The sequence below is a fragment of the Mucilaginibacter sp. genome (assembly GCF_039921305.1).
In the GTDB taxonomy this organism is placed as follows: Bacteria; Bacteroidota; Bacteroidia; order Sphingobacteriales; family Sphingobacteriaceae; genus Mucilaginibacter.
Map to the genome: position 1 here is coordinate 57,377 of NZ_JBDSCA010000040.1, position 57,671 is coordinate 115,047.

At 41.6% G+C, this 57,671-nt stretch carries 58 protein-coding genes (2 of these 58 running past the window's edge); 24 read left to right on the top strand and 34 right to left on the bottom strand.

What is annotated here, in order from left to right; translation table 11 throughout:
* The 5 genes from ABIN91_RS11585 to ABIN91_RS11605 all read right to left on the bottom strand — a co-directional run.
* On the bottom strand, positions 1-220 hold the 5' end (the start) of the coding sequence (locus ABIN91_RS11585) for a Glu/Leu/Phe/Val dehydrogenase (RefSeq protein WP_348051266.1). Its footprint begins 1,214 nt before the window's first position; 220 of the gene's 1,434 nt are visible here — the first part of the coding sequence; the start codon lies at positions 218-220; its stop codon lies beyond the left edge, outside the window.
* Between the two features lie 240 nt (positions 221-460).
* Positions 461-664, bottom strand: a complete 204-nt coding sequence (locus ABIN91_RS11590; RefSeq protein ID WP_348051267.1) for a CcmD family protein — start codon at positions 662-664, stop codon at positions 461-463.
* Complete coding sequence (gene ccsA / locus ABIN91_RS11595; protein ID WP_348051341.1) at positions 664-1,326, bottom strand: cytochrome c biogenesis protein CcsA; 663 nt, start codon at positions 1,324-1,326, stop codon at positions 664-666. Before ccsA ends, ABIN91_RS11590 begins: the two co-directional genes overlap by 1 nt.
* Positions 1,327-1,515: 189 nt before the next feature.
* Positions 1,516-2,712 (bottom strand): carboxypeptidase-like regulatory domain-containing protein, encoded by a 1,197-nt coding sequence (locus ABIN91_RS11600; protein ID WP_348051268.1) that lies wholly within the window; start codon positions 2,710-2,712, stop codon positions 1,516-1,518.
* Positions 2,713-2,793: 81 nt separating this feature from the next.
* Complete coding sequence (locus ABIN91_RS11605) at positions 2,794-3,477, bottom strand: heme exporter protein CcmB (protein ID WP_348051269.1); 684 nt, start codon at positions 3,475-3,477, stop codon at positions 2,794-2,796.
* Positions 3,478-3,884: 407 nt separating this feature from the next.
* Here ABIN91_RS11605 and ABIN91_RS11610 point away from each other — a divergent pair, with 407 nt between their 5' ends.
* On the top strand, positions 3,885-4,370 hold the full coding sequence (locus ABIN91_RS11610; protein ID WP_348051270.1) for a methylated-DNA--[protein]-cysteine S-methyltransferase: 486 nt from the start codon (positions 3,885-3,887) through the stop codon (positions 4,368-4,370).
* Here the strand turns inward: ABIN91_RS11610 and ABIN91_RS11615 are convergent.
* The 9 genes from ABIN91_RS11615 to ABIN91_RS11655 all read right to left on the bottom strand — a co-directional run bounded on the left by ABIN91_RS11615 (position 4,367) and on the right by ABIN91_RS11655 (position 14,304).
* Complete coding sequence (locus ABIN91_RS11615; protein ID WP_348051271.1) at positions 4,367-6,307, bottom strand: response regulator; 1,941 nt, start codon at positions 6,305-6,307, stop codon at positions 4,367-4,369. The genes ABIN91_RS11610 and ABIN91_RS11615 overlap by 4 nt on opposite strands.
* A gap of 3 nt (positions 6,308-6,310) precedes the next feature.
* Positions 6,311-6,928 carry a chemotaxis protein CheB gene (locus ABIN91_RS11620; RefSeq protein ID WP_348051272.1) on the bottom strand — a complete coding sequence of 206 codons (618 nt, stop codon included), beginning with the start codon at positions 6,926-6,928 and terminating at the stop codon, positions 6,311-6,313.
* Complete coding sequence (locus ABIN91_RS11625) at positions 6,921-7,760, bottom strand: protein-glutamate O-methyltransferase CheR (RefSeq protein WP_348051273.1); 840 nt, start codon at positions 7,758-7,760, stop codon at positions 6,921-6,923. Before ABIN91_RS11625 ends, ABIN91_RS11620 begins: the two co-directional genes overlap by 8 nt.
* The gene (locus ABIN91_RS11630) at positions 7,745-11,218 is read right to left on the bottom strand and encodes a response regulator (RefSeq protein WP_348051274.1); all 3,474 of its coding nucleotides are present in this window, start codon (positions 11,216-11,218) and stop codon (positions 7,745-7,747) included. The genes ABIN91_RS11625 and ABIN91_RS11630 overlap by 16 nt, the downstream gene beginning before the upstream one ends.
* Positions 11,219-11,348: 130 nt before the next feature.
* A complete protein-coding gene (locus ABIN91_RS11635; RefSeq protein ID WP_348051275.1) occupies positions 11,349-11,774 on the bottom strand; it encodes a hypothetical protein in 426 nt (141 codons plus the stop codon).
* 4 nt (positions 11,775-11,778) lie between these two features.
* Positions 11,779-12,108 (bottom strand): gliding motility protein GldC, encoded by a 330-nt coding sequence (gldC, locus tag ABIN91_RS11640; protein ID WP_348051276.1) that lies wholly within the window; start codon positions 12,106-12,108, stop codon positions 11,779-11,781.
* A gap of 21 nt (positions 12,109-12,129) precedes the next feature.
* Positions 12,130-12,396: a hypothetical protein gene (locus ABIN91_RS11645; protein ID WP_348051277.1), complete on the bottom strand. Its 267-nt coding sequence runs from the start codon at positions 12,394-12,396 to the stop codon at positions 12,130-12,132.
* 8 nt (positions 12,397-12,404) lie between these two features.
* A complete protein-coding gene (locus tag ABIN91_RS11650) occupies positions 12,405-13,760 on the bottom strand; it encodes a DEAD/DEAH box helicase (protein WP_348051278.1) in 1,356 nt (451 codons plus the stop codon).
* A 58-nt stretch (positions 13,761-13,818) separates the two neighbouring features.
* Positions 13,819-14,304: a hypothetical protein gene (locus ABIN91_RS11655; RefSeq protein WP_348051279.1), complete on the bottom strand. Its 486-nt coding sequence runs from the start codon at positions 14,302-14,304 to the stop codon at positions 13,819-13,821.
* A gap of 141 nt (positions 14,305-14,445) precedes the next feature.
* Between ABIN91_RS11655 and ABIN91_RS11660 the strand changes: the two genes are divergently transcribed.
* Genes ABIN91_RS11660 through ABIN91_RS11670 form a run of 3 tightly spaced genes read left to right on the top strand, consistent with a single transcriptional unit; the run spans position 14,446 to position 16,911 of the window.
* On the top strand, positions 14,446-15,780 hold the full coding sequence (locus ABIN91_RS11660; RefSeq protein ID WP_348051280.1) for a dihydroorotase: 1,335 nt from the start codon (positions 14,446-14,448) through the stop codon (positions 15,778-15,780).
* 60 nt (positions 15,781-15,840) lie between these two features.
* Positions 15,841-16,545: a TMEM175 family protein gene (locus ABIN91_RS11665; RefSeq protein WP_348051281.1), complete on the top strand. Its 705-nt coding sequence runs from the start codon at positions 15,841-15,843 to the stop codon at positions 16,543-16,545.
* Between the two features lie 45 nt (positions 16,546-16,590).
* The gene (locus tag ABIN91_RS11670; protein WP_348051282.1) at positions 16,591-16,911 is read left to right on the top strand and encodes a hypothetical protein; all 321 of its coding nucleotides are present in this window, start codon (positions 16,591-16,593) and stop codon (positions 16,909-16,911) included.
* Between the two features lie 134 nt (positions 16,912-17,045).
* On the opposite strand, the gene ABIN91_RS11675 is transcribed toward ABIN91_RS11670, so the two are convergent.
* From ABIN91_RS11675 to ABIN91_RS11710, 8 genes are all read right to left on the bottom strand, one after another.
* Positions 17,046-17,663, bottom strand: coding sequence for a thioredoxin family protein (locus tag ABIN91_RS11675; protein ID WP_348051283.1), 618 nt, complete (start codon positions 17,661-17,663; stop codon positions 17,046-17,048).
* 17 nt (positions 17,664-17,680) lie between these two features.
* The gene (locus ABIN91_RS11680) at positions 17,681-18,067 is read right to left on the bottom strand and encodes a hypothetical protein (RefSeq protein ID WP_348051284.1); all 387 of its coding nucleotides are present in this window, start codon (positions 18,065-18,067) and stop codon (positions 17,681-17,683) included.
* Between the two features lie 5 nt (positions 18,068-18,072).
* Positions 18,073-18,558 (bottom strand): redoxin domain-containing protein, encoded by a 486-nt coding sequence (locus ABIN91_RS11685; RefSeq protein ID WP_348051285.1) that lies wholly within the window; start codon positions 18,556-18,558, stop codon positions 18,073-18,075.
* A gap of 52 nt (positions 18,559-18,610) precedes the next feature.
* Positions 18,611-18,958 (bottom strand): hypothetical protein, encoded by a 348-nt coding sequence (locus ABIN91_RS11690; RefSeq protein WP_348051286.1) that lies wholly within the window; start codon positions 18,956-18,958, stop codon positions 18,611-18,613.
* 68 nt (positions 18,959-19,026) lie between these two features.
* On the bottom strand, positions 19,027-19,548 hold the full coding sequence (locus ABIN91_RS11695) for an acyl-CoA thioesterase (RefSeq protein ID WP_348051287.1): 522 nt from the start codon (positions 19,546-19,548) through the stop codon (positions 19,027-19,029).
* Positions 19,549-19,634: 86 nt separating this feature from the next.
* Positions 19,635-20,897 carry a DUF5103 domain-containing protein gene (locus ABIN91_RS11700; RefSeq protein ID WP_348051288.1) on the bottom strand — a complete coding sequence of 421 codons (1,263 nt, stop codon included), beginning with the start codon at positions 20,895-20,897 and terminating at the stop codon, positions 19,635-19,637.
* A gap of 107 nt (positions 20,898-21,004) precedes the next feature.
* Positions 21,005-22,927, bottom strand: a complete 1,923-nt coding sequence (locus ABIN91_RS11705; protein ID WP_348051289.1) for an ABC-F family ATP-binding cassette domain-containing protein — start codon at positions 22,925-22,927, stop codon at positions 21,005-21,007.
* A 120-nt stretch (positions 22,928-23,047) separates the two neighbouring features.
* Positions 23,048-23,452 (bottom strand): EVE domain-containing protein, encoded by a 405-nt coding sequence (locus ABIN91_RS11710; protein WP_348051290.1) that lies wholly within the window; start codon positions 23,450-23,452, stop codon positions 23,048-23,050.
* 113 nt (positions 23,453-23,565) lie between these two features.
* Here ABIN91_RS11710 and ABIN91_RS11715 point away from each other — a divergent pair, with 113 nt between their 5' ends.
* Entirely contained in the window at positions 23,566-24,621 is a 1,056-nt protein-coding gene (locus ABIN91_RS11715; protein WP_348051291.1) for a hypothetical protein, read from the top strand.
* 73 nt (positions 24,622-24,694) lie between these two features.
* On the opposite strand, the gene ABIN91_RS11720 is transcribed toward ABIN91_RS11715, so the two are convergent.
* Positions 24,695-24,901: a hypothetical protein gene (locus ABIN91_RS11720; protein ID WP_348051292.1), complete on the bottom strand. Its 207-nt coding sequence runs from the start codon at positions 24,899-24,901 to the stop codon at positions 24,695-24,697.
* A 174-nt stretch (positions 24,902-25,075) separates the two neighbouring features.
* Between ABIN91_RS11720 and ABIN91_RS11725 the strand changes: the two genes are divergently transcribed.
* Positions 25,076-25,261, top strand: a complete 186-nt coding sequence (locus tag ABIN91_RS11725) for a hypothetical protein (protein WP_348051293.1) — start codon at positions 25,076-25,078, stop codon at positions 25,259-25,261.
* A gap of 3 nt (positions 25,262-25,264) precedes the next feature.
* On the opposite strand, the gene holA is transcribed toward ABIN91_RS11725, so the two are convergent.
* Positions 25,265-26,287 (bottom strand): DNA polymerase III subunit delta, encoded by a 1,023-nt coding sequence (gene holA / locus ABIN91_RS11730; protein WP_348051294.1) that lies wholly within the window; start codon positions 26,285-26,287, stop codon positions 25,265-25,267.
* Between the two features lie 82 nt (positions 26,288-26,369).
* On the opposite strand from holA, the gene ABIN91_RS11735 reads away from it, so the two are divergent.
* Both ABIN91_RS11735 and ABIN91_RS11740 read left to right on the top strand, forming a co-directional pair.
* The gene (locus ABIN91_RS11735; RefSeq protein ID WP_348051295.1) at positions 26,370-26,831 is read left to right on the top strand and encodes a type I restriction enzyme HsdR N-terminal domain-containing protein; all 462 of its coding nucleotides are present in this window, start codon (positions 26,370-26,372) and stop codon (positions 26,829-26,831) included.
* A gap of 6 nt (positions 26,832-26,837) precedes the next feature.
* The gene (locus ABIN91_RS11740; protein WP_348051296.1) at positions 26,838-27,464 is read left to right on the top strand and encodes a chloramphenicol acetyltransferase; all 627 of its coding nucleotides are present in this window, start codon (positions 26,838-26,840) and stop codon (positions 27,462-27,464) included.
* On the opposite strand, the gene ABIN91_RS11745 is transcribed toward ABIN91_RS11740, so the two are convergent.
* Complete coding sequence (locus tag ABIN91_RS11745; RefSeq protein ID WP_348051297.1) at positions 27,461-29,281, bottom strand: ATP-binding protein; 1,821 nt, start codon at positions 29,279-29,281, stop codon at positions 27,461-27,463. The two genes, ABIN91_RS11740 and ABIN91_RS11745, sit on opposite strands and share 4 nt — an antisense overlap.
* A 138-nt stretch (positions 29,282-29,419) precedes the next feature.
* On the bottom strand, positions 29,420-32,125 hold the full coding sequence (locus ABIN91_RS11750; protein ID WP_348051298.1) for a valine--tRNA ligase: 2,706 nt from the start codon (positions 32,123-32,125) through the stop codon (positions 29,420-29,422).
* A gap of 378 nt (positions 32,126-32,503) precedes the next feature.
* Between ABIN91_RS11750 and ABIN91_RS11755 the strand changes: the two genes are divergently transcribed.
* The 7 genes from ABIN91_RS11755 to ABIN91_RS11785 all read left to right on the top strand — a co-directional run bounded on the left by ABIN91_RS11755 (position 32,504) and on the right by ABIN91_RS11785 (position 40,208).
* Positions 32,504-34,567, top strand: coding sequence for a M13 family metallopeptidase (locus tag ABIN91_RS11755; RefSeq protein ID WP_348051299.1), 2,064 nt, complete (start codon positions 32,504-32,506; stop codon positions 34,565-34,567).
* Positions 34,568-34,732: 165 nt separating this feature from the next.
* Positions 34,733-36,067, top strand: coding sequence for an MBL fold metallo-hydrolase (locus ABIN91_RS11760; RefSeq protein ID WP_348051300.1), 1,335 nt, complete (start codon positions 34,733-34,735; stop codon positions 36,065-36,067).
* A gap of 52 nt (positions 36,068-36,119) precedes the next feature.
* Positions 36,120-36,824: a tRNA (5-methylaminomethyl-2-thiouridine)(34)-methyltransferase MnmD gene (gene mnmD, locus ABIN91_RS11765; protein ID WP_348051301.1), complete on the top strand. Its 705-nt coding sequence runs from the start codon at positions 36,120-36,122 to the stop codon at positions 36,822-36,824.
* A gap of 57 nt (positions 36,825-36,881) precedes the next feature.
* A complete protein-coding gene (mazG, locus tag ABIN91_RS11770; RefSeq protein ID WP_348051302.1) occupies positions 36,882-37,685 on the top strand; it encodes a nucleoside triphosphate pyrophosphohydrolase in 804 nt (267 codons plus the stop codon).
* 62 nt (positions 37,686-37,747) lie between these two features.
* Positions 37,748-38,200: a hypothetical protein gene (locus ABIN91_RS11775; RefSeq protein WP_348051303.1), complete on the top strand. Its 453-nt coding sequence runs from the start codon at positions 37,748-37,750 to the stop codon at positions 38,198-38,200.
* Between the two features lie 9 nt (positions 38,201-38,209).
* Complete coding sequence (locus ABIN91_RS11780; RefSeq protein ID WP_348051304.1) at positions 38,210-38,770, top strand: RNA polymerase sigma factor; 561 nt, start codon at positions 38,210-38,212, stop codon at positions 38,768-38,770.
* A complete protein-coding gene (locus ABIN91_RS11785; protein WP_348051305.1) occupies positions 38,754-40,208 on the top strand; it encodes a hypothetical protein in 1,455 nt (484 codons plus the stop codon). The genes ABIN91_RS11780 and ABIN91_RS11785 overlap by 17 nt, the downstream gene beginning before the upstream one ends.
* 118 nt (positions 40,209-40,326) lie before the next feature.
* On the opposite strand, the gene ABIN91_RS11790 is transcribed toward ABIN91_RS11785, so the two are convergent.
* The gene (locus tag ABIN91_RS11790; protein ID WP_348051306.1) at positions 40,327-41,547 is read right to left on the bottom strand and encodes an FtsX-like permease family protein; all 1,221 of its coding nucleotides are present in this window, start codon (positions 41,545-41,547) and stop codon (positions 40,327-40,329) included.
* A gap of 86 nt (positions 41,548-41,633) precedes the next feature.
* On the opposite strand from ABIN91_RS11790, the gene ABIN91_RS11795 reads away from it, so the two are divergent.
* Positions 41,634-42,815: a DUF1343 domain-containing protein gene (locus tag ABIN91_RS11795; protein ID WP_348051307.1), complete on the top strand. Its 1,182-nt coding sequence runs from the start codon at positions 41,634-41,636 to the stop codon at positions 42,813-42,815.
* A gap of 94 nt (positions 42,816-42,909) precedes the next feature.
* Positions 42,910-43,827, top strand: a complete 918-nt coding sequence (gene fmt, locus ABIN91_RS11800; RefSeq protein WP_348051308.1) for a methionyl-tRNA formyltransferase — start codon at positions 42,910-42,912, stop codon at positions 43,825-43,827.
* A gap of 2 nt (positions 43,828-43,829) precedes the next feature.
* On the opposite strand, the gene ABIN91_RS11805 is transcribed toward fmt, so the two are convergent.
* Positions 43,830-44,444, bottom strand: coding sequence for a hypothetical protein (locus ABIN91_RS11805; RefSeq protein WP_348051309.1), 615 nt, complete (start codon positions 44,442-44,444; stop codon positions 43,830-43,832).
* Between the two features lie 166 nt (positions 44,445-44,610).
* Between ABIN91_RS11805 and ABIN91_RS11810 the strand changes: the two genes are divergently transcribed.
* On the top strand, positions 44,611-45,402 hold the full coding sequence (locus ABIN91_RS11810; protein WP_348051310.1) for a DUF3050 domain-containing protein: 792 nt from the start codon (positions 44,611-44,613) through the stop codon (positions 45,400-45,402).
* A gap of 149 nt (positions 45,403-45,551) precedes the next feature.
* Here the strand turns inward: ABIN91_RS11810 and ABIN91_RS11815 are convergent, their stop codons facing one another.
* Together ABIN91_RS11815 and ABIN91_RS11820 are read right to left on the bottom strand one after the other, a co-directional pair.
* Positions 45,552-46,388, bottom strand: a complete 837-nt coding sequence (locus ABIN91_RS11815; RefSeq protein WP_348051311.1) for an aminotransferase class IV — start codon at positions 46,386-46,388, stop codon at positions 45,552-45,554.
* Between the two features lie 138 nt (positions 46,389-46,526).
* Entirely contained in the window at positions 46,527-47,558 is a 1,032-nt protein-coding gene (locus ABIN91_RS11820; RefSeq protein WP_348051312.1) for an RluA family pseudouridine synthase, read from the bottom strand.
* Between the two features lie 102 nt (positions 47,559-47,660).
* On the opposite strand from ABIN91_RS11820, the gene ABIN91_RS11825 reads away from it, so the two are divergent.
* The 4 genes from ABIN91_RS11825 to ABIN91_RS11840 all read left to right on the top strand — a co-directional run bounded on the left by ABIN91_RS11825 (position 47,661) and on the right by ABIN91_RS11840 (position 51,988).
* The gene (locus ABIN91_RS11825; RefSeq protein WP_348051313.1) at positions 47,661-48,725 is read left to right on the top strand and encodes a DUF6588 family protein; all 1,065 of its coding nucleotides are present in this window, start codon (positions 47,661-47,663) and stop codon (positions 48,723-48,725) included.
* 12 nt (positions 48,726-48,737) lie between these two features.
* Entirely contained in the window at positions 48,738-49,628 is an 891-nt protein-coding gene (locus ABIN91_RS11830; RefSeq protein WP_348051314.1) for a pyridoxal-phosphate dependent enzyme, read from the top strand.
* A gap of 371 nt (positions 49,629-49,999) precedes the next feature.
* Positions 50,000-51,325, top strand: coding sequence for an L-lysine 6-transaminase (gene lat / locus ABIN91_RS11835; protein ID WP_348051315.1), 1,326 nt, complete (start codon positions 50,000-50,002; stop codon positions 51,323-51,325).
* A 219-nt stretch (positions 51,326-51,544) separates the two neighbouring features.
* Positions 51,545-51,988 carry a hypothetical protein gene (locus ABIN91_RS11840; protein WP_348051316.1) on the top strand — a complete coding sequence of 148 codons (444 nt, stop codon included), beginning with the start codon at positions 51,545-51,547 and terminating at the stop codon, positions 51,986-51,988.
* A 231-nt stretch (positions 51,989-52,219) separates the two neighbouring features.
* Here ABIN91_RS11840 and ABIN91_RS11845 read toward each other — a convergent pair whose 3' ends face one another.
* Complete coding sequence (locus ABIN91_RS11845; protein ID WP_348051317.1) at positions 52,220-53,578, bottom strand: acyl-CoA dehydrogenase family protein; 1,359 nt, start codon at positions 53,576-53,578, stop codon at positions 52,220-52,222.
* A gap of 163 nt (positions 53,579-53,741) precedes the next feature.
* On the opposite strand from ABIN91_RS11845, the gene ABIN91_RS11850 reads away from it, so the two are divergent.
* Positions 53,742-54,587 (top strand): hypothetical protein, encoded by an 846-nt coding sequence (locus ABIN91_RS11850; RefSeq protein WP_348051318.1) that lies wholly within the window; start codon positions 53,742-53,744, stop codon positions 54,585-54,587.
* Positions 54,588-54,701: 114 nt separating this feature from the next.
* Here the strand turns inward: ABIN91_RS11850 and bshB1 are convergent, their stop codons facing one another.
* Genes bshB1 through ABIN91_RS11865 form a run of 3 tightly spaced genes read right to left on the bottom strand, consistent with a single transcriptional unit; the run spans position 54,702 to position 56,546 of the window.
* Positions 54,702-55,424 carry a bacillithiol biosynthesis deacetylase BshB1 gene (bshB1, locus tag ABIN91_RS11855; RefSeq protein ID WP_348051319.1) on the bottom strand — a complete coding sequence of 241 codons (723 nt, stop codon included), beginning with the start codon at positions 55,422-55,424 and terminating at the stop codon, positions 54,702-54,704.
* A 2-nt stretch (positions 55,425-55,426) separates the two neighbouring features.
* Positions 55,427-55,930 carry a glutathione peroxidase gene (locus ABIN91_RS11860; protein WP_348051320.1) on the bottom strand — a complete coding sequence of 168 codons (504 nt, stop codon included), beginning with the start codon at positions 55,928-55,930 and terminating at the stop codon, positions 55,427-55,429.
* Position 55,931: 1 nt separating this feature from the next.
* Positions 55,932-56,546 carry a DUF4294 domain-containing protein gene (locus ABIN91_RS11865; protein WP_348051321.1) on the bottom strand — a complete coding sequence of 205 codons (615 nt, stop codon included), beginning with the start codon at positions 56,544-56,546 and terminating at the stop codon, positions 55,932-55,934.
* A gap of 114 nt (positions 56,547-56,660) precedes the next feature.
* On the opposite strand from ABIN91_RS11865, the gene ABIN91_RS11870 reads away from it, so the two are divergent.
* Positions 56,661-57,671, top strand: partial view of a bifunctional (p)ppGpp synthetase/guanosine-3',5'-bis(diphosphate) 3'-pyrophosphohydrolase gene (locus ABIN91_RS11870; RefSeq protein WP_348051322.1) — the 5' end (the start) only. 1,212 nt of this gene lie beyond the right edge of the window; the window shows 1,011 of its 2,223 coding nt (coding positions 1-1,011); its start codon is at positions 56,661-56,663; the stop codon falls past the right edge of the window.

Sequence of the window (57,671 nt, forward strand, 5' to 3'; positions counted from 1 at the left end):
TTGGCGATTGGTGGTGCGAGTGCTCAATGCGCCAGGCATCAATAACCTCGAAACCATTACCCCTGCGGATTGGGAAACGGAAACGGTAAACACTGTTACATGATTTGATCTGATCTAACAAACCGGCATCGTGATTAGTAAACTGTGCCGCATGATCAAAGTTATTACATACATCACCGAAAAAATGTTCGGCCTGATTAGCAATTATACTGTTAGACATAAATTAGGAATTGAATTTAAATTGGTTCTTTTAAAAAGTTGACAAAGGTGCAGTAATTTATATCACTTGTGCAAATACAAACTTTGTTAGTGTAACCTATACACCTTAAACGTAAGGCCTAAAACAATGTTTAGTGAATTTAAAGTTATTTTTTGAACCAATCCCCAAAATCGTATTATTTTAAATAATGACAAAAAACAAATGAAAAAACATCTATAAATTACACTTTTCGCAAAAATACTACTTTTCCAATTTCTTCAAACGCCTGTCTATAGTGAACAGGTAAATGGCTAAGCCCACAAAAATGATAGCGATGGTAGCTATCACCACATATATTTTACCCGAGCTGCGCATGGTATCGGCCATTTCAACACCTGTAGTAGTTTGCGCAAAAAGGCTTGAGCAATAAAATATTGATAATAGTAAAAAGAGGATCTTCTTCATTAGTTTGCGTTCTTTTTATTTTCAATTAAACGGATGCGGTAACGGATGGATGCTATCCAAACTCCCAGTATACTCCAACCTAAAAAAGCCGGGTACAATACTACCCGCATGCGGTTATCCAGGTCCATTTTACCAAAGGCAGGGTTACCACCGTTACCGGGATGTAAAGAATCGGTCATCCGTGGTAAAACCATAATCAAAACAACCATAATAGGGAAGGCGAATATGTTATAGATAGATGATATTTTGGCACGTTTTTGTTCCTCGTCGATAGAGTTACGCAATACCAGGTAAGCGCAATATAACAGGAAGGCGATAGCCGCGCTGTTTTGTTTAGGATCGTTACTCCAGTATTCGCCCCAGGTGTATTTGGCCCATATCATCCCGGTAACTAAACCGAGCACAAAAAACATGATGCCGGTATTGGCACATTCAACAGATATCAGGTCGTACTCCTCTTTACCGGTGCGCAAATACAAAACGCTGTAGATCACCGAAATAGTAAAAACCGAAAACATGGCCATCCACATAGGTACGTGGAAATACAGGTTACGGATAGTTTCGTGCAGGATAGGCAGTGTAGGTACATGGAATAAAAAGCCGGCTATTATGGTATAAAACACCATCACAACAGCCAAAACCTTCCACCATGTTTGATAAATAATATTCATCGTTTTTGAGTAATGCGCAAAGGTAGTATTTTTATGGAAGATGTATCAGGTAAGATGGAAGATGTAACAACTATGGAAAAGGTTTCAGGTAAGATGGAAGATGTGACTTATATAAAATAAAAATACCTCCCTCAATAAACCACATCTTCCATCTTACCTGAAACATCTTACCTCAATAAACTACATCTTTTTCTTATCATCCGGAGCATAATCAACCGGCAGCATTTCGGGTATCTTGTTGCGTGCCCAGGCGCCTTCGTATAAAGTGGCTTTGTTTGATATCACTACGCCATTTAAATCAAAAAAGGCGTATTTAGTGTATAGCGTAATAATGGTCACCATAAAATTCTTCATACTAAGGGGGCGGTAAACCTGCTCATCGGGCAACTCGTCAAGCTTTTTGGTATAAACCACGTACAAACATCCGGGGAAAGCAATACCAAACACATCAGGCCGGTCGGTTTTAGCCATAATATCTTCGGATAAAAGTGGCAACGTGCCCAGCGTTTCAATATACTTACGCAGATTATAAAGATTGTGCCAATGGATGAGCGAATCGCGGTTACCCTCAGCCTCAAACTTATCCATCTTTTTAACAATAAGGTATTGCGGGGGGCGCTCGGCATTTGGTGTTCGCACCAAATGGTACAGTACAAAACCTTGCGCTGCCAGTTCGTTATGAATTAAGCTGCGGTAAAAATGCGTACTTGAGCCATAGTAAGCATCTTCGCGGGCTTTGTGCCAGCGTTCCCGCTGACTTTTGCTGCCCTTCAAATCTTCGTACAAAGGCTGTCCGCCGTATGATATGATCTCGTTAATACCATCGTATTTGAACGAATTGAGCAGGTATTTTAACCGGTAACCTAAAGCTCTGTTCTCTATTAGAATAAAATCATCAGAATGACCCTCTAAAGCTTTATCATTACTATTGTAATACAGATCAACCACCTTTGGGTTAACTATTTTACACTGTTTGGCATTGAGCGATGTACCTAAAAAGTATTTCAGAAACATGGCAAAGTTCTCTTTAGAGAATTTGTGAGATACTACCGAAACCTCCCCTAAGCCATAACTTTTAAGGTGCATATCAATTTTAAGGTTGATCACATCCTGGGCAACCATTATGGTTTGATGGTAGCTCTCGTAGCCAACATAGCTTACAACCAATTCGTATTGGCCAGGTTTAAGGTTGGCTAATGTAAACGTACCATCGTTAGCGGTAGCTGTGCCGTAGGTAGAATTGGTTAAAAACACGCTCGCCTCGTTCAGTGGCACTTGCAGGTCGGTGCTCATTACCTTGCCTTTGATCATCCCACTTTGGGCCATAAGCAAGGCAGGCAACAGCAAAACCAAAAGCATCAAAAACCTACAACGCATAGCTAAATTTAACAGTAAAACGGGTTGTTGATATCATTTGCTTCTGTAACAATTTAAAATGAGTTTTAGTATACGCGATGATCAATCCCGCCACAAAAAAGGGAACAGTAGCAATGATGTTGCAATAACAATCACGTTAATGGCCAGCAGCACACCCATATCCTGGTAGCTCAAACTCCTGTCGAGCCCATCCATAGCGCGCTTGCTCATCCGCACCAGCAACAAAATAACAGGTATAATAACCGGGAAACTTAATATAGCCATGAGTGTACCATTGTTACCCGCTTTTGATGCGATGGCCGATATCATGGTAAATACGGTAGAAAAACTAATGCTCCCCAATAACACCGTTAAAAAATAATAAAGGGTATCAACTGTTGGGTTTTTAAAAAACACACTGTACACTATTAAAGCCAGTATACTCAGTAAAGCCATCAATAATATATTATAAATTATTTTTGACAAGATAATTGCCTGAGGGCCGGCAATAGAATAGTAATATAATAAGCGCCCCCTACTCTCTTGTAAAAAGCTTTTCGCGATAGCGTTTACCGCCGCAAAGAGGATGATGATCCAGAATAAAACATTCCAAACCAACGGGTAACCAGTGCTACCGCTAAAACCCGGATTAAGGTTAAAAGCCATGTAGCAAACAAATACAGTACTTATTACATACAAAAGCACACCGTTAAAGGCGTATTTTGATCGCCATTCTAATAAAATCTCCTTTTTTAAAAGCTGCTTTGTTTGGGTATACAAATCCATTACCTGCAAATATACAATTATACCATACCAGCCGCATGTGCATTTTATTTTATAATACTTTTTTAATGTGAGATGCTATGGTACAGTTGTTGCTTTTAATTAATACATCCAATATAAAATTTATGAAAGCTAATGACCATATAGCAAGTTATTGCTTTAACAGAAGCTGTTCTAATTCTATTTATAGATATCAAACAACTGCGATAACTTATTTAACGCTCGAAAAAACGCTTACCAGCGAGATAAGATGTTCTAAGTGTGGCTCGCTATTAAAATCTAAAATAGATTTAGAAATTGAAGAACAATTGCGCGAGCTTTTGCCAAGTGCTTCATAACCTACGTAACCACCACCCTAATACATGTTGGCTATTCTTTTTAAATTACGCTATCAATGTGTAATTTAGTGTATGTCCAGTATTCTTCATCAAACACCTTTAGGCACGGCCCGCATTACCGAAACCGGTGGCTTTATCAGCGCGATATCTATTTTAGATAACAACCCTGATGAAGAGCAAACCACATCGCCGGTATTAAAGCAGGCAACCAAACAGTTAGATGAGTACTTTGCAGGGACAAGAAAGGAATTCGATTTCCCAATCAAACAACAGGGAACAGATTTTCAGCAAATGGTGTGGAACGAATTAATGAACATTGGCTATGCCAAAACCATTAGCTACACCCAACAATCCGAAAGGATGAAAAACCCTTTGGCTATAAGGGCCATAGCAGCGGCCAATGGTAAAAATAACTTATGGGTTGTTGTACCCTGCCATAGGGTAATTGGCGCCAGCGGCGACTTAACAGGATATGCCGGTGGGCTTTGGCGCAAAAAATGGCTATTGGAACACGAAGCAAAGGTTGCTGGCGTAGGCCAAACCAAACTGGCGTTTTAAACCTTCTCTTTAATTTTTAACAGTTTCTGTATTTTTTGGTAAAGATCTTTTGACTGGAACGGCTTTGCCAAAACATCGTTCATACCGGATAAAATAGCTTCTTGCTTTTCATGCTCAAATGATGCTGCCGATAATGAAATGATAGGGGTGCTCCGCTTAGGTTCATCAAAATTCATCCGGATAGCTTTAGCCGTTTCATAGCCATTCATTTCGGGCATATGAGTATCCATCAGTATGATATCAAAATCCTTCTCTTTTAACATATCGATAGCCTTTTTCCCATTATCAACTACATCAATATTCACATCCCAATCTTTCAATATCTTTGATAGCAGGTATTGGTTTACCACATTATCCTCAACAATCAGTATACGCAAACCCGTTAATGGTGGCAATGTTTTGGGGTTTATTTTTTCTACCGGCTTAACCTCTGGTTTTTCGGCGGCTAAAGTAAACCAGTTTGTAAAATTAAAAATGCTGCCCTTACCAATCTGGCTGCTTACGGTTAATTCACCGCCCTTTAACTCAACCAGTTTTTTTACAATAGTCAGGCCCAAACCCGTACCACCGTATTTACTACTGGTATCATCTTCGGCCTGCTCAAACGAATCAAATATGCGGTTCAACTTATTACTTGATATGCCTATGCCGGTATCTTCAACACTAAATTTTAGTTTTACTCTATCTAGGTGCTTTTGCAGTATCGTTATGGTAAGTTTAATATGCCCCCTATCGGTAAACTTGATAGCGTTGCTTAACAAGTTCATCATAATCTGATTGATTCTTAACGAGTCGACCAGAATGCTCTTCGGTACATCTGGGGCTATCTCTAACACCAATTGTATATCTTTTTCATCAGTTTTAAACTTCAGCAGATCATAAACCGACTTAATGATACTATGAATATTATCAGGCTTACGCACAATACTGAATTTACCTGCTTCTATCTTAGATATATCCAACACATCATTAACCACACCCAAAAGCGATTGCGACGATGTACCCAGCAACTCGATCATGTTTTTCTGCTGACTATCTAAGGGGGTATTTTTTAGCAGGGCTGTTATCCCCAGTATTCCATTAATAGGTGTACGTAGCTCGTGGCTCATGTTGGCCAAAAACGTCTCTTTCACTTTTTTGCCATACTCGGCCAGTTCTTTTGATTTGATCAACTGTTCGGTATAGCTTTTTTGTGGCGATATATCGCTGATGTTTAAAAAAATGATCTTATTACGATAGGATGCCCGGCATTCAACCCAGGTTTGGCGTTTATCAAAGGTTTCAAACCGGCATTCAAAAGATGCCAGGCTTTTATTTTCGATTAATAAATCATTCAGATTGTTTTTAAAAGCTAACTGATCTTCCAGAACCGAAAGGCTCATGATGCTTTTACCCTTTACCTCATCGGGATGGTATTGCAGTATTTTTTCAACTGCGGGGTTAATGCTCAGTATCCTTAAATTTTGCGCATCAACGGTACAAATAATATCAGCCGAATTTTTTACAACAAGGGCGTAGTTCTCAAGCTCTTCGTTCTTGTTTTTGATCTCCATTTGCCCCCTCGAAAGCTGGATGAAAGAATCAACTTTAGCCGCGGTTATATACGGGTCGAGTGGTTTGTACAGATAATCAACCGCGCCTGCCGTAAAGCCCTTAACGGCATATTTAGATTCTGTGGATATCGCGGTAACAAAAATAATCAGGATATCTTTGGTACGCGGGTTTGCCTTTAGCATACTGGCAAACTCAAAGCCATCCATCTCGGGCATCTGCACATCAACCAGGGCAATAGCTATCTGGTTTTCCCAGGCAATTTTTAACCCCTCGTTAGGCGATGTTGTTGACATCAAACGTACATCGTTACGTTCTATCAGTGCCTCAAGCGCGATAATGTTCTCTTCCCTATCGTCAACAATAAGTATATTGATTGGCGTCATAAATTATGGTTGAGTTGTTATAACGAAGCTTTCGCACATAAATTTTAATATCTGTTCACTCGTTAGTATAAATTCTCCGGCATTTATATCAACCGCTGCCTGCGGCATTACATGCATTTCTGCATCTTTTGGATCTTGTATTATAGTTAGCCCGCCTTTATCGCGTAATTTTAAAAGCCCCCTCGCACCATCCTGGTTAGCCCCCGAAAATAGTATCGCTGCACACTTATCTCCATAAGCATCGGCGGCACTTTCAAAAGTAACATCAATTGAGGGTTTTGAATACCATACATGTTCTGATACGTCAAGCGCGAATGTTTTGCCCTTTTCAAACAACGTATGATAGTTTGCCGGAGCTATATATACATGGCCACCAGCTATTTTATCCTTATCCGAAATTTCTTTTACCAAGATACGACAATTATCGCCAAACAGGTTTTCAATATCGCTAAAATTATTCTTCCCTCTGTGAATTACTACAACTATAGGTTGAGAGTGATTTTGAGGTATTGATCTAACCAAATTAAAAATGGGCATAAACGAACCCGCAGAGCCTCCCAATAATAATATTTCGGCGCTCTGTAACCGTTTTATGAGTTGGTTGGTGGTATTGTTAGCCAATTTTTTGATAAATATTTTCTCGCGAATTTACAACCTTTAAACGCTTTTTGTAGTATTCTGAACGAATTGTTTCTTTTGAACCCAGGCACAAAAAACCAAAGCTACACAAGCTGTTATAAAAAACCTCCAATATTTTATCCTGCAATTCCGAATCGAAATAGATAAAAACATTGCGGCATGTTATCATCTGGAATTCGTTAAAAACATTATCCGATATGAGGTTATGTACCGAAAACAAGGTATTCTTCTTCAGTTCGTTATGTACCGAAGCGGCATCGTACATAATGGTAAAGTGATCTGTAAGGGTGCCGGGCAAACCTGCCTGTTTGTAGTTTTCGGCATAGCTTTTAATGTTGCGTAAACTGTATATGCCTTTTTTGGCCTGGCCCAGCATTTCGGCATTAATATCTGTACCGTAAATAAAGCTCTTGCTTTTAAGGCCGGCCTCCTGCATTAATATAGATAGTGAATACGGCTCCTCGCCGGATGAGCAACCCGCGCTCCATATTTTAATATGTTGAAACGTAGCCAGGTATGGCAACACCTGCGTATTTAGCGCTTTGTAAAAGGAAGGATCCCTAAACATCTCGGTAACGTTTACCGTAATCTCATCCAAAAACTGCTGAAAAAAAAGCTGATCATTGGTGAGCACATTTTTTAGCTCCCAAAAGGCCAGCTTTTTTAGCTGCATAATGCGCAATACCCTGCGTTTTAGCGATGCCTTGGTATAGTTAGAAAAATCAAAACCGTGAATTTGCCTGACCAATATTATCAGTTCGTTCAACTCCGGTAACGAAATATCGTCGGTAGTACTCATTATTGCTCCAGCCACAATTGCATTAAAGCCAACAATCTGTCAATATCAACCGGTTTGGTAATATAATCGTTAGCACCGGCTTCAATACATTTATCCCTATCTTCTTTCATTGCCTTAGCCGTTAAAGCAATTACGGGTAATTTAGCCCATTTTTGTTGTTTACGTATGTGGCGCATGGCTTCGTAACCATCCATTTTGGGCATCATAATATCCATTAGCACCATATCAATACCCGGTATCTCTTCAAGTTTGGTTAATGATTCCTCGCCATCGTTAGCAATTTCTACAATCATATCATAGGTTTGCAAGGCGCTGCTTAACGCGAAGATGTTACGCATATCATCGTCAACAATTAATATTTTTTTATTCTTCAGCATATTTTTATCACCCGAATACGATTTAACTTTTGCACTATCTGTCAACGGATAAGCATTACCCGCCGTACTGTTAATTTTATTAAGGAACAGGTTTACCTCGTCTATTAACCGCTCAGATGATTTATTGTTCTTCACCACCATGGCGTTGGCATATTGCATTAACCGGCTAACCGATGTTTTATCCAGTTCCATAGCTGTATTCACAATTACCGGTAAGGAAATAAAGCGTTCAACCTCCTTAATTTTATCCAACAGATCAAGGCCCGAAATATCGGGCAGGTTAATATCCAGTATTACACACTGGTATTCCTTTTCCATCAGCATGTTAAACGCGCTTTTGCCATCAAAAGCCTGATCTACGGTTATGCCTTGTTTCTCCATTAGCTCTTTTAGAGCCTGACTTTGCATTTTATGATCTTCTATCAGTAATATCTGTTTAAAGGCGGCACCGCTTTTGGCGGCCATATCTTTAAACAACTTATCCAACACTTCGGTATTGATCGGTTTTTTGAGGAAGCTAATTGCACCTTCTTTCTTAACCTTATTAACCGCCGCATCACCTGCCGACATTAAGTGTACCGGGATGGTTGATACTGTAGGATCTTTTTTCAGCTCCTTCAATATCTGCCAGCCATCTTTGCCGGGAAGCATAATATCCAGAATAACGGCGTCGGGCTGGTTGGTGGTAATTACATCAACCGCGGTATCGCCATCGTGTACCAGTATTGATTTATAGCCATGTTGCTTGGCGTAATCCTGCAATATGGATGCAAAGTTTTTATCATCCTCAACAATAACAACCAATGGCTCGGTGCGGCCACTTTTTAGCGGACCGGTAGCCAATGGCTTATCTAAACTAAATGGAGCGGTATCATTCTCTTCCTCATCTTCTATCCACGATTTTACCGTTGGTACATCGTCGGCATCGTTGGTTGAAGCCAATACACCTTCTAAAGGTAACACCAGCGTAAACTCGCTACCTTCTCCCGGTGTGCTCTTTAGCTTGATCATACCACCTAACAGGTGTGCCAGTTCGCGACTGATGGATAGGCCCAGGCCTGTACCACCATATTTACGACTGGTTGAACCATCTGCTTGCTGGAAAGCTTCGAATATCAGTTTCTGTTTATCGTAAGGGATACCGATACCTGTATCTTTAATGGTAATAGCCAGTTTTTTGCCGGTATCGTCCCTATGGGCGATGATACTTACCGAGCCATTTTCGGATGTAAATTTAAACGCATTTGATAACAGATTTTTAATCACCTGCTGTGTGCGCATCATATCTGTAAGGATATGCTCAGGCGCACCTTCGTTTATTTGGGTGGTAAATTTGATGTTTTTGTTCTTAGCAATTTCGGCAAACAATGCTTCTGTGCCCGATACAATATCGGCCACCTTAACCTGCTCATTTACCAGTTCCAGCTTGCCCGATTCTATTTTAGACAGATCCAAAATATCGTTGATCAAAGTCAACAGATCGTTACCGGCATTAAATATTACCGATGCATATTTGATCTGATCTTCGGTTAGGGTTTGCGCCTTGTTATCTTTCAATATCCGCGCAAGCACCAAAATACTATTTAAAGGCGTGCGTAACTCATGGCTCATGTTAGCCAAAAACTCCGACTTATATTTACCCGTAGTTTCCAACTCGCGCATTTTTTGACCAATGGCGCGGCGGGCCTCTTCAATAGCCTGGTTCTTTTCTTCAAGCAAGCTGGCTTTTTCTTCCAATTCGGCATTGGTAGTGCGCAGTTCTTCTTGTTGTACACGCAGCTCTTCTTCTGATGACTGCAACAGTTCTGTTTTTTTGATCAGTTCTTCGTTGGTGGTACGCAGTTCTTCTTGTTGTGCTTCCAGCTCTTCGGCTTGTTGTTGCACTTCCTCAAACAGATCGTGCATAATGGTACGCGCCTGTGCCGTGTTGATAGAGATGCCAACTATGTTGGATATCGTTTTTAAATACAGTTCGTTATTGCTGCTTATGCCATTTGCAAAAGCGATCTCCATAACTCCCTTCAGCTTCTTATCAAAAAAGAACGGAACGATGAACGTTTCGGCAATTTCTTGCTGTAATAGTGATGATTCTAAACCTAATTTAGTATTCACCTTACCTTTTATCAGTTGCGTTTTGCCATCCTGAGCGGCCTGCCCTACCCAGCCCTCGGTAATTTTTATCTGTTTTTTGATCGCATCCAGGTCATGGAAAGCAAAGCTCCCAATAAAATTGAGCCAGTTATCCTTTTCACTATACAGATAAAATGTTCCGGCCTGGGCACCCGTATATTCGCAAGCCTCGGTAATTATCTTTACGGCCAATTGCTTTTCACTCTGCTCACCCTGAACCATATCGCTCAGTTTACCAGTACCGGTTAGCAACCAGTTTTTAGCCTCATTTTCTACTAACACTTTCTCTAACTGATCGTTAGAATTTAAAATTTCGCCCTCTATTCTTTTTTGCTCCGCAAATGTTTTTTGGATGTAGAAGAACAGCATTAAAACAATACCTACAAATACCAACGAACCAATGATGATGATCCATCTGGCCCTTGTAGATGCCTGGTTAGAGCTTTCCTTACGTATTACAAGTAACTTATTCTCTTCGTTATTGATCTGGTCTTTAATATAACGGATGCTATCCATGTTGCGCTTACCATTCAAAAACATATGGTTTTGAATCATGTAATCAAGGCCTTTGGTTTCGCGGGTAACAATATCGTCCTTAATAATATCGAGTTGCTTATGCACTAACGTTTTTAAGGAGTCTATCCGGCGTTGCTGGCTTGCATTATCAACAGTAAGGTTTTTTAACGAATCTATCCGCTCAACTATACTAGGCAGCGCAGCGTTATAGGGTTCTAAAAAATCTTTGTTATTTGTGGCACCATAACCGCGCATGCCGGTTTCGGCATCAACCATGAGTTGCAATAAGCCTGTTGAGTTTTTAATCACCTTTTGGGTATGATCAACCATATTGGTATCTTCTTCTAACTGCTTTATGCTGATAGTAGCCCAGATACCGATATTAATTACAAGCACAATGGCCACAACAAACCCAGTGAGCACCTGCTGGCGGAAAGACATTTTTAACATAGAAAAGTGTTTATGCTGATAAAAGTAGCTCTAAAATAACAATTAACGAAAAAGCTACGAAAAAAACGACTCTACGGATGTAAAGTCGTTAATTATAAAGCAAATGATTTGAATAAATTTTAAAGCGGCACTAAACCGGGGCAACCTCTGCCGGATTGGTGATTCGTGGTGGCCTGTTGGCGATGCTGGCCGCTACCGATATTACACCACCTACAAACAGTACATACCAGCCCCATTTAAATTTAATTAAATGCGACAAACCGCTTGATAAACCCTTGAGCGGGATAAAACTAAAAGCTGTGCTCACTTTGGTAACTGCCGCGCCATACAACGCCACTACCAATACTAACGACAGAATAGCCATAACCCGGGTTAAGCCACGTTGTTGTAACAAGGCACATAACAAGCCAACTACAGCTATAGCCAGCATGGCAATGCCGTATGGCTTATTTAGTGAGTAAACATTCATCCGCACTACAAAGCTCAACAGCGGGCTAAATGTGCCTGCAATTAAAAGTATGAATCCTACTATTGAGAATAAGGAACTGATGCGCATAGTTTTATTGTTTGATCTCCATTTTATCGGCAAAGTGCGCGCAGTAATCGCGCAAATCTTCTACAATATTGGTTTCGCCGGTGGCTCGTAAAAAGCTATCGCCCATGGTTTGCAGGGTTTCGTAAAAAAAACGTTTCATCTCGTCAACAGGCATATCTTTCGTCCACAGGCCAATAGTTAGCGTATTTTTGTAGTTATGATCCCACAACGACAGGTTGAAAGATTTTACAGGCAATGCCTCTTTGTTTGCAGAATCGGTTGATTCCCACAGGATATTTTCCGGAAGGTTATTTTCATCAAGTTCAACGGTGATCTTAATTTCGGCTTTTTTCATTAGTAATATAATCGTAGTAATTTATTTAACAAGAATATAGATCACGGCAGTTAAAACAATAAAACTTAACTCTATGATCCATAATTTTTTAGTTTCGGGGAAAAAGTTGCGCAGCATCATATCAATCACAAACACCACCAGCGCGAACAGTAAGAACACGGCACAAATGGTACCGCCAAAACTCAGCGTTTTGCTATTACCTATTTTTATCCCATAAATGCCAATGTATGCCGCCGCGACTATAAAAAATGCCGTAGCTATATTGAGGGGCGTAATTTTAAGCTTCATTTATACTGCTAATACTTTTTACGTTGCCTGTTTGAGCGTGCCGCCGCGGCTTTTTTACCGGGCTGGTTGTTGTGCTTTGTTTTACCTTTTGCAGCATCAAATTTTTTGCGCTGGTTTAGGGTTTTCTTTTCGTGGAAAGCGCCTTTAAAGTCGGGGTCTTCTTTGCGTTTCTGCAAATCTATTTCCCTGTCCTGGTCTTGCTTTTCCTCGTAAGGTGTTACTTCCACAAAAACATCTGCCGGCAAAAATACAACAGGAATTTGTTGGCGTATCAATTTTTCAATCTTTCTAATGTAATATTCTTCGGCAGGGTTGCAAAAAGTGATGGCTTCGCCACTTTGGAACGCTCGGCCTGTACGGCCTATCCTATGTACATAGTCTTCGTAAACTACAGGCACATCAAAATTGATCACGTGGCTCACATCGCTCACATCAATACCGCGCGATGCTACATCGGTAGCAACAAGTATTTTAACCTCATCGTTTTTAAAGGCGTTAATGGCGTTGATACGGGTGTTTTGCCCTTTATTGGCATGCAGTACCCGTACCTCTTTATCACCAAACTTGCGGAGGATAAATTTATATACATCTTCGGCAGCCACACGGGTTTTACAGAAGATGATGAGCTTGGTAATATCATCGGGAGCATCCAAAAGCTTACGCAACAGGTTGATCTTGGTTTTCATGTTGGGTACATGATACAGGCTTTGGTTAACCGTTTGCGCCGGCGTAGCCTGCGGGGTAACCTCAATAACCGTAGGGAACTCCAAAAAATTAGCCGACAGGTTCTGTATCTTATCGCTCATGGTAGCCGAGAACAGCAGGTTTTGGCGCTTGCGCGGAACTACCTCCAATATCCTGTTTATCTGGGGCATAAAGCCCATATCCATCATTTTATCGGCTTCGTCCAGCACTAAAACTTCCAGCTTTTTGGTAACCATGTGTCCCGTAAGGTAAACATCCATAAAGCGGCCGGGGGTAGCTACTATGATATCTACGCCTTTATCCATTAACTCCTTTTGAGTTTTGGGTCCTAAACCACCGTAAAGGGATACGATACGTAAGTCGGTATATTTGGCAAATTCGCGGGCGTTTTCTTCAATTTGCAAGGCAAGCTCGCGAGTTGGCGCAATCACCATAGCGCGGGCGTCCATTCCTTGCGCGTATTTTAAACGCATAATAATGGGCAGCATATAGGCGGCAGTTTTACCCGTACCGGTTTGCGCTATCCCCATCACATCCTGACCGTTCAAAATAGGCGGCATGGCTTTTTCCTGAACAGGCGTAGCTTCGGTATAACCGGCATCGGCAATGGCATTCAAAATTTGCCGGTTAAAATTAAATTCTTCGAAAGTTACGGACATAGCCGCAAAGGTAAGCTTTTAAGTCGGGAGATAAGAAGTTGCAGCTAAAGATATGGCTTTACACAACACAATTAACTTTACATAAAAATTGAGGATCACTAAAAAGGCAAATTATCACCGCGAGTAATATATATAAAACAACGTGGGCCAGCACCATCCCTGTCACTAACCAGCCATTCATTATTTTTCTTTCAAAGTACCGTTCATTAACAAATTCAAGCTCTTTTATGAGCCCTCCAAGTTTTTTAGATTCACGCCACATAAACTGGCTCACGCAAATTTCAACGAGTATAAAGGTAGCAATCACTAAATAAAATACGTAAGTGCTGCCCTTGTTGCTTACACCCACAATAAATTTTGAAGCTTTGTCTGAAGATGTAATAAACCAGCCAATAATTAAAATTTGGGTAGCCGTTGTAGTCAATACATATTTTATGTAAGTTTCGTAGGCTTCCTTTAAATCAGTAAATAAATATTCAAAAAGGTCTTCTTTGGCTATATTATCAACTGGCTTGGTATTTTCAGGATGTGTGCTTTTAGCCATCGGTTTAGGTTTAATAAACTAAAATACAAAAAGTTAAGTATACTATACATTCCATCACATTAAAAAAACAATTGGTGCATGGTAATTAAAACTTCTGTTTAGTTTTGTCTCAATACTTATATCTCAATACTAACATCCCTTATGCCCACCATCCTCATTAAACAAGCCACAATAGTTAACGAAGGCCGCCAATATGTTGCCGATATTTTAATTAAAGATGGCCTTATCGACCAGATCGCTCTATCAATAAACGCCCATGCCGATACCGAGATCAATGCCGAAGGCTTACACCTTTTGCCGGGTTGTATTGACGATCAGGTGCATTTCCGTGAGCCGGGATTAACGCATAAGGGCGATATTTATACCGAATCGCGGGCCGCGGTTGCGGGAGGTATTACATCTTTTATGGAGATGCCGAATACTGTACCCAATACTTTAACGCAGGATTTACTGGCTGATAAATATAATATAGGGGCACAAACATCGCTGGCTAACTACTCTTTTTTTATGGGAGCCAGTAATGATAATTTAGACGAGGTTTTGCGTACCGACGCGGCCAATGTTTGCGGTATTAAGGTTTTTATGGGATCGTCAACCGGGAACATGCTGGTTGATAATCCGAATACGTTGGATAATTTGTTTGCACAATGTCCAATGCTTATCGCGACCCATTGCGAAGATGAGGCTACCATTAAAAGCAACCTCAACCACTTTAAACAATTGCTTGGCGATAACATCCCGGTGAAGCTGCACCCTAAAATTCGCAGTGCCGAGGCTTGCTACCTATCATCAAGTATGGCTGTGGAACTGGCTAAAAAACATAACACCCGTCTGCATATTCTGCATATATCCACCGAAAGGGAAACACACTTATTTGATAACACCATCCCGCTTAAGGATAAAAAAATAACCGCCGAGGCCTGCGTGCACCACCTATGGTTTAGCGATGCAGATTACGAAACCAAGGGCAACCTGATTAAATGGAACCCCGCCGTTAAAACCGCCGCCGACCGTGATGGCATTTTAGCAGCTGTACTGGATGGCCGTATTGACATCATAGCTACCGACCACGCCCCGCATACCATCGAAGAGAAATCAAAATCCTACTTAGAGGCCCCCTCCGGCGGACCATTGGTACAACATGCCCTGCCCGCAGTTTTAGAAATGCACCACCAGGGTAAACTTTCTTTAGAGCAAGTGGTAGAAAAAATGGCGCACAACCCTGCAATCTTATTTAATATAGAAAAACGTGGCTTCATCCGCGAAGGTTACTGGGCCGATCTCGTGCTGGTAAACCTCAACTCGGCGTGGACGGTTGACAAGCAAAACATCCTATACAAATGTGGTTGGAGCCCGTTCGAAGGGCAGCAATTTCAATCTGCCATTACGCATACCCTGGTATCGGGTAATTTGGTTTATGAAAAAGGAAAGTTGATTGATGACGTTATGGGTAAACGCTTAACGTTCAATGTATAATTATCTATTTTCATATTAAGAAAATTGTATCTTAGTCAAAGACCAAGCCTCTTAATATAAATGGAAGATAAAGAACTCAAGCACGAATTTGAATTAGAGCGTGTTATATTATTCAGCGACGCGGTTTTCGCCATCATCATAACTATTATGATATTGGATGTAAAATTACCCGAAGGATTAAAACACGCATCGGCAGATGAAATAAAACATGCCTTTAAAGAGCTGATGCCAAAGCTTTTTGCCTACATGGCCAGCTTTGGTTTAATAGGTGTATTTTGGACAAGGCACCTCAAAATATTCAAAAACCTGAGAGACTATGATATGAAACTGGTTGCAGGCAATTTGTTTTTCCTGTTCGTAATATCCCTGTTTCCTTTCGCAATATCAACTATCACCAGCGGTTTAACTCTAAATAATTATTGGACGGTAGATATTTATTTAGGCATCATCCTCACCGGTATTTTCGCGCAAACCATTATTATTGGTCATATCGTAAAACACAAAGAAAAATTGAGCTTTAATCCCGAAGCGATAGAAGACATTTTGAAATGGAAAGCCATGAAGTATAACTACTTTATTTATCCCCTGGCTATGATTACGCTAATTGTTTTAACCATTATACAGGTTGAACCAACCTTCATTATGTACACACTTGTAGTTTACGCTTTGGCCATCAGGGTGATCAGCAACAAGTACTATCCTGTTAAAAAGAAGTTAAAGTTGAAAGAGGAAGAAATTGAATCACAAATTGCTATTGACAATTAATTTTTATTTAGATTTGATTATCAATACATTAAAACCACATAAACCATGAAAAAGTATCTTTTGCTATTCGCGATGGCTTTATCACTAAGCACATCATTCGCATTTAAAAGAGTTGAACCGTTAACCGGTTACATTGGCGATGCCATGTGCGCCGCTAAAGGCAAGGGCAACTCGGCAGAACATGCGGCCTGCGCTGCCAAATGCATTAAAGGCGGCGAAGCTGCTGTTTTAGTTGTTGGCGATAAGGTTTATAAAATTGCCAATCAAAAAGAAGTGGTAAAATACGCTGGTAAAAAAGTAATAGTTGAAGGTAAAATAACCGACGACAGCATAGAAGTTACCAAAATAACCGAAGTAAAAGCATAATTCTCTAATGAGTTGATGTGCATATATGTGCAGATGAAGCCCATTAAAGTAAAAAAAGAAAGGCCTTTCTGATCAAATGAAAGGCCTTTTATCATTTTAACATACGCACATTTTCACATACTCACATTTGCACATCACCTAAGCTCCTTATTCCATTTAATGCTGCAGCCAATGGCTTTGGTGCTGCTGGTGGTAATGGCTTTACCATCTAATAGGGCGTTAACCGCGCTTTCTACATATTTAACTTTGTTGGGGTTGGTACCTTCGGTATCATTATCAATAGCGCCAATGTATTGTACTACATTGCCTTTAGCGGTTTTTTGCAGCACATAAACATGCGGCGTGGCTTTAGCACCGTAAGTACGGGTAACATTCTGTGTTTCGTCAATAGTGTAAGGGAAAGTATACCCTTTTTGGGCGGCCAGTTTTTTCATATTATCAAACGAATCGGCAGGCTCACTAACCGGGTCGTTAGGGCTAATGGCTATTACAGGGTAACCTTTTGAGGCATACATTTTATCCAGATCCATAATGCGGCTTTCGTAAGCCTGGGCATAAGGGCAATGGTTACAGGTAAATACTACAATGTATCCTTTGGCCTGTTTATAATTGGCAAGTGATACCATTTTACCGTCTACATTTTTCAGCTTAAAATCAGCAGCAACATCGCCAACTTTATAACCTGTGTTGTCAGCTTTAAAAGCCACCATCCCGGCAACGGCCAGAATCATTATTGCAAGATACTTTTTCATATTGTGATTGTTTTAAATTAAATAATATCAGATTGTTCCAATGCATCTATCGGTGGTTGTTTTGATGGGATGAAAAGTACAACAACGGCAATAACCTGGATCAATATCTGTAGGCTTGAAATATAATCATACAAAATATGAAAGTTTAACCCATCGGGAATAATGATGAAAATAATGACTAATAGGTTTAACATAGTGATAACCGAAAATACCCATTTTGACCATACAAAACCTTTTCTGACCAATAGCCCTATGGCAAACAATAATGTTATGGCAAACAAGGCAACTACTGATCCAAGAGAGACAAATTCCCCTATCAAAAAAAAATCAACTATTCTTAGCGCCGCCGAAACTAAGATGAGGTTTGATGCCCTTATATAATTGATATTGATGTACCTTTTCATTAAGCTTATTGGTTACTCAAATATAATTGATTCAACCCGGCATAAGTAAACTCCTGCTCATAAAACTTACGGATATGTTTTTTAGTATTCACTATCAAAGTCCCCGGTAAGGCACCGCTCCATTTTTCATCAATGGCATCTATAAATTCCTGCTCGCTGGGTTTATCGGCCAAATAAACCTCGCTTACCAGTTTGCGCGATGTGGCGAAGGCTTTAACCTCGTTCAGCTTCGATTTAAAATCCATACTGATCAATAAAACTTTAACAGGCTTATTTTTATAAGTTTTTTGCAATAACTCAAAATTAGGCAGTTCCTTTACACAGGGGCCGCACCAGGTTGCCCAAAAGTTTACAATGTAAACGGTATCGGTATTGCTTACCCGTTTTTCTAACTGTTGCAGGTTTAATAAACGCACCACTTTGGCTTGCGCCGATACTTTTATGCTTAACGTACAAAATATGAGGGCGGCTATGGCAGCTTTCAAATTCATTTGCTAAATAAACGCAACAAAGTGCTATTTATGTTTGATTAAAGTGATTAATTTAAAATTTGCCGAAAAAGTTAGAGATATCGAAATAGATATCCAAAGCTACACCTTCGGCATTCGCAATATGTAAAATATCATAAGGCTTTTTGTTATGATAATTTAGGGACTGGCTTTTGACTTTAGCGCCCGGGTAATTTTTATGTAGCCACACATATTCCGCCGGAGTGCCTGTCCTTTCGGATGTTTCCATGATCACGATAGCCCTATCGAACGATGAGCCATCGGCAAGCTTACTTTTTACAGCAATTGTATCTTTTTTAACTGCCGACGAATCTTTACTCTGGGCAAAACTGATGGTAGATGCAAAGATGGCTACCAATAAGCAGAATGCAAGTTTTTTCATAATTGATAGATTAGGTTTCAGTAACCAATATCGCAATTATCCAACTCAAAACCAACCGGTTTGCACAACTACGGGGCCTCCGGAAAAAACAATGCTTTCAATTCTGTGGCGTCATCAGGTTTCATCCTCCCTGCTAAAACCAAACGAAGCTGGCGGCGGCGTAAAGCGCCTGCATAAAAAAGGTGGTCTTCATCTGTCAGGGGTATTAATTCGGGCACGGGCACAACATGGCTATCGGCATCAAGCGCCACAAAGGTGTAATAAGCTTCGTTACTTTTAACTTTGGTGCCCGATGGTATGTTCTGCGCCCAAACATCCAGCCTTACCTCTACCGAAGTATTAAAGGCCCTGGTTACTTTTGATTCTATGCTGATCACATCGCCCAGTTTAACCGGGTGTTTAAACGACACACTATCAACCGAAGCCGTAACCACAATGCGGTTGCAATGTTTTTGCGCGGCAATAGCGGCGGCAATATCCATCCAGTGCAGTAAGCGCCCTCCCATTAAATTATTTAGTGTGTTGGTATCGTTTGGCAATACCAGTTCGTTCATTATGGTGTGAGAATCTTGCGGATGCTTTGGGGTCATATGCTCAAAAGTAACTGTTTTGGTATACAGTTAATAACGAGGTACAAAATAACCCGGCGACAGAATACGTTTTTGGTTTTGGGTAACTACCTTTTACTGGCATTCAACTGCGTATATCGCACCAACTCCTCATACCTCGCACCCGGCCTTCGGAAGTAAACCAGTATTTGGTAATCATTTTCAGTTTCGTAATAGCTGCCTTCAAAGGTGATATCATCGGGTATTTTATCGTGCTTATCAACCCAAATATATTCGTAATCGTAAACGCCTTGTTTCAAAAACAGATCGGTATAAAAGCGCCCCCTGCCGCTATCATACTGCATTTTACTTTGATCGTTCAACTGGTAATCGTTAAACTTCCCTACAATATAGGCCGAGCCTTCCGTGTCTGATTTATTGCCTGCCAAACTAAAATAGATGTGGGCGTAATCGGCATCAATCTTAGGGTTGCTGCCATCCTGGTTCAGGATATAAAAGTTACCGTTAATATCATACTGAAAAGAATATGTAGCTTGGTTTCTGCTGGGATCGCCTAACAAGATCACCGTATTAGCCGTATCCCTGAAAATGCGCCCTACCCTATCCGAATTCAACTTAAGCGACCGCAGATCAAAATGCCTGAACTCGTTACCGCCTGCAAAATCGTTAGTACTTACATCATTGTAGATCAACACATTGCCACGTAAGTTGGCGGGTACGGTATTCATCTGTGCTTTATCGCTGCGGCCGTTTTGCATTACCAGCGCCCGGATATCGGTGTTAGGGTTTTGCACCAGCAAGCTGCCATAATTAATCTGAAAATTGATCTTCTGGTTACTTTGGCGCAAGGTGTTGTTTGTGGATGATTGAACACTACCATTAACCCCCGCTTTGGAATCCAACACGTAAAAACGACGGGTTAAAACCATTTTGTTCACGTCGCCGTCAAGGTAAACCTTCAGAATATAATTGCCCGATAGCTTGGGGATGATGTTTTGATTAGGAAAGGCGATCTCGTAATGGGTATATTTTTGGATTGTACCAGTTGAGTAACGGTAATCGGTTATTCTATCGTCAGTAAAGCTTTGGAGGTATTCCGTTGGGGAGAGTTGCGAGGTATTCCAATCGGCATCGCAATGCTGAATGGTGTAGTTTAGGTATTTTGTTCCTCCCTTCAGATCGTCAAAGGCCAACAGCAACTGATCGCTTGTTTTTAAGTTGATGATAGGAAATGATTGCGCCTTGGCCGTATTATAAAACTCAACAGATTTGATGGAGGACAGGTAAACCCGGTTATCGTTGGTTACGTCCTGAGCAAAGGTATTTGCGAAGATGAATAGAATTACAGCTATTAGTCGAATTTGCAGCATGTCGAATTTCAAACGTTGTCATTGCGAGGTACGAAGTAATCGCGAACTATGCAAGACCGCTCTGCTTGCGTGCGATTGCTTCGTACCTCGCAATGACAAGATAGACATTATGCTTCCAACTCCAAAATCTGATCGGCTAATGCTTCCCACTCGTCCTGAAGCTTTTTCAGTTCTACCTTTTTTTGTTGGTACGATGCATTTACCTCTTTTGATTTTGCCGGGTCATTATATACACCGTCTTCGGCCAATTTATTTTCCAGTTGTTTTACCGATGTTTCTAAACCGGCAATGGTTTCTTCCATTTTAGATAGATCCTGGTTCAGTTTTTTTAACTGTTTTGATTTATCTTCTGTTGGTTGTTGTTTAACCGGCTCTGGTTTTTTCTCTTCCTTTTTAGGTTGAGCGGCAGGTATAGCGGCTTTAGGCTCAAGTTTGCGTTTGGCTTGCCAAACATCGTATTCGGCATAAGTACCCGGGTAGATCTTGATCTTCTGATCTTCGATAAACCAGATCTTGTTAGCCACATTATCCAAAAAGTACCTATCGTGACTAACCACTATAAATGTACCTTCAAATTGCAGTAAAGCCTGTATCAATATATTAACCGACGCGATATCCAAGTGGTTGGTGGGCTCATCCAGAATCAAAAAGTTAGCATCCGCGGTAAGCGCCTTGGCCAAAGCCACACGCGATTTTTCACCACCCGATAATACCTTGATCTTTTTGAAAACATCATCGCCGGTAAACAAAAACGAACCTAATATGGAGCGTAGCTCGGTATCGGTATTTTTGGGTGCGAAGGCTTGCAGCTCCTGCAATATTTCGTTCTCCAGGTGTAACGATTCTAACTGGTGCTGCGCGAAAAAGGTTTCGGTAACGTTATGACCGGTTACCATTTTACCTTCAAAATCATGATCAGCATCGGCTACAATACGCAACAAGGTTGATTTACCCTTACCGTTGGCACCGATCAAAGCAATTTTATCGCCTTTTTCAATCACGGCTTCGGCAGCATCTAAAATATCGATGTTAGGATATTTTTTGGTGATATTCTCCAAAGTAATTACGTGCCTGCCCGATTGTTTGGAAAAACGGAAACTGAAGTTAACCTCGGGGTTATCATCATCAACATCTTCAATACGCTCCAGTTTGTCTAATTGCTTAATGCGCGATTGCGCCATTTTAGCCTTAGATGCCTTGGCACGGAAGCGCTCTATCAGCTTTTCTTCCTGCTTAATTTTAGCTTGCTGGTTTTTAAACTCACCTTTTTGGATCTCGCCACGCAAAGCCTTCTCTTCCAGGTAGAAAGAATAGTTACCCGCATAAACGGTTAATTTACCTTTGCGGGATTCAACGGTACGGTTAATTACCTTATCTAAAAACCACCTATCGTGAGATACGATAACTACCGCGCCTTCAAACGAGCGCAAATAATCTTCGAGCCATTGGATAGACGGTAAGTCGAGGTGATTGGTAGGCTCATCCAGCAATAAAATATCCGGTGCCTGTAAAAGTATTTTGGCCAGCATTACACGCATGCGCCAACCTCCCGAAAAGGTGGCCAGCTTGCGGTGTGTATCAGCTTCGGTGAAACCTAAACCGGCTAAAATTTCGTGGGCTTTGTATTCAATATTGTAACCATCTAAGGCTTCAAACTCAGTTTGTTTGTCGCTTAGTTTGTGCAAAATATCTTCCGAGTAATCGGTTTCCAATTTAGCAAGCAAGGCCTCAATTTCGGTATGCAGTTGGTTTTGGCGTTCAAAAGCCTCCATAGCCACATGCAGAATGCTTTTATCCGAAGCGTACGAAAGCAGATCCTGGTTGAGGTAGCCCATAGCCAGATCTTTAGCTTTTGATATGGTGCCCGATGTAGGTTTATAGTCGCCTACAATAATTTTCAATAAAGTGGTTTTACCGGTTCCGTTGGCACCAATCAGGCCAATTTTTTCTCCGGGTTTAATATGCCAGTTGGCTTCATCGTAAAGGGCCCTTGCACCAATCTCGAACGTAAGGTTATTAATCGCAATCATTTGCCGCAAAGATAGCAAATTTTAGAGCCACCTAAGCCCCTAAAGGGGGAATATTGTAAAAAGAGTGTAGTAAAACAGGCTCTTGCAAATCAAAAGCTCCCCCTTTAGGGGGCTGGGGGGCTAACTTCCCAATTCCAAAATCCTATCAAACTCTTCGGTCTTTACGCCCATTACCGATAGTCGGCCTTGTCGCACTAAACCAATATTGGCCAGTTGCGGGTCGGCTTTTATTTTCTCTAAGGTTACGGGGTGCTTTAAACTTTCAACCGGGGATAGGTCAACCACTACCCAGTTGGTATCATCGGTGGTTGGGTCCTGGTAGGCTTCTTTTACCACTTTGGCTATGCCTACAACTTCTTTACCATCATTACTGTGATAAAAAAGCACCAGGTCACCCTCTTTCATTTCGCGCAGGTTATTGCGCGCCTGGTAATTGCGCACGCCATCCCAAAAGGTACGGCCATCTTTATTAAATTTTTCCCAGCTATATTTTACGGGTTCGGACTTGACTAACCAATGGTTCATGTTGTGATATTGTGCAGCAAATTAAGTGAATTGTGGGAAGAATTAAAAGATTGTTTTAATGGTGCTTTTAAGTAATTTAGCTACACTGAAACTCTTAACATGATCGCAAATTATTGAAAACTATATTTACAGCACTCGCCATAATGCTATTTGCTTACTTAACAAGTAATGCACAAATAAGCCCAGAACTCGCCAAAAAACTTACTGTAAACGGCATTTGTTTGTGTAAAACAACATTGCCAGATTTACAACAATCGTATCCTGATTTGAAAGAAACTGCCGTTGAAGAAATGGATCTTGCGAAAAACTGTTACGGACAGGATTCAAGATTTATCGCCGGAAAGGGATTTACATCTGAAAAGCAATTGGGTATAATTTTTCAACTTGATCAAAACTCCAATGAAATAAGCAAAATCAGGCTAACAAAACAATTTAAAGGAAAGTTACCCGATGGTAATTTCATTGATCTAAGCATTCTTAATTTAAAGGATTTATTCAAGTTATATCCATTATTAAAAAAAGATTGGCGCTCAAGAGGTTGTTCTAACTATTGGAATTTCTCGAATGATACTATTGCATTTTACGTAAAAATAGATTCAACTAAAAAACCACAGTTTCCGATTGATGAAGCATACTACCTAGATAGACCAATTGAAGCCGTTGATATGCTAATGTCTTGTTTTTCCGCTCACAAAAAGATTGAGACTGTTGCTAAGGAGATAGCAAGGAAGGAGCCCGTATATTTTATTGATAGTGTTAGGGTTAGTAAAGCCGATCTGTTAGGATATGAGCCCAATGATATTGCATCGGTAACGGTTTATAAAGAAGCCAGCGCGATAAAAATATTAGGCCCCGAAGGTAAATCTGGGCTTGTTTACATTGAAACAAAACAATTTTGCAAACACCGCTACTGGACTTATTTTAGATCAAAATCAGCATCTTATGCTAAGTTGGTGCCATCGGTGGAGAGTGATGCAAATGTAGCGTACATTCTTAATACCAAAGTTTTGGCCAAAAACTACGAAAGTAACCTGTCAGCAATAAATGACAGAACATTTAAGGATCTTCAGGTTATCAACAAAGACAAACTCATGAAAGAATACGGTGTTACAGATAAGGATTATGGAGTAGTTATATCGTCAGATCCAAAAGCTGATATAAAAAACTAACACAAGCAAAGTACCCCCACAAAAAGGGATACCTCACGGCATCCCTTTCCCTATCAATAGTCAACTTCTTTTATTATGTGGTAGTTTTTTTAGCTACCTTTTTTACGTGCTTAATTTTAGTGCCACTGTAGTGTTTGTGTTTACTAAAAGTATTATGAATTTTTTGTGGGATGGTTGAGGTTTTTTTAACCTTAACTTCATCCTTAACTACTTTCTCTTGTGCCATAGCTACAGAACCCATGGTAACTGCAAACACTAATAAAAACAATATCTTTTTCATAGTTTAATTAATTTATACATTGTTTTATTCAATTGCTGTGCCATAATATAATAGTAGTTAAAATTGTTAAATGCGTACTTTTTTCAGCAAAAAAGATTAAATAATAGTACTTATCTGTATACAGTTATTCGTTAAAAAATCGTTTATCCCAATTATTTTCGTATATTGATAACAATGAAACGAACCATCAAACTGATTAAAGGGCAAAACTTGCGCTACATTGGCCGCCCTTTCCCAGGATACATAGCCGAAACTAATTACATGACCTTTTTAAACGACCACAGCGTTTTTGAGATCAACGTATTATACAACAATAAAGAAATGATCATTAACCGCTTTGATACAAAGGCGGTTGTGTAACAGTTAGTGTAGTATTTTAAACATTAACTCTTTCATCAACTCACCTGGCCCGGATACTGAATCTACACCTTTGCTCTTCAAATCGTACTCGCGTAGCAGGCTAATTACCTGCATGGTTTTGCCATAGTTATAACTGCGCCCAGCCTGCTCATAATCTTTAACAAAATATGGGCTCACTCCCAATACCCTTGCCAAACCTTGCGGCGATTTATCATCGGCATAATGGTATTTTAAAACTTTGGTAAAGTAATTATTGAGCGTACCCAAAACAACAACCATAGGGTTAGCCTTGGGGTTAGCCTCAAAGTAATTGATGATCTTGTTCACGTTCACCACATCTTTGCGGCCCAATGCGGTTTGTAGCTCAAATACATTGTACTCTTTACTAATACCGATATTATCCTGAATTTCTTTAGGCGTGATCTCTTGCCCCGCGTTCACGTTCAGCATCAGCTTTTCTAACTCGTTGGCAACTTTGGATAGATCGTTACCCAGATACTCGGCCAATAAAGCCGAAGCCTGCGGACTGATCCGGTAACCCTTCTCGCTAACAAAACCTTCTATCCAACCGGGTATCTTATTATCATACAACTCAGCAGATTCAAAAACTATCCCGTTCTTATCAATGGCTTTGTACGATTTTTTTCGCTTATCAAACTTGCCGTATTTATAACAAAATACCAGGATAGTACTCGGCAATGGTTTTTCGAGGTAACTCAACAGCGGGTCGATGCTTTTTTTATCATCGTCTTCCTTGCCCCATTTCATATCCTGCGCTTCTTTCACCATTACCACCTGGTAATCACTCATCATGGGGTAGCGTTTGGCGGCGTTAAGTACGGTCATCATATCGGTATCTTTACCGTATACTACCGTTTGGTTAAAGCCCCGTTCGGCATCGCTTAACAGGTTATGCTCAATGTAGTTCCCTATCATATCAATAAAATAGGGTTCATCACCATGTAACAGGTACAAGGGTTTGTATTTACGATTCTTAAGATCTTTTAAAATTTCGGGTGCCGTCATGTAATATTCAAAAGTAAAAATTCAAAATTCAAAAGCACGCTTTATATTTCTATTTTTGAATTTTACTTTGAATTTCGATTGAATGCTACAGCCGCTTAATCTTCCGCCTTATCCTTTTAAAATATCAGACCAAAACGGTACGCTGTTTTTGTTTGACGAGATCAGGAAAAAGGAGGTGGTTTTAACGCCCGAAGAATGGGTAAGGCAGCATTTTGTTCAATACCTGATCAAAGAAAAAGGCTATCCCCGTTCGCTTATTAAACTGGAAGGTGGCCTTAAACTGAATGGCAACGCCAAACGATCAGACATAGTAGTGTTTAACAACAAGGGCGAAAAAATTTTGATGGTTGAATGCAAGGCGCCATCGGTAAAAATAACCCAGCAGGTTTTTGACCAGGTTGCCCGCTACAATATTGTACACAAAGTGCCCGTATTAGCCGTAAGCAATGGTTTGCAGCACTATTACTGCAACATTAATTTTGATAAACAGAGTTATGATTTTATCCCCGAGCTTGCAACTTACCAGGCCTCAAACGTATTGTAAATTGACATGAAACAAAAACTCGATATAGAAAACTGGGCACGTAAAGAGCATTTCAACTTTTTTAAACAATTTGAAGAGCCACATTACGGCGTTACTGTAAGTATTGACTGTACCGAAGCCTATCGCTTTACTAAACAGAATAAAATATCTTTCTATTTATACTCCTTATATAATGCGATGAAAGCAACCTACAAGGTTGAATCTTTCAGATACCGTATTGAGGGCGATGATGTTTTTATTTACGATCAGATGATTGCCGGAGCAACGGTTAGCCGCGCCAATGGCACTTTTGGTTATGGATATATGCCTTATTATGAGCAATTAGAACATTTTATTGCCGAGGCCAACAAGGTAGTTGAAGATGTACAAAGCAAAACCGACCTCGGCCGCTCTACCATGGAAAACATCATCCGTTTTTCAACACTGCCGTGGATAGATTTTACTTCGCTTTCGCATGCGCGGATGTTTTCGGTGAAACACAGTTGCCCAAGTATAACCTTTGGTAAAATGACGGAGCAAAATGGTAAACGCTCAATGCCGGTATCCATTCACGTTCACCATGCTTTAGTTGATGGTTTACATTTAGGGGAATATATTGACAGCTTGCAGGCTTTAATGAACCAGGGCGCTTAATCTACTCCAACAAGGCCCAATATCTTCTCGAGCAATTCGTTTGGTTTAAACGGTTTGGATACATAATCGTTCATGCCGGAGTTATAAACCTTATCCTTAATATCAAACAAAGCCGATGCCGTTAGCGCTATGATTGGGATGTTGGCCTTTTTAGGGTCAACCATTTTACGGATAATTTTTGTAGCCTCCAAACCGTCCAGAACAGGCATTTGCAGGTCCATCAGGATCACATCAAAATTACCGTATTGTAATAACTCAACCGCGCGCTCACCGTTTTCAGCTATAACAGGTGTAATATCCCATTTGCTGAACAGCTTTTTCATCAGCATTACATTAACCGCGTTATCCTCGGCAATTAAAACCTGTAGCTTGCTGATCTGGAAAGTACCATTGGCACGGCCGGCATCCGGAACGGCAAGCTTCTTGATCTTCTCTTCCGGCGTAATCATATCTGTTGATACCGGGAACTCCATCGTTACCGAAAACTCCGATCCTATACCTATTTCGCTGGTTACCTGTATAGTGCCTCCCTGCAAATCAAGCAAGCGTTTTACAATTGATAAACCCAAACCTGTACCGCCAAACTGGCGTGTAGTGGTGATAGATTCTTGCGTAAAGGGTTCAAATATAGCGGCTATCTTATCCTCGGCAATACCGATACCCGAATCGCGGATGGAAAATTTGATGGTTGCTTCGTTATGCCTGTCTTCAATACAGCTTACGCTTACTTTTACCGTACCACGGGTAGTAAATTTAATGGCATTACTAACCAGGTTAAATATAATTTGCGATAAGCGGGTTGGGTCGCCAATTAAATAGCGGGTTTTTAAATAACTATCTACATGTAGTTGGAAGGTTAGCCCTTTTTCTTCGGCTTTCATCATCTGGCCGCCGCAAATGTTCTGCATCAGCTCGTCAAGGTTAAATTTGATGTTTTCGAAAGTGATCTTGCCCGATTCTATCTTGTTAAAATCAAGCACATCATTAACCAGTGTTAACAGGTTTCCTGCCGAAAAACGAAGTATCTCTAAGTTCTCTTTCTGATCCGGCCTCGGGCTTTCCATCAGCAACAGGTTGCTCATACCGATGACCGCGTTTAACGGGGTACGGATCTCGTGCGACATGGTTGAAAGGAACTCCGACTGAACCTGCGACGATTTCTCGGACCGGTGCATGGCATGGCCCAGCTTCTCGCTCAATTGCTTTTCCGAATCGGCAAAATCTTTCAGTTGTTTGATGTTTCTCAAAAAGGCCCCATAAAAGTGCCCCTGAATAAACATAATGAGGATAAAGTTAAAAAACACCACAACCGTAATGGTGTAGCTGTCCAGCTTTTCGGGCCGTATCTGGCTCATCAGGTGGTTAGAATTTACCCCAACCATATAAAAAAGCATCACCGAAAGGTTAATGAGCGAGTAGATGGTTCCCCATCGTGTCCCCAACATATAATACCCAAACAAAATGATCAGAATTACCAATTGGATAACAATGATATTAACATCCTGAAACACCACAAAAATAACTGTGGTAACTAACAGCGTCCCGATAATAAGCAGAACGTGTGATACCGCTATAAAATCGGGGTTCCAGGTAAAATATTTGAATAATATAAGTAAGGTGAAAAGCAAAAGGATACCAATGTTGGTTTGCATATTGGCATGCAAACTATATACGTTGGGTATTACAGCCACCAACCCTAAAAAAGCAAGCAGCAAACCGTAATAAATTAAACGGATACGTGCCTGATCAAGAATTGAATCGCTCTCGGACAGTATTCTTTTTACCGATAAGTTAAATAAACTTATGTTTTTGCTCATTTACGCGCGTAGTATTAAATAATTGGGGTCAGCAAATATATTACATTAAAGCACAATATATTAGCAAACACTTACATTGCAAAAAAAATCAACAAAATTTTTGATTTTCCTGGTAAAGTATTACAATTAACCTGCCAATTACGCACTAAGCGCGCTCAAACTTTCTTTTATAATGGTGATCTTGGTTTCCGCGTCGGCTTTTTTCTTTAGCTCGTTATTTACAATTTCGGGCTTGGCATTCTGCATAAAGCGTTCGTTACCCAGTTTAGATTCTATAGATTTTAAGAAGCCTTGCAGATAAACCAGTTCTTCGCTTAAGCGGATCTTTTCCGCATCAACATCAATGTTTTGCTCCAGGGCGATATAAAATTCATCGGTACCAACCAAAAACGAAGCCGCTCCGGCAATTTTATCGTTGGTAAAGGTTACCTCTTCCAAATTACCAAGCTTAGTTAAAATGGCAAAGTAATGCTTATGATCAATGCCCGAATTAGCCTTAATAGCCAATGGCAATTTATCTTTTGGCGATAACTGTTTAGCGTTCCGTACATTTCTTACCTCAGAAACAACGGTCTTAACTACTTCAATCTCAGCAATCAAACGTGCATCAATTTCCCCAATGGCGGGTAATAGCGCAACAATGCAGCAGTCCTTCGCGGTTCTTTCACCAAACAGTTCATCGTGCCATAATTCTTCGGTAATAAATGGCGTAAAGGGGTGTAATACCTTCAGAATGTTTTGGAAGAAAGCTATCGTAGCCTCGTAGGTTTCTTTGTCTATCTGTTGCTTCTCAACACCGGCCTGGTAGGTTGGTTTTACCATTTCGAGGTACCAGGCGCAAAAATCGTCCCATACTAATTTATAGGTACTCATTAAGGCTTCGGATAAGCGGTATTGCTTAAACTGCTCCTCAATATCAACCAAAGCCTGGTTAAACCTGCTGTTAAACCATTGGATGGTAACCGCGTTAGGGTTAGTTAAACGCTCGTCAACTTCCCAACCTTTGATCAGGTTAAAAGCATTCCATATTTTATTGGCAAAGGCGCTGCCCTGCTTACAATGCCCTTCGTCAAACATTAAGTCGTTCCCTGCCGGGGATGATAAGAGCATCCCTACCCTCACGCCATCGGCGCCGTATTTTTCGATCAGATCCAAAGGATCGGGCGAGTTACCTAATGATTTAGACATTTTTCTGCCCAGCTTATCGCGAACGATACCAGTTAGGTAAACATTTTTAAACGGTATCTCTCCCCTAAACTCGTGCCCGGCCATGATCATCCTCGCTACCCAGAAAAACAGAATTTCGGGTGCGGTAACCAGGTCATTTGTAGGATAGTAATAACTGATCTCTTCGTTATTCGGGTCTTTAAAACCATCAAAAACAGATATTGGCCATAACCATGATGAAAACCAGGTATCTACCACGTCTTCGTCCTGGCGTAAGTCTGATGCTTGCAGCTTGGAGCCTGTAGCTTGCAGCTTATTAGCTTCTTCTAACGCTTCCTCAACCGTTTTGGCTACAACGTGTTGACCGTTTGGTAAATACCAGGCCGGTATTTGCTGTCCCCACCATAACTGGCGACTGATGCACCAATCCTTCACATTCTCCATCCAGTGGCGGTAGGTGTTGGTGAACTTTTCGGGGATCAGTTTAATATCGCCCTTCAACACATAATCCAAAGCAGGCCCGGCCATTTCGTCCATCTTGCAAAACCATTGCATAGATAGCTTGGGCTCAATAACGGCGTTGGTACGCTCAGAATATCCTACTTGTGATTTGTATTCTTCAACCTTTTCTAACGAACCGGCTTCTTCTAAAAGTACAGCTATCTTTTTACGGGCGGCAAACCTGTCTTCACCAACCAATATGGTAGCCTTTTCGTTCAGGGTACCATCATCGTTTAAAATATCAATAACGGGCAGGTTATGTTTAATACCCAGTTCATAATCATTCAGATCGTGCGCTGGTGTTACCTTTAAACAGCCTGTACCAAAATCCATAGTAACATACTCATCCAATATCACCGGTATCTCGCGGCCAATTAATGGGATAAGCACTTTCTTCCCATGCAAATGGGTGTAGCGCTCATCATTAGGGTTGATACAGATAGCCGCATCAGCCATAATGGTTTCGGGGCGGGTGGTAGCAATAGTTAAGTAGTTAGTATCAAGTATCAAGTCGTTAGATTGATTTGCATCACCAGCATTCAAATCTTGATACTTGATACTTGATACCTGATACTTAATATAATATAGCTTTTGATTAACCTCTTTACGGATAACTTCTTCATCGCTAACGGCGGTCTTTCCTTGTGGGTCCCAGTTCACCATGCGTATGCCACGGTATATCCATCCTTTTTTATACAGGTGGATAAAGGTATCTATCACGGCTTCGCTCAAATCGGGGTCCATCGTAAAACGGGTGCGCTCCCAATCGCATGATGCGCCCAGTTTTTTCAGCTGATCTAATATGATACCGCCGTATTTATTTTTCCACTCAAAAGCATATTCCAGAAACTCTTCGCGGCTCAGGTCTTTTTTATTGATGCCTTTTTCTTTCAGCATGGCAACAACCTTGGCTTCGGTAGCTATGCTGGCATGGTCTGTTCCGGGTACCCAGCAGGCATTTTTGCCTTTCATACGGGCACGGCGGATCAATACATCCTGTATGGTATTGTTTAGCATATGGCCCATGTGCAGCACTCCGGTAACGTTTGGCGGGGGTATTACAATGGTATAAGGTTCGCGCTCATCAGGCACCGACCTAAAAAAACCATTCTCCATCCAGTAACTGTACCATTTATCTTCTGCTTGCTTAGGCTGATATGTTTTAGAAATACTCATAGCCCGCAAAAATAAGATTTTGCATTGATGGTTCATAGCTAATAAATCAGTTTAGATTTGAGCCTGCCTGTCGGCAGACAGGTATTGAGATATGAGATTTGAGATAAGAAACTCAATAATTTTCTCTTAAATCTTTCTGATAAATCCAACATTGAACATCCGGATTCTCAAATCCAACAATATTTTTACAATCCCATAACCAAGTATTTCAAAATAACATTTGGACTAAATAAATCACAACCCTATATTTAGACCCTGAAACTTTTACAGAGTTTTTAACTGATCTTATTTATCACCCAATCAAATGGCTCAAAGGGCAATCGCCTTTGCTGTTCTGTATTATACCATAATGAGTAATTAATATCCTAAATACATAAAATGAAATTAAAAATTTCCAGCTTAATGCTTACGGGCGCCGTTTGCCTATCGGCCAGTGTTTTCGCTGTTGAAGGCGGCAAGCACCAACCAAAAAAGGCCGACCCACCTAAAAAGTTTATCGACCCGGCTAATATGGATACATCTGTAAAACCCGGCGACGATTTTTTTGACTATGCCAATGGCGCATGGATAAAAGCCAATGCTATTCCGGCTGATAAAACCAGTTGGGGAAGCTTTATTGCGCTGCGCGATCAAAACACTAAAAGCTTGCTAACCCTGTTAAATGATGTTAGCGCAACACCGGGCCAGCCTAAAGGCAGTTTAAAACAACGCGTTGGCGATTTGTTTGCCAGTGCGATGGATACCGTTGCCATTGAAAAACGTGGTTACGATCCGATCAAACCAGATCTGGCCCGTATTGATAAAATTAGCACCCTGCCACAGGTTGTTAACGAAATAGTTTTTGAACGTTCAACCGGTAGCGGTAGCCCGCTGTTCAGGGCCGGAGTTGGCCAGGATTCAAAACACCCTAAGGTAAACATAGTTTCGTTTTACCAGGGCGGTACTTCCCTGCCCGATCGTGATTATTATTTAAACAGCGATCCTCGTACCTTAAAAATACAAGCGGCTTACAAAAAATACATCGTAACGCTGTTTACCTTAACGGGATCAACCCCGGAAGAGGCTGAAAAAAACTCAGCAACTGTTTTCGGTATCGAGAAAGCATTGGCAACGGCACAAAGAAGCCGTATCGCTTTGCGCGACCCTAATGCCAACTACAATAAAATTGCCGTAACCGATTTTAGCAAAACCACCTCTAATTTAAACTGGGTAGTATTACTTCCAAAATTAAAAATGGGCGGCCAGGATACTGTTCTGGTTGGTCAGCCGGAATTTTACAAAAGCGTTGATGCCTTACTTACCTCAACACCTGTTGCCGATTGGAAAGTGTATTTAAAATGGCAAAACTTAAAAGGCTCTGCAAGCGCGTTAAGTTCTCCGTTTGTGAAAGCTAGCTTTGCATTTAACAGTGTTTTATCTGGTCAAAAGGTACAAACCGCTCGGGTAGAACGCATGTCGGCCCTGGTTGATGGCAGTCTTGGCGAATTATTGGGTCAGCTTTACGTTGAAAAATACTTTACCCCCGCCGCTAAAAAATACATGGAAGGCCTGGTTGCCAATTTGCGCGAAACCCTAGGTGAGCGTATTAAGCGTTTAGACTGGATGAGCCAGGAAACTAAAGACCGCGCATTAAAAAAATTAGCCGCCTTTACTGTAAAAATTGGTTATCCCGATCAGTGGCAAACTTATGCCGGTTTAGTGATCGATCGTAACGATTACGCGGGTAACTTAGAGCGTATTGGCCAATGGAGCTACAACTACAACGTGAGCCAGTTAGGCAAACCAGTTGATAAAAAACGCTGGGGCATGACGCCGCCAACCGTTAACGCTTACTACAGCCCTGTTGCTAACGAGATCGTTTTCCCGGCAGGTATATTACAATTCCCTTTCTTTGATTTTGGTGCCGATGATGCCGTTAATTACGGTGGTATTGGCGTGGTTATTGGCCACGAAATGACCCACGGTTTTGACGACCAAGGCAGCAAATATGATGGCGACGGTACCCTGCGTAACTGGTGGACCAAAGATGATAACGGTAAATTTAAAGTACGCACCCAAAAAGTGGTTGATGAGTTTGATGGCTTTATTGCTGTTGATACCCTGCACATTAAAGGCGCTTTAACTTTAGGCGAAAACCTTGCCGATTTAGGTGGTATTAACGTAGCTTATGATGCTTACAAAAAAACCAAGCAAGGCCAATCAAACACAAAGATAGATGGCTTTACACCAGATCAGCGTTTCTTCCTATCGTTCGCGCAAGTTTGGAGAGGCTCTATGCGCCCAGAGGCCCTAGCCCAGCAAATTAACACCGACCCACACTCACCCGGTAAATTCCGTACAGATGGTACCGTAGTTAATATTGATGCCTGGTACAAAGCATTTGATATTAAACCCGGCGATAAAATGTACAAAGCACCAGAGGATAGAATCAAGATCTGGTAGTGTTTAGTCTGGAGTTCTTAGTCCAGAGTTTTTAAACAAACAAAGCCCGCTTTTGGTGGGCTTTGTTTGTTTAAATCTTTTACAAATTCAAACCATTGTAATCATTTGCATATCTACCCTTACGCATATTTGAGCGTTAAGTAATAACATTATCTTTGCACCCAAATGATCATTCATCAGTTTTACGATACAGGTTTGGCGCATGCCTCGTATGCCATTATTAGCCAGGGCAAAATGGCGATTATTGATCCCGCCCGCAACCCACAACCCTATTACGATTTTTGTGCCGAACATGGCGCCGAGTTAATAGCCGTTATAGAAACCCATCCCCATGCCGATTTTGTGAGTTCGCACCTCGAGATCCATCAGCAAACCGGGGCAACCATCTACGTAAGTAAACTGGTTGGGGCAGCTTATCCGCATCAAACTTTCGACGATGGTGATTGCATTGATCTGGGTGATATCTCACTAAAAGCCGTCAATACCCCCGGCCACTCGCCCGATTCTATCTGCATTATCGCCGAAGATGAGATGAGCGCCCATAAAGTAATTTTTACCGGCGACACGCTTTTTGTTGGCGATGTTGGCCGCCCCGATCTCCGCGAAAGCGCGGGTAATATTACCGCCAAAAAGGAAGAGCTCGCCAGGCAGATGTACCATTCTACAAGGGAGAAACTGATGACATTGCCTGAGGATATGATCGTTTATCCCGCTCACGGCCCTGGCTCGCTTTGTGGTAAAAATATGAGCCCGGATTTGCATAGTACCATTGGCCGCGAATTGCGCGAAAACTATGCACTGCAATTGATGGATGAGTTAACTTTTGTTAACCTGTTAACCAACGACCAACCCTTTGTGCCCCGCTATTTTGGTTTTGATGTTGATTTGAATAAACAAGGTGCGGCAGCTTTTGGGGATGCTGTTAAAGCCATCCCTCATGTTAAACCAAACGAGCTGATAGATGGTATTTTGATCATTGATATCCGTTTTGAAAAACAGTTTAAGCATGGCCATATCCGTGGTTCAATCAACCTGCAAAACGGCGATAAATTTGAAACCTGGTTAGGATCGATAGTAAACCCGGAGGAATCTTTTTATCTGGTAGCCCATAACGAAGCGGAGCTGAATATCGTGATGGAAAAGACCGCCAAAATTGGCTACGAGCAAAATATTAAAGGTGTGATGCTGATACCCGAGAATGGCTTGCAACGCTCATCAGACCTGGATCTGGATTATTTTAGAAGAAACCCCGGTGACTATACAATAGTAGATATCCGCAATGATAACGAGGTAAAAGACACGCCCATATTCGCGAACGCCATCCATATCCCTTTACCCGAATTGCGCGACCGTATAGCCGAAATACCAACCGATAAACCCATTATTGTGCATTGCGCTGCCGGCTACCGCTCGGCGGCAGGCAGCAGCATTATAGCCGCCGAAACCGATTTGAACGCGGTTTATGATCTGGGAGAAGCAATTGTTTCATTTGTTGATTAGTTGGTTTGTTGATTGGTACTTATCCAACTGAACTTTAATTTGAATTACCAGCATGACTAATCAACCAACAAACCAATCAACCAATCAACTAAACTTCGTTGAAACCGCCGACGGTTCAAAAACCATTTACAACCCGCAGGTTGGTGAAAATTATCATTCGCGACATGGGGCCTTGCAAGAGAGCGAGCATGTGTTCTTAAACTCGGGTTTAAGGCATTATCTGGCGGATAAAACGGTTAGCGAAGTTTCGATTTTGGAAGTTGGTTTTGGTACCGGTTTAAACTTTTTGCTTAGCGCCGATTTTTGTATCAAACAGCAAATCAATCTTAACTATGTTGGCATCGAGGCCCATCCGCTTTCGCGGGAGATGATCAGTCAAACTGGTTACAACGAATATACTTCCGCCGGTTTATGGCAGCAGTTTACAGATCAATATGTGGCTTCACTTTCCAGTCCGGTTCAATTAAACCCGTACATCCAATTACAAACGGCTCATAATACACTGATGGATTTCAGGGCGGATGTTCAGTTTGATGTGATCTACTTTGATGCCTTCGCATCCTTACATCAACCCGAAATGTGGAATGAGGAAGCTATAAATCATACCATTCAGTATTTAAAACCAAACGGTATATTTGTTACCTATGCTATTACCGGTAATTTAAAGCGACAACTCAAAACGCTTGGCTTAAAAATAGAAAAGGCTCCCGGCGCGGCCGGTAAGCGGGAGATGTTGAGGGGGACAAAAATAGCCTGATGCATTAGTGCAATCCAATTTAATTGGTGAAATTCGTGGCTCATAATCATATACCGCATGCCACTAACTCCTGCCGCACACGGCCCTACACCTGCAACATCGTTTGAACGCCTGCTTTCCATCATGAACGATCTGCGGGCAAATTGCCCATGGGATATGAAACAAACCATGGAAAGCCTGCGCCACCTCACTATTGAGGAAACGTATGAGCTATCGGATTCTATTTTGGATGGTGATATACAGGAAGTTAAAAAAGAGCTGGGCGATATTATGCTGCACCTGGTTTTTTACGCCAAAATTGGCGAAGAAAGCGGAGCCTTCAATATTACTGATGTGTTAAACGGCATCTGCGAAAAGCTGATACACCGCCACCCCCATATTTACAGCGATGTGGAGGTACAGAATGAAGAAGATGTTAAACGCAACTGGGAGCAGTTGAAATTAAAAGAGGGTAATAAATCGGTATTGGCGGGTGTGCCATCATCGTTACCGGCGCTGGTTAAGGCATCGCGCATACAGGAGAAAGCCCGGGGCGTAGGTTTTGATTGGGAAGAAAAAAGCCAGGTTTGGGATAAGGTAGAAGAAGAAATGCGCGAGTTTCGGGATGAATTTAACGCTGTTGATGATCAGATCATCGATCACGAAAAAGCCGAAGGTGAGTTTGGCGATCTGTTGTTCTCGCTCATCAACTATGCCCGTTTCATCAACATCAACCCCGAAAACGCTTTAGAAAAAACCAATAAAAAATTCATCAAACGTTTCCAATACCTCGAAAGCAAAGCGCAGGAAAATGGTAAACAACTAAAAGACATGACCCTGGCCGAAATGGACCAATTTTGGAATGAGGCCAAAAAATTATAATTTTTATAGCGCTCTGTAGCACATTGCTATAACTTTACGTATAGGCTTATAAATTGAACCAAATGGAACGCTTTATAACTCAGCATTTAAGTAAATTAGTATTGGGCTTTTGCATGCTTATTGCAGTAAACGCCTGTAAAAAGAATGATGCCACGCCAACATTCGCGGGCAAGTACACTGGTAAATTAATTTATGGCGAGGGCGGTGTAGTTTACAACCATGGCGTGGCCCTTGCCGATATCACCTTAACTCAGGATGCTTATACGGCAACTAATGTATCTATCTCGCCAACGGGTTACTCTGCTCCGGTAACAACCACCGGCACCTATCAGTTCAGGGCGGATAGCATCACGTTCGCAGCAGCGGTTACGCCTCCGGGCAACGGTCAAAACTCAATATTATCATTAACGGGTAACTATCAACAACATTTTGAAGGCGATAGCTTGATCTTAACTAAGCAGTACAGGCTTGGTGAGTTAAGCGTATTTAGCCAGTATAGATTAAAACGGAACTAAAAACAATTAATGCAGCTACCCCCCGGCATTACGGAAGATGATCTGATCCGGCAATGCAAAAACGGCGATCTAAAACATCTGGAAATGTTGTATAAACATTTCTACGGCTATGCTATGGGTATTGGTTTGCGTTATTGCGTTAGCCGTGATGATGCTTTGGAAGTGGTGAACGATAGCTTTATCAAGCTGTTTAACTCGATAGGGCAATATAGTTTTGATAAGCCTTTTAAAGCCTGGCTTCGCCGCATTATTGTGAATACGGCTATTGATAAATATCGCAAAGATAAAAAGCACCTCTGGAACGAGGACCTGGAAATGGCCGAGCATATTGGCCACAACGCCACAGTAATTGAGCAGTTAAATGCCCGCGACATATTGAACATGCTGGATAAACTGCCCGAACTGCACCGCATGGTATTTAACTTATACGAGATAGATGGTTACAGTCATGATGAGATAGCGAATATACTGCTGATACCGGCAAGCTCATCGCGGGTGTATTTAACCCGGGGTAAAGAAAAATTAAGAGAATTGATTAACAAAGCAGAATACAATGAACGAAGAATTTGACGACCGGTTAAAAAACCGCATAGCAGATGTCTTCGATAATTACGAAGATGAATCGGCCACTGAAGGCTGGGCGCTTCTGCGTGAAAAATATCCTGAGAAAGAAAAACGCCGTGTGCTTTGGTTATGGTGGGCATCGGCAGCGGCCCTGCTATTGGTTGTTTTGAGTGTGGGGATAGCATTATTTAACCGTGCGCGGGTGAATGATATCGTTCGCGCCAGGCATCCGGTTAGTCAACCTGTTAAATCCATCACCACAGATACTAACGCGCCAAAACAAACAACATGTAAGGATAATTTGGTTGCTGATAATACATCTAAAACCAATAATCAGGTTAAACCATCCAAAGATGATAATCATGCTAAGGCCCCAAAAACTATTGACCCTGCTATCATTGCAAATCAACATACTCATTTAAAACGCATTGATACGATAAGTAATAAATACATCGCCAAAGCAGCAATAAATAAACACGTTACAAAAATTAAGGGCGCGGATATTACGGCGCATCAAAACGATAGTGATCCGGTAAACGGAAAAAGTGTTCAAACTATTACCGTTGTTCCAAACAAAGAGCAAGCAAAACAAACCGGGCCAAAAGGCATTGATAGTGCTGTTTTAGCTAATAACACAACAAATACTAAAACCACACAGCCCGAATTTGTAAAGCCTCCTGTTCAGGATATTAAAAAGCCGATATTCGCGCTGCTGAAACCTAACGATACCAAACCCTACAAACCTGTTGATAAAAAAGTAAAGTTTGGTATTTACGCGGCTACTTACTTTAATTACGCAAAGGGTAGCGATAACCAGTTTAACGTGGGCGCCGGTTTTGCTTCCGAAATTAAATTGGTTGGTAATCTTAAGCTTTTAACGGGCGCGGTTATTGGTCAAAATTCGTTGAAATATACTTCAGAAGTTCCGCAAAAAGCTACGAGTTACCTTGCGGCGAGTATTGTGAATAGCAGTAGTTCCGCAAACAGCTATGCAGCTACCGCACCATCGGGCACTATCGTATCGTCTACCAACACGAGTTCAGACCCGATATTGCGTAACTACCAGGCCAGTTTGATAGGTTTAGATATTCCCATTAACCTTAAATATCAGCTATCCAAAAGTGATACTTACATTGCAGCGGGGTTTAGTTCGGGCACTTATATTGTAGAAACTTACCAGTTTGCGTATAACTATCCGGCCTCCACAGGCCTTTCGGCAAACAACACCGAGCGCAATACCCAAACCCGCACGTTTTTAAACACGTTCGATTTTGCGCGCACCTTAAACTTCGCTTTTGGTATGGGCTACCCTATTGGTAAAACTAACCGCTTAATTATAGAGCCCTTTGTGAAATATCCATTAAATGGTTTAGGCTCGCAGGATTTGAAATTTGGCGCGGGTGGTATTAATCTAAAATTCAATTTCACACCGGCTAAAAAGTAAGGTTACTGTCATCGAACGAGGTACGAGAGAGAAATCTTTTGCTACAGACACTGCGCAAGAGAATAGTTTCTCCTATCGTCGAAATGACATAGGGGAGTCGAAATGACATAGGTTAGCTCTACTTAAACCGGATAGCCTTAACCGGCGATATACTACTCACCAGCATAGATGGGATGATCAACACCACCAGGCAAATTACCAATGTGCCTACGTTAAGCAATACAATATCGGCCCAATCAATTTGGATGGGTACAAAGCGCATGTAGTAGGATGATTGATCGAGCGTGAATATGTGGGTTTTGAATTGAAAATAACCCAGGCCCACACCAAACAGGTTGCCCAGTATCAGGCCGAGGCCTATCAAATAAAAAGCGTTGGTTAAAAATATTTGTTGGATATTCCAGTTGGTGGCGCCCATGGCTTTAAACATGCCTATCATGCTGGTGCGCTCCAGTATCATGATGAGCAGGGCCGATATCATGTTGATAACCGCTACCAGTAACATCAGGATCAAAATAATGCGGGTGTTTACATCCAGCAGTTGCAGCCAATCGAACACGGTTTGATAGCTCTCTGTAACCGTTACCGATTTTAGGGCCGTTGGTATAATATCGCCAATGTTAGAGTTGATGGCCGTTAGGTTGTCAAAGTCGGTCACCCGTATTTCGTAGCCGCCTATTTGGTTATCATTCCAGTTGTTTAGGCGTTTAATGAGCGACAGATCGCCGATGACAAAGGTTTTGTCAACCTCTTCCACACCAACATCAAAAATACCTACAATTTTAAATTTACGTTTGCGCAGCGGTTCCTGAACAAAGTACATTAAAAAATCTTCGCCAAGTTTTAGTTTAAGCCGGTTAGCTGTGTACTGTGATATCATGATCTCGCCCTTCGCTTTAACCGAATCACTAAAATCAATTACCCGGCCCGCTTCCATCACGGTTTTAATAAAGCTCCAGTTATAGGTTGCATCAACGCCCTTCATCACTACGCCCTCTATTTCATTATGGGCTTTGATAATACCGCTTTTGGTGGCATAAGGCGCAATGGTAGCTATGCGTTTATTGGCCTTGCATTTATTGATAAAGGTATCGCCAACGGCAAAGGGTGAGTTCTCGTAAGATGCATTCAGATCCAGTTTTGAAACCTGGATATCACCGGCAAAACCGCGGATCTTCTCGCGGATCTCGTTCTTAAACCCTTTGACTATCACAACCGAAAGTATCATCACACCCAAACCCAGCATAATGCCTGCAATGGCTATGCGTACTATCATTTTAGAGAAGGTGCGCTTTGAGCGGAACGAGATGCGGGAGGCTATAAATGAAGCAAAATTCAAAACAGAAATCGATTTTTTGTACCTTAGCAAATATGCGGAAATTTTGATTGGTTAATAGGTAACCAATCAACACAATATCAATATCTATGAAAAAATACCTTTTTTTGATCGTTATGCTGTTGGGTACAGCTCCTCAGCTTAAAGCGCAGAAAACTAAAGCCATTGTAACCGGAGCCGATCAAACGGCCGCCTACCTGCCCTATTTAAAAGGTAAAAATGTGGGTATGGTGATCAACCAATCATCGGTAATTAGCAGTAAGCTGGTTTCGGATATAGATACTTTGCCCAAATTGGGTATCAAGATCAAAAAGATCTTCGGCCCCGAGCATGGTTTCCGCGGTAACGCAAGTGATGGCGCTAAAATTGACGACGCGGTTGATGCTAAAACCGGCATCCCCGCCATATCGCTATACGGCAAACACAATAAACCAACTCCCGAAGAGCTTAAAGGTTTAGACGTAGTAATTTTTGATATTCAGGATGTGGGCGCGCGTTTTTACACCTATTTCGCCACCCTGCACCACGTAATGGAGGCTTGCGCCGAAAACAACATCGAAGTAATGATACTGGACCGCCCAAACCCGAACGGCTATTTTGTTGACGGCCCCGTACTGGATACCGCCTTTCGCTCCGGCATAGGAATGCACCCCATACCCGTAACCCACGGTATGACGCCCGCCGAATACGCCCAAATGATAAACGGCGAAGGCTGGTTAAAAAACAAAGTAAAATGCCGTTTAAAAATTATCCCGCTGCTTAATTACACGCACCAAACGCCTTATACGTTGCCTATTCATCCCTCGCCTAATTTAAGTACGCAACAATCGGTATTATTATACCCCAGTATTTGTTTTTTTGAGGGTACAAGTTTGAGCCTTGGCCGTGGTACAACTTTCCCTTTCCAGGTTATTGGCGGACCGTTGCTTAAAGATCAGTACAGCTTTTCGTTCACGCCGGTGAGCATTCCCGGGGTGAGTGATAACCCGCCATTAAAAGGCCAGCTATGCTATGGTATCGATCTGCAAAAGTACGATGTACATAACCCAAAAACAGGCGGTAAACTAAACCTGAGCTGGATATTGAACTTATACAAAAACTATCCCGATAAGGCTCACTTCTTTATCCCCTACTTTACCAAACTCGCCGGAACAAAAGAATTACAGAAACAAATAGAATCCGGCAAAACCGAACAAGAGATCCGCGCAAGCTGGGAACCCGGTTTGAGTAAGTACAAAAAAATGAGGGTACAGTATTTGCTTTATAAATAAGGTGGTGAGTGGTGAATAGAGAGTGGTGAATGGTTAAACTAAACCTGCTACTTATTACTCACCATTCGGTACTAACAATTAACTATCCACAACAATGAAAATTATATTCATGGGCACCCCCGAATTTGCGGTGGCATCGTTAGATGCTTTAGTTAAATCGGGCTTTGATATAGTAGGTGTAATAACCGCTCCGGATAAACCGGCTGGCCGTGGGCAAAAGCTGAATGAGTCTGCCGTGAAGCAGTACGCGGTTGCCAATGGCCTTAAAGTTTTACAGCCCGAAAAATTAAAGAACCCTGAGTTTTTAACCGAGCTTAAAGCCCTGCAAGCCGATCTGCAGGTTGTGGTAGCCTTCCGGATGCTGCCCGAAGTGGTTTGGAGCATGCCGCCAAAAGGGACCATTAATTTACACGGATCGTTATTGCCGCATTACCGTGGCGCCGCGCCTATTAATTGGGCCGTTATTAATGGTGAACTATTCAGCGGGGTAAGCACCTTCTTTTTAAAGCAGGAAATTGATACCGGCGATATTTTGTTTACCGAAACCGTACCCATAGCCGAAAACGATACCGCCGGCGACCTGCATGATACCCTGATGGAAGTTGGCGCCAAACTATTGGTTAAAACCGTTAAAGCCATTGAAACCGGCAACTATACCGAACAACCCCAAGAACACCTTACCGAAGGCGTTGAACTAAAACACGCCCCCAAACTATTTAAAGAAACCTGCCAGATAGATTGGGTACAACCTATTGATAAGGTATTTAACCTCATCCGTGGCTTAAGTCCCTATCCTACCGCTTACACGCAGCTCAACGGCAAAGTATTCAAAATATTTAAAGCCGAGAAAAATGACAGCGAACCGGGCATATCTGCCGGGGGTTTTTTAACTGATAATAAAACCTTTTTGAAATTTGCCTGCACCGATGGTTTTATTTGCCCCACCGATGTGCAGTTGGAAGGCAAAAAGCGGATGGGCATTGAGGAGTTTTTAAGGGGTGTGAGGTTGTAGGTTCAATCTCCCGTTGATGCAAGTTTTTTTGTGCGGCTTATTAGCTTTTGTTTTTCCTGTAATAAAATCTCAAGCTTTTTATTGGCAGGCAACTGAGTTTGCTGATATTGTTCTATAATTGGTAGTGTGATTATAAGTTTTAATACGGCACGGTTATCCTTTAAAGTCTGTTCCGCCTTTTCAATATTCCCGAGCAAAGTAGTTTGGGTTGAAATTTTATGCTCGTAGTTAGTTTTGTTTTGAGTAACGAACTTTTCAAACTCTTTCCGCAAAACAGAATCTTTAATATCCTTAATATTTTCTAATGCCGAAGCATAGTACTGGTTTGATTTAGTTCGGTAAATATCAAATTGCTTCAAACTATCAGTTTGCATTTGATCATTCGCAATCATATCATCCTCCAACCTTTTAAGTTCTGGCCGCTTTACAAGCAATTTACCATAGATAGTATTAACCATATTACCGGGGCCTCCCCTTTTAAACGACATTACATCGCTATCATCTTCCGATGTTAATGTTACTGGTTCAGATGGGTGTCCTTTTTCTTTGTCAGATCCGCATGATAGACATCCCAAACAAATCAATACAGCCAAAATTAATTTTCTTGATGATCTCATGTAGTTTAAGGTTTATATTTATTTAGATGGTGTTACTCTAACAATGTTACTCATAAAAGATGGAATGTTTAAAGCATACGCTATTCATCACTTTAAAGTAAAAAGGAAACATAGATTAAAACCAGCCGGGCTGTTATTCCGATACTTGCGCCAAAGTTAAAACACCATGTATGCAAACGCCCGCATAAGCAAACTGAACCAGGAGATAGAACCTTTACGCGCTCAGTTAATTAATCACCCGCTTTATAAAAATATTACCAGTATTGATGCCTTGCAGGTTTTTATGGAGCACCATGTGTTTGCCGTTTGGGATTTTATGTCGTTGCTAAAATCGTTACAACAAAAACTAACCTGCGTTACTTTGCCCTGGGTGCCGGTTGGCAGCGCCAATACCCGTTACCTGATTAACGAGATCGTTGCCGGCGAAGAAAGTGATATTGACGAAGCGGGAAACCGCACCAGTCATTTTGAGCTTTATTTAAAAGCTATGGCACAAGCCGGATGCAGTAATGTAGCCATCAACACCTTATTAGACCAAATTAAAGATGGCTTAACCGTTAGCGAAGCACTGAAAGCCGAAGAAGTTACCACAGCTGCATCAAACTTTGTACAGCATACTTTTGATGTGATTAACCGCACGCCTGATTATATACAGGCGGCCGTTTTTACTTTTGGCAGAGAAGATTTGATCCCATCCATGTTTATCAGCATGGTGAAAGAGATCAACGCGCAATTTCCCGGCAAGGTTGATACCTTATTATATTACCTGGAAAGGCACATCGAAGTTGATGGCGACCACCACTCCCAATTAGCCTATCAAATGACAGCCGAACTTTGCGGCGAAAACGACCAACACTGGCAACAGGCAACCCAGGCCGTAAAACAAGCCCTGCAAGCCCGTATTGATTTTTGGGACGGGATTTTGGAAACTATAAATGCAAAAGAGGTAGTTGGCTAATAATAATACACCGTGTCATAGAACGACCCTGCCTGCCGGCAGGCAGGGTACGAGAGAGAAATCTTCTGCTCAATAACAATCGGTAACCTTTAAACCGCAGAAGATCTCTCACTATCGTTTCGAGATGACAATAAGAATATAGTTTAATTCTACAACCTATTCAGCGCTTCCATCAACAGCTTACTTGTTTCGTTAAAGTAGCGTTTGCGGCCGAAGCCCATTACCCATTGTATGCCGCGGGTGGCGTTGGTGATGAATACCTCGTCGGCCTGGTTGAGTATTTCGGGATCGAGCTGGGCCTCGGTCATGGGTACGTTGTTGGCTATGGCTAAATCTATTACTACCTGGCGCATTACACCGCCTATGCAGCCTTCGCTTAAAGCGGGAGTGTATAAATGGTTTTGGTATAATACAAATACGTTAGCGCTAATGGTTTCGCACAAAAATCCGTTTTGGTTTAAAATAAAGGCTTCGTCCAGCCTGTTTTGCGCCTTAAATAAACCGGCCATTACGTAGAGCTGCGAGTTACAGGTTTTATAGTTGGATAGCATGTTGATAGCCTTGGGCATATCGGTATACATATCCATAATGAGGCCTTTGGTGTTTAAAAAATAGCGGGGCTCATCAACATGTTGCAGCTCAAGGCAGTAACCGTTTTTATTTTGAGTGGGTGTATATAAACCTTCGGCATCGCGGTAAACGGTGAGGCGCAGGCGGGCGTGCTTGGCTTTATTACGACTGGCTAACTCTTCGGCTTTCTCTTTCAAAAAATAAGCGTCCATTTGCGAGTAGCCATCAATATGTAGCGCACGCATACCTTTTTGCAACCGCTCGGCATGCAAGTCAACAAACTTGAGTTTGCCTTTCATCATGCGCATGCTCTCGAACAAACCATCCCCATACCTAAAACCCCGGTTAGATATACCGAGTAGTTTGGTATCGGCAGGCAGTATTTCGCCGTTATAATTGATCAGATTCGGTGTCATCTTTTAAAATAGAATCAAGAGTCAAGAAGCAAGAGTCAAGACTTTTGGCTCTGCAATAATTTTTGTTGCTGATTGATCGATCACTTTTTTCATCATTTCGCTTTTTCTTGGTTCTTGGCTCTTGATTCTTGCTTCTAATTAAATATCAGCCTGCATATATTTTTGCCATTTATCTAAAACGGCAACAAAATCTGCCGGTAAGGGCGCTTCAAAATGCATGTATTTACGTGTTGTTGGGTGTATAAATCCTAAAGTTTGGGCATGCAATGCCTGCCTGGGCATTAATGCAAAGCAATTTTCAACAAATTGTTTGTATTTATTAAAAATAGTTCCTTTTAAAATATGATCGCCGCCGTAGGTAGCATCGCTAAACAGCGGGTGGCCAATGTGTTTCATGTGCGCGCGGATCTGGTGGGTACGGCCCGTTTCCAGCTGGCACTCAATAAGGGTAACATAATTCATGCGCTCTAAAACCCGGTAATGGGTAACGCTCCATTTTCCCTTTTCGGGATCATCATAAATGCTCTGCACGCGTCTGTCTTTAATACTGCGGTTAATGTATCCGGTAACGGTGCCATCGGTTTCAATATCTCCCCAGGCCAGTGCGGTATATTTGCGGGTAATGGTGTGCTCATAAAACTGACGGGCAAGCCAGGTCATGGCGCGCTCGTTTTTGCTGATGAGCAACAAGCCCGATGTATCCTTATCAATCCGGTGAACCAAACCGGGGCGGCCATCGTTACCCGGCATGGTAGGTAACTGGTCAAAGTGATAAACAAGGGCATTAACCAACGTGCCCGTATAATTATTGTAGCCGGGGTGCACCACCATTCCGGCGGCTTTGTTTACCACCAGTACATCATCATCTTCGTAAACAATATTTATCGGGATGTTCTCGGGGTAAACCTCGGTATCACGCGGCGGATGCGGCAATACTACCTGTATCACATCCAGTGGTTTTACCTTATAGTTTGATTTTGTGGCTTTATCATTAACCAGTACATTACCCAGCTCAATTGCGTTTTGTATGCGGTTGCGCGATGCATTCTCAACCTTGTGCATCAAAAACTTATCAATGCGCAATAAATGCTGGCCTTTATCAACAACTACACGCAGGTGTTCAAATAAATCCTGGTCTTCCTGTTCGTCTAATTCGGCTTCGTTGTTCATTGGCGGCAAAAATACCCATTTTAGGGTATATTATTTTATTAAAAAATAATTGTAGTTTTGTTTACAAAATAGTTACAAACCATAAACCTTAATTACTTAAACATGAAAAAAATCTTTACTTTAATTGTATTGGGTGCCTTGTGCATCAGCAAAACAAACGCGCAGGATATATCTGGAATTTTTAAGGGTGGCCCTTCGGATGTTAACGCATTACTTAATGCTTATACCAATCCATTGTTCAAAGGCTTTGGTAATGGATTGAATGGTGGGTGGACAAATACTGCCAAAACACAAAAGTTTTTACGCTTCGCTATCAGAGTAAGTGCAACGGGCAGTATTGTTCCGGATGCAGACAGGGCTTTTGATATTAACTCTTTAAATTTAACAAACATTAGGCCTACCAATTCAGGGCAATCACTGTCGCCAACCTTTGGCGGCCGTAATGGTGCTGTTGGCCAAAATATTACCTATTACAACGATCCTAAAAACCCAGCGTTAGGAAAATATGACACTAAACTGCCTGATGCCGTTAGCACAATTATCCCTGCACCACAAGTTCAATTAACTGTAGGTTTAATTAAAAGCACCGATATTACCTTGCGTGTAATCCCAACTTTTCAAGTTAATAGCGATGTTGGTTCATTAGGTATGTTTGGTGTAGGTTTGAAACACAACTTCTCGGGCGATTTTGGTACTGCAAGTCATGTAATACCTTTCGATCTTGCTTTAGCAGTTGGCTATACTCACCTAAGCTATACCAAAACATTAGATGTTAAGCCAGATGCCAATAACGCAGGTACAAGTGGCAGCCAGGATTACAGCAATCAAAAACTACAAGGTGACTTTAGCGGCTGGAACGCTCAGATCATTTTATCTAAAAAATTATTATTTTTTACACCGTTTGTTTCAGTTGGCTATTTAACCAGCAAAACCGATGTAGGATTAAAAGGTAACTTCCCGTTTGTAACAGGTGCCGATCCTATTACAGGTAAACCTAAGTATACAACCACTCCCGATCCTATTACAATTAACAGTTCTGCTGCAGCAACCAGCGGTGCCCGTGCCGATGTTGGTTTCCAAATGAGCTTGTTTTTCCTTAAAATTTATGGTTCATATAGCTTTGCCGAATACCAATCATTTAATGGTGGTATCGGTCTTGGTTTCTAATTTGATCCATACTTGATAGATCTTCAAATTTATAGCCCCGTTCAAAAAATCGATAACCCGGTTTTTACAGAACGGGGCTTAAATGTTTTTATAAAGCGCGACGACCTGATCCACCCCCTCATATCGGGCAATAAATGGCGCAAACTCAAATACATTCTTAAAAAAGCACAAAGCCAGGGTAAAAACCATTTGGTAACTTTTGGTGGTGCTTACTCAAACCACTTGCTGGCTACCGCGGCAGCGGCAGCATTATTTGGTTTCCAAAGCACGGGCATTGTCCGCGGCGAAGAGGTGAGCAACACCCACCTGTTTTTATGCCGTTTGCACGGGATGAAACTGTTATTTGTTGATAGGGAGGCTTATCGCGATAAGCAACAACTATTCGGCAAGTATTTTGGTGATGATGATAACGCCTTTTTTATTGACGAAGGCGGCGCGTCTGCCGAAGCCGCGCAAGGTTGCAGCGAATTGATAAACGAATTAGAGCAACCCTTCGATCATATCTTCTGCGCCTGCGGAACGGGGACTACCGCGGCAGGTATTATTAACGGCATCAGCAACAATAAACTCAACACCCAATTTCATGCCGTGCCTGTTTTTAAAAATGGTGGCTTTATGGCTGCCGAAATTGACCGGTATTTAACAAACCCTACCCCCTACCAATTACATCTTGATTATCACTTTGGCGGTTACGCTAAAACTACGCCCCAACTAATCCGGTTTATTGAGCAGTTTGTACAAGATACAGGCATTGTTATAGAGCCTGTGTATACCGGCAAAATGTTCTATAGTATTTTTGATCTGGCCCGAGCCGGATACTTTAAGCCCGGTTCTTCCATATTAGCCATACATACCGGCGGTGTTTTGGGGTTGTTTGGGATGATGGATAAGTTTATAGCTTAATGTTTTAACCACAGAGTACACAACATCTCCACTATGTTATTGCGAGGTACGAAGCAATCTCTTTAAGTCAATCACCATGTTGGTATACATTGCATATGGTAAACTTGTAGAGTCCGCTTGTCCTAAAGAGATTGCTTCGTACCTCGAAATGACGTGATGGTGAAAATTGAAAGGCCACCAATCCAAAATGATAGCTATTTAAGCAGACCTATAAAATTTCCATCCAAAAATTCAGAGCAACTATTTTCACGTTCAGTTCAAAAACCAACTTTAAACAATTTAAAGTTGTATTTTGAACCCACGGGTTCAAAAACAGCCTAATTTGCATAAATTAAGGCATTTTAGTAAATTTGGATAAATCCATCTTACATATGTACAACCTTTCTGTTGCTCCAGCCGATGTTCAGTCCGTTTTAAAAAAACATATTTTGGCCGACGGTTTCGACCTTACCTTTGATATGGAAAAAAGCCAGGGCGTTTACATTCACGATTCAAAACACGATCGTAAACTACTCGATTTTTTTACCTGTTTCGCATCGGTACCACTGGGCTATAATCATCCTAAAATGGTAAACGACGAAGCCTTTAAAAAGAGCCTGATGCTGGCCGCGCTTACCAACCCTTCAAACTCTGATATTTATACCGAGCAGTACGCCCAGTTCATCAAAACGTTTGATAAAGTTGGCATACCCGATTACCTTCCGCATGCCTTCTTTATTTCGGGCGGTGGCGTGGCTATCGAGAATGCTTTGAAGGTAGCGATGGATTGGAAGGTGCAAAAAAACTTTGCCAAAGGTTACAATAGCGAAAAAGGCTTTAAGGTGATCCACTTTGAGCACGCTTTTCATGGCCGCACAGGTTATACCATGAGCCTCACCAATACATCGCCAGAGAAAACCAAATGGTATGCCCAGTTTGATTGGCCCCGGATTAGTATACCTGTTATGAGTTTCCCCGACACGGCCGACAAGCAGGATGATCTGTTGCGCAGAGAAGCTGTTTCGATAGCGCAGATCAAGCAGGCTTTCGCGGATAATAAAGATGAGGTTTGTGCAATAATAATTGAGCCCATACAATCTGAAGGTGGTGATAATCACGTACGTAAAGAGTTTTTGGAACAGTTGCGTGTACTGGCCGACGATAACGAGGCCATGCTGATATACGATGAGATACAAACGGGTGTTGGCCTTACCGGGAAGTTTTGGTGCCACGAGCATTTTGGCGAACACGCCCGGCCCGATATTTTAGTTTTTGGTAAAAAGATGCAGGTATGTGGCATTTTAGCCGGTAAAAAGGTTGATGAGATTGAGGGGAATGTGTTTAACGTACCATCGCGCATTAATTCAACCTGGGGCGGTAGTTTGGTAGATATGGTTAGATCAACAAAAATATTGGAGATAATAGCCGAAGATAAGCTTTGTGATAACGCGGCAGATTGCGGAAACTATTTACAGCAACAACTGAATAAGCTATCCGAAAAATACGAGATAATAAGCAATGTGCGCGGCCGTGGCTTACTCACCGCGTTTGATTTTCCGGACAAGGAAACCCGCGATAACTTTATACATAAAGGATTAGATCACAATGTGATGTTTTTAGGTTGCGGTACACATACCATCCGCTTTAGGCCAGCACTAACCATGACCAAACAGGATATAGATGAGGGACTAATAATAATGAATAAAATATTGTTATAATTAAATTTTTATAGTGTAAAGAATGTAACAGGAATGTTCAAAATTATTTTTATTATAATACACACTTTTAATCATTTTGAGCGTTGTTTAGATGTATAATTACTTTAAATACATAATTATACTCGATTTTTATATATAATTTTGCACAACGAACAGATAATGAGCACTCCCCAACGCGCCCATAACGATTTAAGCATATAATGAATTAAAAACTCCAACATGAGCAAACACACCGAAAAATTAAGAAAACAGTTATTAGAGATCTCCGAAGTTGTAAACGCCTTTAAATCAGAGGCTGTCCAGGTCAAAATAATAGACCGCTTATTGGATAGTATTATGGAAAGCGACAGGCACGAAGACGGCGATTTCAAACTGCAAGAACGCCGTACCCGCAATTTCCAATCATCAGAAGATGGTGCAGATGGCAGAGTAAGAGGTCGTAAAAAACCAGGCGCTACCAAAATTTTAAACCAAATTATCCATACCGACTTTTTTGACGTTCCCCGTTCAATTGCCGGTATAGCTAATTACTGTAAGGATCAATATGATTCTGACTTTAAAACATCAGAATTATCAGGCATCCTGCTAAAACTCGCGAACGAAAAGAAACTAAAACGCGAGCGCAATAACGATAACAATCGCTTCGATTACGTTAAATACTAAAACAAAAGAGCCGGTATAACCCCATATACCGGCTCTTTTGTTTTATGAGTTGGGAATAAGAGTTTGTCATTTCGACGAACAGCGATGGAAAAAGCACTGGGGGAGGAGAAATCTTCTGCTTCATGCACTTCATCTTGTTAATCGCAGAAGATTTCTCTTTCGCGCAACCGCACTCCCCAGCCCTGTCTCTATCGAAATGACATTTTTGATTGATATTCTTAACCTAACTACCTAAACAAAAGCGCTAAAGCCAGTTATGGCACGGCCAACTATCAGCGAATTAATTTCTTTAGTACCCTCGTACGAATAGATGGCTTCGGCATCGGCAACAAAGCGGGCCACATCATACTCCAGTAAAATACCATTACCACCCATTACTTCGCGCGCTCGGCTCACCACATCGCGGGTGCGTAAAGAGCAAAATACTTTAGCCAGAGATGCATGTTCATCCTTCAGCTTACCTTCGTCCTGCAATTGTGATAAGCGGAAACACAAGGTTTGCATCGCCGTAAGGTTTGACAACATCTCGACCAAATGATTCTGTATCAACTGGAACGACGCGATGGGCTTGCCAAACTGTTTACGCTTGCGGGTATAATCTAAAGCGGCTTCGTAAGCGCCACGGGCGCAGCCTACGGCCTGCCAGGCTACTCCGGCGCGGGTCATTTGTAATACTTTGGCGGTATCTTTAAACGAATTGGCGTTTTGCAGCCTGTCAACTTCCTGCACCTCGCAATTGGTTAAGGTGATCAACCCGTTTTGCACAATGCGGAGGGCCATTTTATCCTTTATTTTTTCGACAGTAAAGCCGGGTGTATCTTTTCGCAATAAAAACCCTTTTACCTGGTTATCATCCAGATCACGCGCCCATATCACAATAACATCGGCAAAGGTGGCGTTGCCTATCCATTTTTTTTGACCGTTTAGCACCCAGGTATCGCCGTTGCGTTTAGCCGTTGTGGTTAACCCTCCGGCCGCTGCCGATCCAACTTCGGGCTCGGTTAAACCGAAGGCTCCTATCGCTTTAAACTGCTGTAATTGGGGCAACCATTCCTGCTTTTGCTCGTCCGATCCGCAGAGGTAAATAGAACCCATGCACAGGCCGCTTTGCACGCCAAAAAAGGTGGAGATGGAAGTATCAATACGAGCCATTTCCATAGCCAGTATACCTTCCATTAAAAATGATTTATTGGGGCAGCCATAACCCTCGTAGGTTAAACCGCAAATGTTTAGTTCGGCCAGTTTGGGTATGATCTCGAACGGGAACTCGGCCTTGAGCCAGTATTCGTTGACAATGGGTTTAATTTCCTTCTCCATAAAGGCTCGTACTTTGAGTTGCAGTTCGCGCTCCTCGTCGGTTAAGGCTTGTCCTAAATGGTAAAAATCACCTTCAATGGGTGGGAGTTCTTTGTGGTGGTGGTCGCCTTTCAGCATTTTAACTACGGCGCCAAGCTGGTTGTCATCTAATTTGCCAACGGCTGCCATCACTTCGCCCAGATCTATTTTGGACGCGAGTTTGCTCATTTGATCAATATCAATAGATTGAAAAAGGTGGAACAGCCCGCGGGCTTTTGAAAATATATTAGCCATAATTTAGGTTTGGTTATCCTGATTAACGGCAAATTATGCAACGTGTTTTATATTATGGTAAAAGATATGTCATATCGAATTAACCAACGAGGCAACTGTAATGTATAATACGGCGTAATGTATTTGATTTAGCATTTAACTGTGCTTTTAAATATCAACTACTATGAAAGCAAAAAACCTACTATTATTTCTTTTGGTTATTACCATTACCGCGTGCCGAAAACAAGCAGAACAACCTGTTTTGAAATCTATTATATCTTCGGATAAACCCGTACTCAAATTAAAGGATATGATAGTAAACAGGCTTCCTTCGCCTTATTATCACTTTGATTATAATGACTCAGGGTATATCACCAAAGCTGCTTTCGCCTCTGGCTTAAGCTTTTACCACCTTACTTATACCGATAAAAAAGTAAGTGAAATGGCTATGAACAAAGATGTTCCTTTTGATACCAAAAAGGATAAAATGGAATACGATTATGATCATGATAATTTAACCGGTATCAGGGTAATTGATAAAAATGGCGTTTTATATAGGAAGTGCCTTTTAACCTATTTCCCATCCAAACAGCTGCAAAAACTGGAGTGGGATGTAAAAGTAAGTAATACCGCTTTTGCGACAGAAATGATATTGGAGTTTAGCTATTATGCAGATGGTAATTTAGAGAGAATTAAATACACAAGCTCACCCACCAACTCACAAACCCTATCCCATTATGAGGATAAATATGAAAATTACGATGACAAATTAAATGCGGATGGCTTTTCGCTGCTGCATATCAACCCATATTTCCTCAACCTTATACTTTTACCATCGGTACACTTGCAAATGAACAATCCGCGGCATATGACTCACACCGGGGATGGCGATAACTATACAATAGATTATTCTTACACTTACGATGCCCAAGCAAGGCCATTGACAAAAAGCGGTGACTTTGCTTACACCAACGGCACCAATGCTGGTCTACATGTTGATTTGCTAACTACTTTCTCTTATTATGATTGAGTGCAGTTTTTTAACCACAGAGTTCACAGAGAAGCGAAAAAAACAGAGGGACACAGAGATTAATTTCTCTGTGCCCCTCTGTGTAAAAACGCTGTGAACTCTGTGGTTAAAAAACTACCTGAGGCTCATCAAATTATCAACGCCTAAAATTCGTTTTGATAAAAAACCTTCGCCGTAGCGGGCGCCTATTACTTTACCCATTTCGCGGGCGCGGCCCTCAACAATGGGGTAAAAATCGGATGAGGAAATGTACGTTTGGTGCTCTTCTTTCCACTCCGGGTTGTAAAATTGCGAGCCGTAGGCCTGTATGCTTTCTATCTTTTTATCCCAGTATTCGGTAATATCAACCACAATATCGGGCTGAATGTATTGATCCTGAATAAAGTGAAGTAAAAGATTTGGTCGCCATTCCTTTTGTAATTTGCCATCAACACGGGTTTCTATCTTGCGTAAGCCGGATAAAAAACACGAGTCTACAACCAGTTCGCTGGCACGGCCATGATCGGGGTGCCTGTCGTAATAGGCATTGGTAATTACAATATCGGGCTGGTATTTACGGATGGCGGCGATAACTTTTAATTGGTGCTCCTGGTCGTTCTTAAAAAAGCCATCGGCTAATTCTAAGTTTTCGCGGATGGTTAGTCCTAAAACTTTGGCGGCGGCATCGGCTTCCTGCATGCGGATCTCGGCGGAGCCGCGGGTGCCTAATTCGCCTTGCGTTAAATCAACAATACCAACTTTGTGGCCCAGGGCAACATGTTTTAATATAGTGCCCGAGCAGCCTAATTCGGCATCATCAGGGTGAACGGCTATAACAAGAATATCTAATTTTTGCATTTTTATTGATCAGCAGAAAGTAAGCGCACAATACGCTTTTTTACTTTGGATGAGGTTGGGTTGGTGAACGGGAAAAAGAAATCAACCACTTCGCCCTTTTTGTTAATTAAGTATTTGTGAAAGTTCCAGCGCGGTTTTGTACCTACGTGGCCGTTTGCTTTTTTGTCGGCTAAAAATTTGAACAGCGGATGCGCGTATTCGCCCCTAACCCTCAGTTTATTAAAAATTGAATAGTGCGCATGGTGATTTACCTCGCAAAAAGCGGCTATTGATTTACCTTCCAGGGGCTCTTGCCCGCCAAAATCGTTTGATGGGAAAGCGAGGATCTCAAAATCCTGACCCTCCATCTCTTTGCGCAACGTTTCCAGATCGGTGAGTTGCGGTGTGAAGCTACACTCTGATGCCGTATTCACAATTAAAAGAACTTTATCTTTGTAGTTAGCTAAACTAACTTCTTCCCCGCTTAACTTTTCAACGTTAAACCGGTAAACGTTTTTCTCGTCCATTTTAGTTTCGGTGGTATAAATAACCCGACGCGTTCAGTATCGATTCAATATCGTGTTCTTCCTGCGGATCATAGGTTTGTTTCAAATTATGGCCGAATAATCGTGCCAGTGATTGAAACATAAACGCATTAATACCACCTTTTAGTTCTTTCACCAATTGAAAACTTGTATCGCCGGTTTCGCGGTTCACCAGTTTGATCAGTATTTCGCCCTGGGTGATACTCATATTCTCTATTTCGTGCTTAAACAGGTCTTTAATTTCCTTTTCGCAGGTCTTCACCATTTCTTTCTGGCGCTTTTTATCGGCGGTGGTAGCCAGGTCGCGCTCTAACTGGCGGTAACGGTTGCCGGCATATATGGCATAAGGCTCAACCTTAAGCACATTATAACGCAGGCGGAAGTAATTCATCCGGTCTTCGGGAGTTTTAAAAACACGGCCATCACGTATGTAGGTTTCTTTGGCCATTATCCATGGTACTATCTGGCCATCCAATATGGCAGTAGCTACCTTAATGGTATCGTTTTTGCCTAATTTGGGCCAAACGGGTTTAACATCCTGAGCATGAGCACATGTGAGGAAGCAGCTAAACGCTAATAAATACCCGATTAATTTCATATTTTTACTTACAACAAAATTAATGCTATTTTTTTGAGTTTATTATATTAAAGATACAAATTATAGTTTGTTGCAATTATATTGCAATGATTTTATTTATACCGGAGCCACCGAATGAAAGAGTTAGTGATTGACCTGGAAGCTGAGAAGAACGAGATACTAAAAAGATACCGCGCTTTGCTACGCGCCTGTAAGCCCACCATGCAAAAGGGCGATAAAACCATGATACGCAAGGCTTTTGACCTTGCGCTGGAGAGCCACCAAAGCATGCGCCGCAAAAGTGGCGAGCCTTATATATACCACCCCATAGCCGTTGCACAAATTGCCGCCGAAGAAATTGGATTGGGTACAACATCTATAGTTTGTGCTTTGCTGCACGATGTTGTTGAGGATACCGATGTTACCTTAGATGATATTGAACATGATTTTGGTAAAAAAGTAGCCAAAATTATTGACGGGCTTACCAAAATATCGGGCGTATTTGATACCAACAGCTCGTTACAGGCCGAGAACTTCCGTAAGATGCTGCTTACGCTGGCTGATGATGTGCGGGTGATACTGATCAAACTGGCCGATAGGTTGCATAACATGCGTACCATGGAGTTTATGCCCCGTGATAAGCAGTTAAAACTATCATCAGAAACGGTTTATTTGTATGCCCCGCTGGCACACCGTTTGGGATTGTATGCCATAAAGTCAGAATTGGAAGACCTCTCGATGAAATACACCGAGCGCGAAACTTACCAGTTCATCAAATTAAAACTGAACGAGAAAAAAACCGAGCGGGAAAAATTTATCCATGATTTTATTCAGCCGGTAGAAAAAATACTGGTAGCCCAGGATGTGCATGCCGATTTGTTCGGCAGGCCAAAATCCATCCATTCCATCTGGAATAAGATGAAGAAAAAGTCGATCCCGTTTGAAGAGGTTTATGATCTGTTCGCCATCCGGATCATCCTGGATAGCCCGCCTGAGCAAGAAAAATCAGACTGCTGGAAAGCTTATTCTATTATAACCGACTTATACCGCCCCAACCCCGATCGTTTGCGCGATTGGATCTCATCGCCCAAAGCAAACGGTTACGAATCGCTGCACACTACGGTAATGGGACCGCGCGGCCAGTGG

Bases quoted from the DNA above. Each gene is read 5' to 3' on its own strand.
- ABIN91_RS11705 (WP_348051289.1), bottom strand. From the start codon at position 22,927: ATGATTGCGATTAATAACCTTACGTTCGAGATTGGTGCAAGGGCCCTT.
- ABIN91_RS11670 (WP_348051282.1), top strand. From the start codon at position 16,591: ATGAAAAAGTATCTTTTGCTATTCGCGATGGCTTTATCACTAAGCACA.
- bshB1 (WP_348051319.1), bottom strand. From the start codon at position 55,424: ATGCAAAAATTAGATATTCTTGTTATAGCCGTTCACCCTGATGATGCC.
- ABIN91_RS11815 (WP_348051311.1), bottom strand. From the start codon at position 46,388: ATGACACCGAATCTGATCAATTATAACGGCGAAATACTGCCTGCCGAT.
- ABIN91_RS11635 (WP_348051275.1), bottom strand. From the start codon at position 11,774: ATGCGCATCAGTTCCTTATTCTCAATAGTAGGATTCATACTTTTAATT.
- ABIN91_RS11840 (WP_348051316.1), top strand. From the start codon at position 51,545: ATGAGCAAACACACCGAAAAATTAAGAAAACAGTTATTAGAGATCTCC.
- ABIN91_RS11845 (WP_348051317.1), bottom strand. From the start codon at position 53,578: ATGGCTAATATATTTTCAAAAGCCCGCGGGCTGTTCCACCTTTTTCAA.
- ABIN91_RS11760 (WP_348051300.1), top strand. From the start codon at position 34,733: ATGATCATTCATCAGTTTTACGATACAGGTTTGGCGCATGCCTCGTAT.
- ABIN91_RS11775 (WP_348051303.1), top strand. From the start codon at position 37,748: ATGGAACGCTTTATAACTCAGCATTTAAGTAAATTAGTATTGGGCTTT.
- ABIN91_RS11755 (WP_348051299.1), top strand. From the start codon at position 32,504: ATGAAATTAAAAATTTCCAGCTTAATGCTTACGGGCGCCGTTTGCCTA.
- gldC (WP_348051276.1), bottom strand. From the start codon at position 12,108: ATGAAAAAAGCCGAAATTAAGATCACCGTTGAACTTGATGAAAATAAC.
- ABIN91_RS11600 (WP_348051268.1), bottom strand. From the start codon at position 2,712: ATGCGTTGTAGGTTTTTGATGCTTTTGGTTTTGCTGTTGCCTGCCTTG.
- ABIN91_RS11655 (WP_348051279.1), bottom strand. From the start codon at position 14,304: ATGGCTAAAAGCACACATCCTGAAAATACCAAGCCAGTTGATAATATA.
- ABIN91_RS11805 (WP_348051309.1), bottom strand. From the start codon at position 44,444: ATGAGATCATCAAGAAAATTAATTTTGGCTGTATTGATTTGTTTGGGA.
- ABIN91_RS11680 (WP_348051284.1), bottom strand. From the start codon at position 18,067: ATGAAAAGGTACATCAATATCAATTATATAAGGGCATCAAACCTCATC.
- ABIN91_RS11795 (WP_348051307.1), top strand. From the start codon at position 41,634: ATGAAAAAATACCTTTTTTTGATCGTTATGCTGTTGGGTACAGCTCCT.
- ABIN91_RS11660 (WP_348051280.1), top strand. From the start codon at position 14,446: ATGCCCACCATCCTCATTAAACAAGCCACAATAGTTAACGAAGGCCGC.
- ABIN91_RS11615 (WP_348051271.1), bottom strand. From the start codon at position 6,307: ATGACGCCAATCAATATACTTATTGTTGACGATAGGGAAGAGAACATT.
- ABIN91_RS11745 (WP_348051297.1), bottom strand. From the start codon at position 29,281: ATGAGCAAAAACATAAGTTTATTTAACTTATCGGTAAAAAGAATACTG.
- ABIN91_RS11850 (WP_348051318.1), top strand. From the start codon at position 53,742: ATGAAAGCAAAAAACCTACTATTATTTCTTTTGGTTATTACCATTACC.
- ABIN91_RS11810 (WP_348051310.1), top strand. From the start codon at position 44,611: ATGTATGCAAACGCCCGCATAAGCAAACTGAACCAGGAGATAGAACCT.
- mazG (WP_348051302.1), top strand. From the start codon at position 36,882: ATGCCACTAACTCCTGCCGCACACGGCCCTACACCTGCAACATCGTTT.
- holA (WP_348051294.1), bottom strand. From the start codon at position 26,287: ATGACGGCACCCGAAATTTTAAAAGATCTTAAGAATCGTAAATACAAA.
- ABIN91_RS11740 (WP_348051296.1), top strand. From the start codon at position 26,838: ATGAAACAAAAACTCGATATAGAAAACTGGGCACGTAAAGAGCATTTC.
- ABIN91_RS11590 (WP_348051267.1), bottom strand. From the start codon at position 664: ATGAAGAAGATCCTCTTTTTACTATTATCAATATTTTATTGCTCAAGC.
- ABIN91_RS11605 (WP_348051269.1), bottom strand. From the start codon at position 3,477: ATGGATTTGTATACCCAAACAAAGCAGCTTTTAAAAAAGGAGATTTTA.
- ABIN91_RS11735 (WP_348051295.1), top strand. From the start codon at position 26,370: ATGCTACAGCCGCTTAATCTTCCGCCTTATCCTTTTAAAATATCAGAC.
- ABIN91_RS11710 (WP_348051290.1), bottom strand. From the start codon at position 23,452: ATGAACCATTGGTTAGTCAAGTCCGAACCCGTAAAATATAGCTGGGAA.
- fmt (WP_348051308.1), top strand. From the start codon at position 42,910: ATGAAAATTATATTCATGGGCACCCCCGAATTTGCGGTGGCATCGTTA.
- ABIN91_RS11780 (WP_348051304.1), top strand. From the start codon at position 38,210: ATGCAGCTACCCCCCGGCATTACGGAAGATGATCTGATCCGGCAATGC.
- ABIN91_RS11725 (WP_348051293.1), top strand. From the start codon at position 25,076: ATGAAACGAACCATCAAACTGATTAAAGGGCAAAACTTGCGCTACATT.
- ABIN91_RS11785 (WP_348051305.1), top strand. From the start codon at position 38,754: ATGAACGAAGAATTTGACGACCGGTTAAAAAACCGCATAGCAGATGTC.
- ABIN91_RS11650 (WP_348051278.1), bottom strand. From the start codon at position 13,760: ATGTCCGTAACTTTCGAAGAATTTAATTTTAACCGGCAAATTTTGAAT.
- ABIN91_RS11820 (WP_348051312.1), bottom strand. From the start codon at position 47,558: ATGAACAACGAAGCCGAATTAGACGAACAGGAAGACCAGGATTTATTT.
- ABIN91_RS11610 (WP_348051270.1), top strand. From the start codon at position 3,885: ATGTCCAGTATTCTTCATCAAACACCTTTAGGCACGGCCCGCATTACC.
- ABIN91_RS11865 (WP_348051321.1), bottom strand. From the start codon at position 56,546: ATGAAATTAATCGGGTATTTATTAGCGTTTAGCTGCTTCCTCACATGT.
- ABIN91_RS11750 (WP_348051298.1), bottom strand. From the start codon at position 32,125: ATGAGTATTTCTAAAACATATCAGCCTAAGCAAGCAGAAGATAAATGG.
- ABIN91_RS11665 (WP_348051281.1), top strand. From the start codon at position 15,841: ATGGAAGATAAAGAACTCAAGCACGAATTTGAATTAGAGCGTGTTATA.
- ABIN91_RS11645 (WP_348051277.1), bottom strand. From the start codon at position 12,396: ATGAAGCTTAAAATTACGCCCCTCAATATAGCTACGGCATTTTTTATA.
- ABIN91_RS11690 (WP_348051286.1), bottom strand. From the start codon at position 18,958: ATGAAAAAACTTGCATTCTGCTTATTGGTAGCCATCTTTGCATCTACC.
- ABIN91_RS11675 (WP_348051283.1), bottom strand. From the start codon at position 17,663: ATGAAAAAGTATCTTGCAATAATGATTCTGGCCGTTGCCGGGATGGTG.
- ABIN91_RS11695 (WP_348051287.1), bottom strand. From the start codon at position 19,548: ATGACCCCAAAGCATCCGCAAGATTCTCACACCATAATGAACGAACTG.
- ABIN91_RS11825 (WP_348051313.1), top strand. From the start codon at position 47,661: ATGAAAAAAATCTTTACTTTAATTGTATTGGGTGCCTTGTGCATCAGC.
- ABIN91_RS11700 (WP_348051288.1), bottom strand. From the start codon at position 20,897: ATGCTGCAAATTCGACTAATAGCTGTAATTCTATTCATCTTCGCAAAT.
- lat (WP_348051315.1), top strand. From the start codon at position 50,000: ATGTACAACCTTTCTGTTGCTCCAGCCGATGTTCAGTCCGTTTTAAAA.
- ABIN91_RS11720 (WP_348051292.1), bottom strand. From the start codon at position 24,901: ATGAAAAAGATATTGTTTTTATTAGTGTTTGCAGTTACCATGGGTTCT.
- mnmD (WP_348051301.1), top strand. From the start codon at position 36,120: ATGACTAATCAACCAACAAACCAATCAACCAATCAACTAAACTTCGTT.
- ABIN91_RS11685 (WP_348051285.1), bottom strand. From the start codon at position 18,558: ATGAATTTGAAAGCTGCCATAGCCGCCCTCATATTTTGTACGTTAAGC.
- ABIN91_RS11630 (WP_348051274.1), bottom strand. From the start codon at position 11,218: ATGTTAAAAATGTCTTTCCGCCAGCAGGTGCTCACTGGGTTTGTTGTG.
- ABIN91_RS11860 (WP_348051320.1), bottom strand. From the start codon at position 55,930: ATGGACGAGAAAAACGTTTACCGGTTTAACGTTGAAAAGTTAAGCGGG.